Consider the following 57,671-nt stretch of genomic DNA (forward strand, 5'->3'; position numbering starts at 1 on the left):
CGTGGGTCTGGTGGGCCTGTGAAGTGACGATGACCGAAGGCGATGGAACCGAGGGACAAGTTGGACACCAAGGCGGTGAAGGAGGCCGGGATGGCAGATGCCGCTCCGGCTGTGATCGCGGTGGTGAACGGACCCGAGGACGATGTCACCGACTGGCTGTCGATCGACTGGCAGCGGGTGGATGACGACGTACGGCGGCTGCGGCAGAGGATCTTCACGGCGTCACAGGCAGGGGACCTGAAGAGGGTCCGCAATTTGCAGAAGCTGATGCTCCGTTCCCGCGCCAACGCACTGCATGCGGTGCGGCGGGTGACGGAGGTCAACGCTGGCCGCGAGACGGCGGGCGTCGACGGCAAGGTGGTGCTGACCGCGCCCGGCAAGGCCGAGGTGGCCGACTGGGTGCAGCACCGCTCCGAGTCGTGGACGGCCCGGCCCGTCAGACGGGTGTATGTGCCGAAGCCCGACGGGCGTCGGCGTCCGCTCGGCATTCCCGTGATCTTGGACCGCTGTCTTCAGGCTGTGGTCCTTGGTGCTCTGGAGCCCGAGTGGGAGGCACGGTTCGAGCCGAGGTCCTACGGATTCAGGCCCGGCCGTGGCTGTCATGACGCGATCGAGTCCATCTTTCTGACCTGCCGGGGCCCCAACCCTGGTCGGCCATGGGTACTTGACGCGGACCTGGCGGCGGCATTCGACCGGATCGACCATGATCACTTGCTCCGGCGGCTCGGCACGTTTCCCGCGCGGGAACTGGTCGCGCAGTGGCTGCGGGCCGGTGTGGTCGAGGACGGTCGGCTCACCGAGACCGGGGAGGGAACTCCCCAGGGCGGTGTGATCAGCCCCGCGCTGATGAACGTGGCTCTGCACGGAATGGAGGAGGCCGCCGGGGTGCGGTATCACGCGAGCGGCATCCACGCCGGGAGCGTGATGCGCAAGAGCCCCGTGCTGGTGAGGTACGCAGACGATCTGGTGGCGATGTGCCACAGCCGTGAGCAGGCCGAGGAGGTCAAGCAGCGGCTCGCCGCCTGGCTGGAACCCAGAGGGCTCGCCTTCAACGAGGACAAGACGCGCATCGTGCGCCTCACCGAGGGCTTCTGCTTCCTGGGCTTCCACGTCCGGCTGTATCGCAACCGGAAACTGCTGATCAAACCCAGCAAGGCGTCCGTGAAACGGATCCGGAAACGGCTCGCCGCCGAGATGTGGGACCTGCGCGGGTCCAATGCCGAGGCGGTGATCAGGACCCTCAACCCGATCATCCGGGGCTGGTCCGCCTACTTCCGGATCGGGGTGTCCAGCAGGGTCTTCAGCTCGCTGGACTTCTACGTGTGGCAGCTCGCCTACAAGTGGGCCAAGCACGAACACGCGAACAAGCCAAAGGACTGGATCGTGCACCGCTACTTCGGAGAGTTCAACCCCCGCCGGGGTGACCGGTGGGTCTTCGGAGACCGCGGCAGCGGACGGTTCCTCACCAAGTTCGCGTGGACGAAGATCGTCCGGCACCAGCTCGTCAAGTTCGGGGCGTCTCCGGATGACCCGGCACTGACCGAGTACTGGGCCCGGCGGCGGCGCAAGGACGTGATCCCGCTGATCGACAAGGCCGACTGGCACCTGCTCAACCGCCAGAACGGCCGCTGTCCGCTCTGCGGGGCTCTTCTGCTGCACGCTGACCATCCGCCGTCCAGCCCCATCGCGTGGGAGCAGTGGCTGCGGGCGACCCGCAAAGCGATCAGCCGCAAGGCGATCGTCATCACCGGGCCGGGCACACCGGACGCCCCACCCGCCCAACTCCTGCACGCCCACTGCCGACAACGGCTTGTCACCGCCACCGGCAAGGGGCCCAGCCTTCTGCCCGCCCGTGAGCCATAGGGCCTGCTTGAGCCGTGTGCGGGGCCAACCCGCCCGCACGGTTCTCAGGGGGCGGCGGCGCGGCAACGCGCCGCCGCTACCCGACAGGCACTCGACATCACCGGCATCCGCCGGGCCCGCTACCGCGGGCTGCCGAAAGTCCGCCTCCAGCACGCCTTCTCCGCCACCGCGATCAACCTCATCCGCCTAGACGCCCACTGGACCGAGCATCCACTGGACCGCAGCCGCACCAGCAACCTCACCCGCCTCAGCTACCGACTCACAGCCTGACCACCCACCCGGAATTGCGCACCAGAGTCGATCAGGTTGACCGCCTCGGGGATCACCGGGTTGACCTTGCCCAGCATGATGCTGGAGCCGGCCTGTACCGGGGGAGGTTGATCTCGGGGAATCCAGCCCGGGGGGCGGAATAGATCAGGCGCAGGTCGTTGCAGGTCTTGGAGAGTACGACCGTGATGCGCTTGAGGACCCTGGAGAGTTGGACGAACGCTCCGACGTCCTGGGTGGCTTCGACCAGGTCGGACGCGGTGCTGAGCGGGATGCCGGTGATCTCGGACAGGTACGCGCAGGCCAGTTCGGCGTAGCGTGGAGGGAGTTGAAGCCGGTGCCGATCGCCGTACCGCCCAGGTTGATCTCGCGGATCAGTCCGCATGCCTCGGCGAGGCGCTGCTCGTCCTCCTCTCCCAGCATCACCGCATAGGTGCCGAACTCCTGACCAAGCGGCGGCGGCACAGTCCTCGGAGGCACGCCTAACGCCAGGGCTCAGCGGGGGCTCCCCACGCAGCGGGAGCCGCCTCCATCAAGTCCGTATCGCTGACGGCTCGTTGCTCGTTGTACCAGATGGCGGCCAGTCGGACATCGAAGGGGAACTCGACGTTCGTGCCGTCCTCGAAGGAGATCATCACGTGCGTCTCGGGGCCGTCCGGATGGTTGTCCAGCCATTGCACGTGGCTGATGATCGGAGTGAGTGCTCCGCCCGGGCCTACGAGTCGGTAGCCCTCCTCGACGCCTTGGGACGACCTGGAGATCAATGCGGGCGGGCGGCGGGCAGCTCGCTCGTCCCGGTAGTACTTCGCGGCCATGCCTTCAGATTATCCGAGTGTGCCGGCGCCGGTAGCTGGCGAAGGATGACGGTCCGCACTTGAGTTGTAGTCAATTGGCTTGCCGCGAGACGATCGAGCCCCGGATGGACGGGGTAGAACAGTATCGACTGATTCAATTACGTCAGGGAGCCGATGAGTACGAAGCCAGCACGTCCACGCAATTTGCTCAGGTACCTAACGATCACATCCATCACCATGATCGTTATGGGGCTGTGCGGTTTCGTCGCGATCGCGATATTCATCATACCGAACCACAGCAAGGTGATATCTACCTTGAAGAGCCACGGGGTTCAGACCCACGCGAATGTCACGAGATGCCAGCAAGCCCTCCACGACGAAAATGGTGGCGAGCTGTCTGTCACCTGCTGGGTGCGCTTTACCCCGTCCGGCGGGCGTTCCGTTGAATCGCCACTGCAATTTAAGACACATCAGGTGAGAGACGGCTACGCCATGATAGTCGTGTACGACCCGAATGATACCGGCACAGTCGCCCTTCCCTCGGACCTCGGCTACTGGAATACCCTCACCAGGAACACTATCGATTTGCTTTTGCTGTTCATCTCGGCGGCAATGGTTCCGCTGGGAATCGCAGGTATCGCCCTGCGGAGGCTTTGCGGGCGCTTCACGAAGCGGTACACGGAAAATTTCGATGAAATTGACCAGATCGCCACTCAGCGCCTCGGTCCGGATGTCGCTCAGGCCATGGCTCAGGTCTGGACTCGGGGCAAACCTTCCGGAAAGTGAGCACTCGTCCGGCACGTGGATGCCGAGCGTGCACTGTTCGTCCGGCGGTAGCCCGCGACTCGCACACACCATCGATCCCTGGGTGGGCGCGGGTTTCTGTCCCAACAGCGCTTTCACCGGAACGGGCCTCACGATCGGACCCGCACAGCCCCGCCCGGATTTACGCGTCGAAGCTCAGTAGTTGGATTCCTCGGGCTCAGGCTTCAGACACGTACTCCTCCGGATTCGCCGAAATCTCGGCGATGGATCCTTCGAGGAAGTCTTGAAAACTCGCTGCGATGTAACTCATCTCATCCGGATCGTGCGTGTGCGATGATCTGGCCGGGTGCGCCTTTCTTCGCAGGGGAATAATCCTGTATCAGGGTTCCTGCCCCTCGCCGAACTCGGCGAAGGGTAGCCAGCCGTCATTGAACCAGCCTGCTTGGATTCGAGGATCCCGCGGCCTCGGATCGAGATAATCCATGTATCGAGGGGCATGTTGCTTCATGGACTGTCGCCGTCCGGCCGCTTCCTCAACGGAGAGAAAATCGTAGCCGCTCTCATAGTCGGGCCTGGCGAACACCGGCATCCAGGCCGGTCCGCCGTTCGCGTCCAGCCCTGCGGCCCGCAGCCCCGGCTCCACCGAGAAATCGAGATCCCGCTGGATTACATGAATCTGGAACGCAGTTGCTGGTGGAGCAAGCTCGAGTCGGCCTTCGCACGGCCAGCAGATCTCTGCCAGAAAACCCCCGACAGGTACTGAAGTCCATCGAGGACCTCCCCTCACTCACAGTCGGTCGGTCCATGTGCTTCCGCGAAGCTTTGTACACCGCTTCGGGAATCTGTTGACGGACGGTATCCGGCAGGACGGCGCGGATAGGGCCATGCCCCCGGCTTGTTGCCGCGCGTCCCGCGAGCGCCTCCGCCACCACTGAACCATCCGCACCAGGTCGACTGGAGCCGCTCGGTCAGTATCCGGCAGGCGCGGGCCAATGGCGTTCGACGCCGATGGAGTCCAGTTCGGCGGTGAACTGGTCGAGGAGCATCTCATTCTCCCTGACGTGGTGCGGTTCGGTGCCCCGGCGCAGGCGGTGGGCGGCCAGGTGGCCGGCGACCTCGCCGATGTTCCATTCGACGGGGTGAAGCCGGAAGCAGCCATTGGAGATGTGGGTGGTGCCGAGGTTCTTGGCTGCCGGGGGGAGGTTGCGTATCCGGATGGGCAGCAGGGCGCCGAGCGGGATTTCGAAGGGCACGCTGGCGATGTCGATGTAGTTGTCGCCGCCGGTCGAGGGGTGCAGGTCGATGCGGTACGCGCCGATGCCGACGGAGTCCGGGTGGCGGGGCCTGCCGCGCTCGTCGACGACGGCGCGGGAGACGTGGTTCTCGGTGACGGTGGTGACCGCGCGGATGCGCCGCGATTCGCGGACGTACGCCGATTTGGCCAGGCCGTCGGTGGTGCCGACGACATCATGGCGGAGCCGGAGGCCGGGGAATCCGGTGCCGCCGTCGGGGCGGGGGGGGCTTCGGTCTGGAGCCAGTAGAGCAGGGAGAGGGATAGCTGCTTGGCCTCCCGGTGCGCCGTCGCTGCGGTGTCGGGGTCGACTTCGATGATCGGGCGGAGCGAGCGTGCTGGAATCAACGGATCACGAGACATCAGCCGTAATCGTGTTCGGGGCCGCGTGCACTGTCCCCGCGTACCGCCGGGCGAAGCCCGTGCCTCCGTCCGCCGTGACGGTCAAGTCGTACCGCCCGCTGTCCGTGGGCCAGTTCAGGACCGCCTTCTCGCGCGGGCCGAGCAGTTGCGTGTGTTCCATGCCGCCGAAGTCGTTCGGGGCGACGGTGAAGCACACCTCCGAACCACCGTCGTTGGCCAGCAGCAACTCGACCGAGGCGTTCTCCGGCTTGCCGCCCCGCAGGACCCCTGTCACCCGAGGAGCGGCAGCGTCGTTCTGATCAACTCCGGTCACCGTTCCGGCGAATCGGCAGACGAAGCCGTCGGCGCCGTGCACGGTGAAGTCGTAGCGCCCGTCCGTGCGTACGGCATCCCACACGTAGGTGGCAGTGCTGCGCGGTGCGACAGTGAACGGCGTACCGGCGAACGGCCGCGCGATGTTCGGGAACACCGTGAAGTGGAAGGAGACCGTTCCTTCGTTGGCGAGTGTGCAGGTGACCTTGCCGGTGGCGCGGTCCACAGCGACGTCGGCCCATGGGCGGTACGGCAGCGCCCGGTGCGGACGCGCACCGCCCGGTTCCTGTGTCGGCATGACCTGTGTGCCCGGTGCCGGGAGCTCCACCGGTGGCAGTTCCATCGCCGCGTCGGCCTGCTCCACCAGCGCGCGGGTGTCTGGCAGTGCGGGGATCGAGAAGTCGGGAAGGGCGAAGTCGAAGCAACTGGTGAGGTCGCCGCATACGGCGCGACGCCACTCCGAGATGTTGGGTTCCCGCACGCCGGTGACGAGTTCCAGAAAACGCAGGACGGAGGTGTGGTCGAAGACCTGGGAATTGACCCAGCCGCCGCGCGACCACGGTGATATCACCCACAGGGGGACGCGGTTGCCCAGCCCGATCGGCTGCCCGTCCACGAACTCCTCGGGGGGGTCTGTACGGTAACCGGTGTAACTCCCGAGCTGGAAGCGACAGTTGATGACTGACGTGATGAGTGACATCAAGGCCGGGGAGGCCGCCGTGGGTGCGCTGGATGCTGTGGATGACAGTCTGGTTGCCGAACTGGTGGCCCGGGCCCAGGCCGGCGGAGTGAAGCTGACCGGCGAGGGCGGCCTTCTGGCGGAGCTGACGCGCAAGGTGCTGGAGTCCGCGCTGGAGGGTGAGCTGACCGACCACCTCGGACACGAGCCCGGTGAACGGGTCGAGGGCGGCCGGGAGAATTACCGCAACGGCCACCGGTCCAAGACCGTGACCACCGAGGTCGGCCCGGTGGAGATCGCGGTGCCGCGGGACCGGGCGGGCACGTTCGAACCGCAGCTGGTCAAGAAGCGCCAGCGGCGCCTGGGCGGCGTGGACGAGATGGTCCTGTCCCTGTCCGCGAAGGGCCTTACCCACGGCGAGATCTCCGCCCACCTGGCCGAGGTCTACGGCACGGAGGTCTCCAAGACCACTGTCTCCACGATCACCGACAGCGTGATGGCCGGCATGGCCGAATGGCAGAACCGTCCCCTGGACAGCGGGCGGTTTCTAGCGGTGATTGCGAATCACGGAAACTGTGATGCTATGCCCCAGTCTTGCATGACCTCGGACGGAGTACGGTCTCCCAGGACCATTCGGGGGCGCTCGTTGAGCTGACGGGCCACGGCCGTCAGGTTGCGCAGGGAGTGGACCGTAAGGTCGGTGCCCTTGGGGAAGTACTGCCGCAGCAGCCCGTTGATGTTCTCGTTGGTGCCGCGCTGCCAGGGAGAATGAGGATCGCAGAAATAGATCCGGAAGCCGGAGAGGGCCTCTATCTCTTCATGGAGGACGAGCTCGCGCCCCTGGTCCCAGGTCAGGGTCCGCCGCAACGCTCGTGGCAGATCGGCGGTCTGCGAGACCAGGGCGTCGCGCATCGGCTGGGCCTTCCAGCCGTGCGGCAGGTGGATCAGGCGAACGAAGCGGGTCGTGCGGTCGACGAGGGTGCCTATAGCGGACCGCTGAGCGCGTCCGATGATGAGGTCTCCCTCCCAATCGCCGGGCGTTTCACGATCGTTGACCGTGGCGGGTCGGTCATGGACGAGCGTCATGTTCTTGATCTTGTTGGGTGAGACGACGCCACGGCGTTGCCGCTTGCGGCGGGTGCGTCCGGTGCGCAGTCGGCCCTCACGCTTGCCCAGAAGGCCAGCGAACAGGCCACGGTAGATCGTCTCCGGACAGGCCCGCATGCGAGGGTTGTTCGGGTGCTCGCGTGCGAGGTGTCGAGCAATCTGCTGCGGGGACCACTTCTCGTCGAGCTTCTCGCGCACTGCCGCGCGCAGGGGTCCGTGGTCGCGGAGTTTCTCTTCTTTGGGGCGTTGGCGACGCAGGAGCGCCTGGTTGTGTGCCCACCAGGGTTCGTACTCCCCGTTCTCCTTCCGGCCGCGTCCAATCTCCCGGTAGACCGTCGAAACGCTCTTGCCGATCTCGGCGGCGATGACGACCGGGCTCCGCCCGGCGCGCAGACCGTCGGCGATGGCGATCCGGTCGTCCTGGGTCAGGAAGCGTGGCGAGATGGGAGGGTCAGGAATGATCATGCTTCCAGCATCGATGAACCAGTTGGACCCGCAGCTCACCGATACGCCCACTTGGCGGGCGGCCGCTGCCCCCTTCAGGCCCTTGCGCCGCAGCTCGAAGTACCGCCGTCTGGCCGACGACGGCATGCGATTGGCTCCTCCACGAGGCATGCGAACCATCTCCCCTTGGATGTTCGCAACCACCGATCGAATTCAAGGCGTGTATCCGGTCGTCTTCATCGACTGCGTGAACGTGAAGGTCAGGGATGGGCAGGTCGCCAACCGGCCCGTCTACATGGCCTTGGCCGTGACGGCGGAGGGGCATCGGGACATCCTGGGCCTGTGGGTCGGCGACGGCGGCGAGGGCGCCAAGTACTGGCTGCAGGTCCTTACCGAGATCAAGAACCGGGGCGCCCGTGATGTGCTGATGCTGGTCTGCGACGGCCTGACCGGTCTTCCGGACGCGGTCAACACGGTCTGGCCTGCGACGATCGTGCAAACGTGCGTGGTTCACCTCCTGCGGAACAGCTTCCGTTACGCGGCCAGGCAGGACTGGGAGAAGATCGCGAAGGCGCTCAAGCCCATCTACACCGCGCCGACCGAGGACGCCGCCCTGGAACGCTTCATGGAGTTCAATGAGGCCTGGGGAAGGAAATACCCGGCGATCGTGCGGCTGTGGGAAAGCGCCTGGGCGGAGTTCGTCCCCTTCCTCCAGTTCGATATTGAGATCCGGAAAATCGTGTGCACCACCAACGCAATCGAGTCCGTCAACGCCCGTATCCGCAAGGCCGTGAGGGCCCGCGGGCACTTCCCCACTGAACAGGCCGCGCTCAAGTGCGTCTACCTCGCGGTGATGAGCCTGGACCCCAAGGGCACCGGAAGCAAGCGCTGGACCATGCGCTGGAAAGCCGCACTCCAAGCCTTCGACATCACCTTCGACGGCCGGCTCACTGCCGGACGCCGGTAGAAACAATCAACCGAGTCCCACCGTTCGCTGTACAGACCCCCGGTTCCGCAGTTGCATCCGGCCCGTCTCCACCAGTACCTCGTCCACCAGCGACCGAGGAAACGCCTGCGTCAGCACTCCGACCGCAACTCGGTCCGACAACCGCTCACCAGATGACTTCAGTTGGCCCGCTCTTGGCATACCAACAACAACGAGCAGAATCTCCGTAAGTTACCGGTATTGGAGTTAGCCTCAATACCGGTAACTTAGGGCGCTTTGGTCCGCTTGACCCGTTTGGGTTTGGTGGCGTTGACGATGGTGAGAGTCGGGATAGCTGGACGGTCCGTAACACGGTGGGCGGCGCGTTTGAGGGGCCAGGCGAGGACTTTGCGTTTGATGACGCGGGGGTTGGATCTGCGGCGTCGCGGTGGCAGGAGACGCTCGATGAGTTCAGCGTGGGTCGCTTTGACCGCGCGGGTGAGTCTGCCGGGGGGAAAATGCCGCCTGGTCGGTGACCTGGCGGCGCACGACGCGCACTGAACGGATGAAGGAGATGCGGTCGGGATCCTGACCGGCTTGGTTCGCGGCCTGGTGCATCAGGTGCCGGATAGCGTGGTGGACGAGCAGGAAGCCGTAAAGTTCCTGCTCGGCTCCGTCAGGGTGTTGTGAACGCAGCACCAGGTGCGACCCGCCGAGGTGGGTCTTGATCTCGTCGAGGGTGGACTCGAACTCCCATCGCTGGGCGTAAAGGGCTGCCAGTTCCGCGGCTGGGGCCATGGACGGGTCGAGGATGGTGGTGAGGAGCCGGTAGACACCCTCGTGGCCGGCGATGGTGTACTCCACCGCGCGCACCCGCACCCCACGACGAGTGTGGTGGATGTCGCTCCGATCGAAAATTTCGGTGAGGTAGGAGCCGTCCGGCAGTTGCTCCACCACCGGCAGCACCAGGTCCTTGCGCACGCGCCACAACAGGTCCGCCCCGGTGGCTGCCGCTTTGCACCACAGGTCCACGCCGTAGAAACCGCGGTCGGCCAGGAGCAGCATCCCCGGCCGCAGGGACCCCAGCACCGCCCGGGCCAGTGTCTGCTCTCCGGCGCGCAGACCTCCGACCGCAGCGTCGAAAACGACGTGGGTGCCGCATTCCACCAGGCCGACCATGCGCAACTGCGGGCGGCCGACCTCAAGTTCGCCCCGCCCGGAGCGGGGCGGGCGGCCGAACGCTTCCATGTTCGCTTTCGTGTCCGGCAGGTCAAACGTGGTGCCGTCGATCGCGGTCAGCCGCCAGACGCCGTAGAAGGCGCCCTGCGTGTCGGGTGTGGCGACCGGACAGCACACGCGCGCGAACAGCCGCCGCAGAGGCGCCACACCCAGCCGGGACCTGGCTTTCCAGATCGCAGCCGTACTCGGCACCACCCACGTCCCACGCCAACGCCGCTCGTCCTGCAGACCAGCTGTCAGCAGCCGGGCGACTTCCTCATAGCTCTGCCCGGAGAACAAACACATCGCCAGCACGAAATAGACCACCAACCGGGCCGGCAGCAACCGGTTCCGCAGTTGCATCCGGCCCGTCTCCACCAGTACCTCGTCCACCAGCGACCGAGGAAACGCCTGCGTCAGCACTCCGACCGCAACTCGGTCCGACAACCGCTCACCAGATGACTTCAGTTGGCCCGCTCTTGGCATACCAACAACAACGAGCAGAATCTCTGTAAGTTACCGGTATTTGAAGTTCCCCCACGATCATGGACAGCGAATGTTTACGCTGCGTGGGTGAGATCTTGGGCCGCCAGGGCCCTGGTCTCGATCGGGGTGACGTAGCCGTAGACCGGATGCTTGCGCAGACGGGTTCGGTTGTATTCGACCTCGATAAAGCGGAAGACGTCCGCGCGAGCAGCCTCGTGGGACTCCCAGACGGTGGTCCCGATCTCCGCTTTCAGCAAACCGAAAAAGCTTTCAGCCGCGGCGTTATCGTAACATGACCCGGTTCGTCCCATGCTCTGGCTCAGCTTCAACTCCCGTATCAGCTTGCGGTATTCACTCGACGTGTACTCCGATCCGCGATCCGAGTGTGCGATGCAGTCCTCCCTCAGGGCGCCGCGGCCGGCGGCCATCTTCAGGGCGCCGACAACAAGTTCGGCGCGATGGTGGTCGGCCATCGCGTACCCGATCACCTCGCGGGTCGCCAGATCGATGACCGTCGCCAGATACCACCAGCCGGCGAGTGTGGGCAGATATGTGATGTCCGAGACCAGTTTCGTGCCGGGCTCGGCGGCGGTGAAGTCCCTCCCGACCAGGTCCGGCGACGGGGCCGCCTTGGTGTCGGCCTTGGTCAGGCTGCGGCGCTTGCGGCGGGTGATCCCGCGGATGTCGCGCTCGCGCATGATCCGCTCGACCTTCTTCCGATTGATCCGCCTGCCCCCGCGTCGCAGTTTCGCGGTCACCCGCGGGGCCCCGTAAGCCCCACGGGAATCGGCGTGGATCTGCCGGATCTCCCCGGCGAGCTCGTCCTCGGCCGCCTGGCGCACCTCGGCGGCGGGCCGCGCGGCAAGCCAGACGTAATACGCCGATCGCGCCACCTTCAACGCCCGGCACAGCAGACTCACGCCGTAGCCGCCGGGATTGTCCTCGGATGCCTTCTCCGCGTCGATGAACCGGTAGCGCGCGGCTACTTCGTCTTCTGCCGCGCGAAGAAGGCGGTCGCTTTTCCCAGCACCTCGATCGTCTGTTCCTGCTCGCGGACCTTGCGTCGCAGCCGGACCAGTTCCTCACGCTCCGCGGTGGTCAACACCCCGGCCGGCCCCTCGCCCCGGTCGATCGCGGCCTGCTTCACCCAGCCCCGCAGCCCTTCGGAGCTCACCCCGAGCTCACGGGCCACCTCCGTCACCGTCCGCCCGGAGGAGCGGACCAGCCCGACCGCGTCCCGCTTGAACTCGGCCGTGTACCGCTTGCTCGTATTGCTCTTCTTGCTCACTACCTGGATCTGCTTCCTCCGGAACCTGTCGTCCCAGTATCAGGCTGTCCAGCTCCAGGGTGGAACTTCAATTGGAGTTAGCCTCGCCGTTTCACTTGGTGTGGGGCCGGGTTCTGTGCGGTAACGCGAAAGTGCCTTCTGCGCTGGGACGATGAACCTTGTCGAGGGGTTCTGTCGGTCCAGGCGGAAGGCACTTTCTGCGTGCAGGGTATCGGTTCGCGTCCCAAGCTCCATGTCTCTGCTGACGGTGCCGGGGTGGTGGGTCACGCCGGGGCACGGTTGCTGGCTGATCTTGCCGATGCCACCAGGCTGACCAGCGCGTACTCCACCGCGTTGGGACCACTTCGGCGACGCGGCACTGGCCACGACCCGGGCCGGATCGCCACCGACCTCGCGGTGATGCTCGCTGACGGCGGCAAGGCCATCACGGATCTGGCCGTGTTGCGGGACCAAGGCGAGGTGTTCGGCCCGGTCGCCTCGACACCGACGGCCTGGCGGCTGCTCGCCGACATCGACGAGACCGCACTCGCTCGGCTGCGAGTGGCCCGCGCCCAGGCACGAGAGGTCCCCTGGCTGCAGGCCGCCGAGACCCGCTTCGGAATACCGGGGGTGAAAGCCGGCGGACGGGAGCTGCCCGGCCTGGTCCTGGACCTCGACGCCACGCTGGTGACCTGCCACTCCGAGAAGGACCAAGCCGCACCCACCTATAAAGGCGGCTTCGGATTCCACCCTCTGTTGTGTTTCCTGGCCAACACCGGCGAGGGCATGTCCGGGCGGCTGCGGCCCGGCAACGCCGGAGCCAACACCGCCGCCGATCACATCGCGGTGCTGGACGACGCTCTCGCGCAGATCCCCGACACCCACCGGCACGGCACCGACATCCTCGTCCGCACCGACAGCGCCGGATCGGCGAAAGCCTTCCTCGCCCACGTCCGAGACGTGCGGATGCGAGGAATCCGCACCTTCTTCTCGGTCGGATACGCGGTCACCGAACCGGTCCGCCGCGCGATCCGGGCCCTGCCTGAACAGGTCTGGCACCCCGCCCTGGACCAGGACGGAACACTGCGTGCCGGTGCCTCGGTTGCCGAGCTGACCGGCATGGTCGACCTTGCCGGCTATCCGGACGGCACCCGCATCATCGTGCGCCGCGAGCGCCCGCACCCCGGAGCCCAACTGTCCTTGTTCGACCAGGACGAGGGCCTGCGGCACCAGGTCTTCCTCACCGACACACCGTTCGCCAGCGGGGGCTCCGCCCAGTTTCTGGAGGTCCGCCACCGCGGGCATGCCACCGTCGAGGACCACATCCGGTGCGGCAAGACCACCGGCTTCGGCCGCTTCCCCTCCCGCCAATTCCTGATCAACGCCGCTTGGCTCGAACTCAGTCTCGCGGCGATCGACCTTCTCGCCTGGACCCGCGTCCTCCTGCTGGACGGCGATCTGGCCACCGCCGAACCCAAGAAACTGCGCTACCGAATCCTGCACGTCGCCGCCCGGATCACCCGCGGCGGCCGCCGCCTGCGCTTGCGGATATCGGCGACCTGGCCCTGGAGACATGAACTCACAGCCGCATTCCACCGCATGGCCGCCCTGCCTCGCCCCGCCACCTGAGCGACCGCCCTCTGATCACCCGCGACCCGAAGGACCTTGGAGAACCCGGCCCACCGCGCCGGGCCCTCACCATGCCCACCGACCGACACCGCTCCAAACGACCCCGCGCAGCCAGCCATCAGCCTCAACTGAAACGGCGAGGGTAGTGATGAAATTGACCGATGCCAGGGTCGTACTGATCCCCGACAGCACGAGCCCCATGGTCCAGAGGTCTCCGCCGGCGCCGGGTGAGAAGACGGCACTGTTCAGTGGTGCGTAGGCGAACCAGCCGAAGTGCGCCGCGCCGCCGGGCACCACGAATCCGGACACCACGATGATTCCGCCGAAGAGGAAGAGCCAGTAGGTGAGCGCGTTGAGGCGGGGGAAGGCGACGTCGGGCGCGCCGATCTGAAGCGGCATGATGGCGTTCGCGAAGCCGCCGAACATCGGCGTGGCGAACAGCAGCATCATGATGGTGCCGTGGATGGTGAACAGCTGGTTGTACTGTTCCACGCTGACGATCTGCAGTCCTGGCCGGGCCAGCTCCGCTCGCATGAGCATGGCCAGCACTCCGGCCAGCAGGAAGAATCCGAACGCGGTGACCATGTAGAGATTGCCGATGACCTTGTGGTCGGTGGTCGTCAGCCAGCCCATGAGTCTCACACCGGCATTGATGCGCTTGTTGGCCACTGGCTCGGCCGGCGCGGCTTCCTGCAGGTCCTGCGCCATCGGTTCTCCGTCCATCCCGGTTGACTCGATGGTGGATCCTGCCACCGTGGACGGCCCGTACGACTGGCGGTGACACCTCGAATTTCACCAGTTCACCGGTGCTCCGATCGGGTGTCCCGGGGGCCCGCCGCGTTCAGGATGCCCGGCTGAGCCGGACCGTCGGCACGTCCGGTGCGAGCGCCGGGGGCCTGTTGAGTCGACACGGAGCGCGGTGCCGATGTTGCCACCGGCCCGTTTCTCCGTGCCGCTCGCCGAACCCGGCGGACCCGTCTCCGAGTACCGGGCTCTCCACGGACGCTGCCGTTCAGGCGTAGTTGTGACGGATCCAGGGGTTGGGGATCGTGTTGCCCCTGTAGCGGTAACGGGTGACCGCCACCGCCTGGAGGTCGAACAGTTCGATCCCGTCTGCCGAGGGCCTTTGCCACCGACCGTTATGGTCGGTGAGGCGTCGGCGGACGTCCTTCCGGCGCCACTGGATGTGGAACCCAAGGAAGTCGAACCCGTCCGACATGTGCACCACCTGAGTCTTGGCCTCGGAGAGGCGAAGGCCGAGCGGTTGCAGCACTTCGGCGATGTCCACGCGTAGCGCTTCGACGTCATCGCGTTCGCCGTCAGTCAGGACAACGAAAGCGTCCGCGTAGCGGACGGCTCTCCAGTTCGGACGCCCGGTTGCGCGGCGGCGCCTGCGCAGGTGGCTGGTGGCCATCTCCCCGTCGGGCTCCCATGGCCTGGTCAGGTGCTCGTCGAGCACCGACAGGGCGATGTTCGCCAAGAGCGGGCGTCGGCCTTGAGGAACGCCTTGACCGAACAGAAGACACAGGGCTCGGGTCGTGCCGAGACCCACGGGTCGGGAGGAGCCCGGACCCGCGCCCGCCCACCACGCGACGAGACGCTCAGCCACCCGCGCTGCGTCCAGCGGTTGGCCGCAGGTGGCAGCGCCGCCAGCCCGAGTGCTGGGTGATGGTTGCGGCCGCAGGCGCAACCGTGTGGGCGACGACCTCCGGCGAAGCCGCGTCGCGCCGGGGCTGCCGGTGCCGCCGGGAGCGATCTCGCCCAGCATCATGGCCACCAGCAGCACCCCGCCGCCCAGGCTGGAGAAGCTGTCGTAGGAGGCGCCGACCGCGCCGTCCGCCATGGCAGCGACGGAGACCCCGAAGAGGGTGCTGCCGGGGACGCCGAGGCCGGCGGGCGACGCGGCGGCAGGAAGCGTCGTGCACAACCGTACGCCCGCGGTGCTCCGGAGCCGACCGCACCACCCAGCCGGGGGCCGGTGGGGGCGGAGGCCCGGGCAGACGGGCGGGTTGCCACAGTAGAAGGTCCACGCCCTGGATCGGAGCGAGCTGCCGGTCGGTCACCCAGACCGTGCACTCGGCGGCCTCGGTGCCCTCTGGCCTGGCGGTCCACGCCGGCAACCCTACGAGGTACTGCCAACGGCATGGGCCAGAGACCTCCCGGCGCTCGTGGAGCCGGACCCGCACGATCTGCCCGTCTGGCAAGGTCAGCGCTATTGCGGCCAGAGGGGCACTGGCCGATCGCTGGTCACCACTCGGGCCGTCCACCTATCGCGCCCCGGACTCCAGCTCGTGCGCCCACATGCGCAGAGCCACTCGGTGACCGGATCCAGCCTCGCACCAGTACGGGTGCCACCACACCTGCACCGACAGCTCCAGCAGGTGTCGGCGCAGCGCCGACGTCCGCCCGCGTTGAGCTGGATCGGCGAGGGTCCGATAGGTACGGACCCAGGCACACTGCGCGGCGATTAGGTCCTCGGGGAAAGCAGGGCGTCACATGACAGCTATTGCATCACGTGTTCGATTTACGCCGCATCTGTGCAGGTCAGACGGCGCGATAGATCGACTGATGTTGTCCTGCGCCACCGAACCTCGAGGATCATCAGGTTTGTGCCATCGAGGATTGAGTGGCATGGGTACCGGGCTCGCGGGTGCGTACTCGATCGGCGGTCCAGCGCACCTTCCGGGCGCGGGTGCCCGGTGATCCTTTGGCATGGTCACTTCGGCAGCGCCCGGGCTGGCACTGCAACGCTATCTGTCGACTGGCCCGCCTCAATCCGGTGAACCTATGCGGTCAGAGCACTTTGGGGGCGTGCGTCACCGTGAGACTCCATCCGGGCGGGCGGGGAGCGGCCCCTGTACGCTCCCCGCCGTAGACTTATCAGGGAACTTGAGCCTTGCCAGATGTCCAGTTCAGGCGGGCCCCGCGAGATTGATCCCGCCAAGGGCGGCGGGATTGGAGTTTCCCACGGCTCCGGCCATCGCGGGCTCTCTCCAATGAGCGGAAGCTTCTGCCTCGCTTTATGAGCGGTGGAATCCCCTCCGGAAGGACGTGGGCCAGATGAGTCACCCTGTGAGCCAGGTGCCCATCAGTGACATCACAGTGGCCGTCTCGGCTGTGCGCTGGATCTTCCCCGTCGGCATAGCAGTGGTCGTAGTCGCTGTTCTGATTGGCCTCCTCTGGTGGGACACGCGCCGTCGGTCTCGAGCACGACAGCAGGGACCACGGGCCGAGCGTTCCCCCCGAAGCCAGCGGACTTTGAGGGAAGCAGATGATTTCGGGGACGGTCTCAGCCCCTATGAGCTCAACCGGCCCTCTTCGCCAAGGGACGCACGCAAGGATGACAGCGGTGGGGCTTTTGGCAGTGGAGGACCCGGCGGCTGACGGCTCGGTGACATCGGCGGCACTCGACGAGATCACCGCGCGGTCAAGATCTACTTTCGACTCACGCGCTAGGGCGTGTTCCAGGTTCAGATCACTGTTGGGTCAAATCGCTCCGCCGGAGTGGCTCGGGACGGTAGACATCCGGGGTGACGCCTCGGCGTGAGCGGACCGATCCCTGACCTGCGTAAACAGTTGAACGCGGTGATGTGGAGGTTCCGGACCGGGAGCCCGTGGCGCGACATCCCCGAACGCTACGGGTCCTGGTCCACCGTCTACGGCCGCTTCCAGAAGTGGGCCCTTGCGGGCACCTTCGAGACGCTGATGGAGCGGATGATCGCCGAGGCGGCCCGGCGAGGACAGGCCGATCTGGACCTGGTCGGCGTCGATTTCACCGTCGCACGCGCGCATCACCACGCGGCCGGCATGGCCGTCGACCCCGAGCTCCTGGAGGAACTGGTGAAAGCCGCCCAGGAGGAAAAGGGGCTCCAGCAAAGGGACAATCCGCCCAGGTGACGGTCGAAGGCGACCCGGTCGAGGAAGCGTTACGTGCCGAACGGCGACGGATACGCCGCCGCCACAAGGCCCGCCTGAAAGTTGCCGCGTTGGGGCGCTCGCGGGGCGGGCTGACGGTCAAGACGCACCTGGCCACCGACCGGCGGTGCCGCCCGCTGTCGTTCGTGGTGACGCCGGGGCAGGCGGCCGACAGTCCGCGTTTCGCCGCGGTCCTCGACCGAGTCAGGATCCGTGGGCCGGTCGGTCGGCCCCGCACCCGCCCCGGGGCCGTCGCCGCCGACAAGGCGTATTCCTCCCGCGCGAACCGCTCCTACCTGCGTAAACGCCGGATCCAGGCGGTGATCCCGGAGAAGAAGGACCAGGCCGCCCACCGCAAGAAGCGAGGCTCGAAGGGCGGCCGCCCCCTCTCCCACGACGCCGAGCTTTACAAGGAGAGGAACACCGTCGAGCGCGGCATCAACAAGATCAAGGAATGGCGAGGGCTGGCCACCCGCTACGACAAGACTCCTACCAGCTACCTCGCCGGACTCCACCTACGCGGATCGATCATCTGGCTCCGGAGTCTCCGCCCCACATGATCCGAACCTGGAACACGCCCTAGTCGAGCTGCTCCGCCAATCCGACGATGAGGCGATCGGTGCCGCGGACGTTGCAGAGTCGATAGCTTTCCTCGTACCTCGTACCTCGTACCTCGTACCTCGTACCTCGTACCTCGTACCTCGTACCTCGTACCTCGTACCTCGTACCTCGTACCTCGTACCTCGTACCTCGTACCTCGTACCTCGTACCTCGTACCTCGTACCTCGTACCTCGCCAGCTCGCCGACGAATTCGGCGCCATGGGTGCGCAGGCGGGCAACGACGTCCTCGAAAAGCCGATTCGGTCGAGCCGGGTCGGTGCCGTACAGTTCACCGTACCGACGCGGGGTGGAGCAGCTCGGTAGCTCGCTGGGCTCATAACCCAGAGGTCGCAGGTTCAAATCCTGTCCCCGCTACTCAAACGTGAAGGCCCGGTGGATACCGGGCCGTCACTGCGTCTGGCCCCGCTCGAACCTGGTCCTTTAGAGTCCCTAACAGAAGTCGCTGATGATGTGACTGTCGGCTTGGACCCTCGTTGTGCTGGACGTGGCCCTGGCGGTCGCGCTGGGCGGGGACTGCCTGGCCGATGTCGGGACGCTGCGGGCCGAGCCGGCTGTGTTCGAGCCGGTGGCCTCCGACTCGACCGTCTCCCGCCTCATCGACACCCTCGCCACCGCCGGCCCGAAGGCCCTGACCGCGATCTGGTCAGCACGGGCCGAAGCCCGCGAGCGCGTCTGGCAGTCGGCCGGAGCCACGTCGCCGGACACCACCGGACAGACGCCGCCAGCGACGGCACGGAGGGCCGCGACCTTGAGGCCGCGGCCCTGCCGCTGCAGATAGGGTCCGAGGGGGTGTTCGACCATTGACGATACGGCCGTGGTCGCGGGGGGCCGGCTCCCACCAGCAGGCCCCCCGGAGTCACGCTTCGGGTTGACCGCTCGCGTCGATGCCGGGCCCGGGGCTGTTGCTCCGAGCCCGGCGCCGGTCGCTGGGCGACTACAGGTTCCGCACCCGGATGTTGCGGAACTCGATCAGGTCGGTGTTGCTGTGGTTCTGCAGTCCCAGGTACCCGCTGAGGAACTGACGCAGGTCCGTGGGCGGGTCACCGGCACGGGACGAGTTCTTGCCGGGTGTGTTGTCGAACTCGTTGATCACCACGCCGTTGCGGATGATCGTGTAATGCTGTCCGACCGCGCGCACCTCGTAGTCGTTCCACTGGCCCTTCGGGGTCACCCCCGCCTTGTCCAGGCCCACCGGCTTGAAGTTGTACACCGAGCCGGTCTTCTGGACCTCGCCCGTGGCCCCGTCGTAGATCTGGATCTCCTGGCCGCAGTAGATCGCGACCCACTCGGGGGCGGTGCGAGCCGAGCCGACTGTCCCGCAACTGCCGGCCGGGCGGTCGGCCAGCGGCGTCCTCGGGTCCGGGAACCGGGTGAAGACCCCGCTGTTGGCGTTGCTGGTGCCCGGAGCCACGTCCCGGAACTGGAGCCTGACCGAGAAGTCCTTCAGCTCCTGCTTGGCGTACCACAGCATGCCCATGCCGCCGGAGCTGCGCATGGTGCCGTCCGGCAGGAGTGAGAACTTCCCGGCGCCGGCCTGCCGCCAGTCGGCCAGGCTGGCCGCGGTCCCGTCGAAGATGGGCTTGTACCCGGCGGCCTTGCCGATCTCGCTCTGAGCCGCCGCCTTGCTGATCGCCGACGACTCGCGGTTGTCGAGGACATCCTCCTTGCGAAGGTTATTGACGACGGCGTTGACGTGACTGACGAACTCTCCGTGGTTCGACCAGGATGCCTCGTCGTCGATCAGGTCGTTGACCGTGCAGCCGCCGCCTGCGCGGTGGTTGGCCACGCCGGTGTCGGTGTCGAGCAGCTTGACGGTCGGACGGGCGTCGGGCGCGGGGCAGCCGGCCTTGGCGTCGAACGTCGCGGTGGCCTTCTCGCCGTCGGCGTAGGTGACCGTCAGCTTCGCGTGGTGCGTGCCGTAGTCGGCGTAGGTGTGCGTGGGGCTGGCCTCGTGCGACGACTCACTGCCGTCACCGAAGTCCCACTCCCAGGCCACACCGCCGGTCTTGGCGCTGGAGAACGCCACCGTCTTCGGCTTGCTCTGGGCGACCACCCGTGCTCCGGCGTCCTGCGGCTTCGGGGTGGCCGGGCCACCCTGGTAGCTGATGCGGATGAGCTTCTGGTTGGAGTGCAGGCTGAAGAAGCCGCCCGCGTAGTCGAGCATGTACAGCGCACCGTCGGGACCGAACTTGGCGTCCATCCAGCTCTGCAGCTGGGTGCTGCCGCTGCCGGGCGCGATGATGCTGCGCAGGTCCTCGCCGAAGGCCGGCGCACCCTGGTCCTTGACGTGGTCCGGGTCGACGGTCACCGCGACCCGGTTGTTGGCGTTGGACTCGTCACCGATGAACCACTTGTCCTCCCAGTACGCCGGCCAGGCGACACCGCTCTTGGTGTCCACCTGGGAGCGGTGGTAGGTCGGACCGGACATGATGGCCTGGCCGCCGCCCTTGAGGTACGGCTGGGTGTAGGTGGCCTCGCTGTCGATGTAGCTCGGGACACCACTGCCGTCGGCCCGCTTGGGGAAGACCGGGCCGCCGCCCTGGGGCGAGTACCAGATCATGTTGTCGCGGGCCGGCGGGATGTCCACCAGGCCGGTGTTGCGCGGCGACTCGTTCTTGAGGTGGTCGCAGTCGTACCAGCCGGTGAGGACACTGGCGTCGGTGTTGCTGCGGTCGCGGTACGGCTGCCGGTTGCCCATGCAGTACGGCCAGCCCTGGTTGCCCGCGGAGGTGATGACCGTGGCCGTCTCGTACTTGGCCGGGCCCAGCTCCGGGTTGGAGGCTCCCGCGTCCGGCCCGACCCAGCCGGCATTCAGCCAGTTGTGCACCGGGTCGACGGAGAGCCGTGCGATGTTGCGGACACCCATCACGTAGATCTCGGGGCGGGTCTTGGCCGTGCCCGGCGGGAAGAGGTTGCCCTTGGGGATGGTGTAGGTGCCGTCGGCGTCGGGGTGGATACGGATGATCTTGCCGTTGAGGTCGTTGGTGTTGCCGGCGGTGCGGCGGGCGTCCTGGAAGGAGACACCCTTGTAGTCCTGGGTCCAGTTGTTCCCGGAGTAGCCGCTGGAGCCGCCGGAGGAGTTGCTGTCGCCGGAGCCGATGTAGAGGTTGCCGTCCTTGTCGAAGGACATGCCGCCACCGGCGTGGCAGCAGCTGTGGATCTGGGTGTCCCAGTGCAGCAGGTCCTTACGGGTGCCCTGGTCGATGGACTCGGACGCGAAGTCGTAGGTCAGCCGGGAGACCGTCCGCTGGCCGATCCGCTTGTCGCGGTCGATCGACTCGTGCGGCATCCAGTAGATGTAGATCCACCCGTTCTTCTCGAACTTCGGGTCGAGGGTGATGCCGACCAGGCCTTCCTCGTTCTTGACCAGCTCGTCACCGCTGCCCCGGTTGCCCATCACATCGAGTGTGGTGAGCAGCTTGACCTTCTTGGTCTTGGGGTCCCACTGATGGATGGTGCCGCAGCCCAGGCCGACCTTGGGGTTGTTCCAGTCGGCGATCGGGCCGGACGGGCAGGCGGCCTTGCCGATGTAGAAGGCCTTGCCGTCGGGGCCCATGGTGAGACCGTGCGGCTCACCGATCTGGTCGAGCTTCCCCGCCTGGTTCTGGTCGGTCAGCCGCTCGGTCTTGTAGTTGGACGCGATGGTCGCCTGGCAGTCGCCGCGGACCATGCCGGTGGTCCACTGGATGGCGCCGAGGAGGTGGCTCTGGAACTTCGTGTCGGTGGTGTAGCTCTCCTCGGTGCGGCCCATGCCGGTGTAGAAGGACCGACCGCCGTCGTAGTCGCGGCACCACGAGATCGGGTGGAACGGGCCGTTGGCGCTGATTCCCGGCTTGTACTTCCACTCCTCGACCTGGGCAACGGTGTGGACCTTGCCGATCGGGTTGGGGTCCCAGTTGATCCATTGGTCCGAGCGGGTCCAGTTGAGCGGCAGGCCCTTGTTGGCCGGGTGCTGGCGGTCCGTCACGTCGACGACGGCCTGCTGAATCTTGGAATCCTGCGGAGGCGTCGGGTTGGCGTTGAAGAGCCGCAGCTCGGCCAGCTGAATCAGGGGCTCACCGCTGTTCGCGGTGATCTCCAACCGGTAGTGCTGGTAGGCCTGCTTGTTGGTGAACTGGAACTGCCTGGTCTGGAATCGCGACGGGAAGGTCTCGCCGGTCCGGGTATCCAGGGTCGTCCAGCTCTCACCGTCCTGCGAGCCCTGCAGCTTCCAGTCCTTCGGGTCCCGTCCCGGATAGTCGTTGGCTGAGGTCAACGCGTAGTTGACCACCGCGGCGGGCTTGTCCAGCTTCATGGTGACCCAGCCGGTCGGCGCATGGGCCAGCCACTTGGTGTCGTTCTTGCCGTCGAACAGCTTGTCCTTGGTTTCGTTCGGCGGGTTCTCCGAGTTGACCGCGCTCTCGACGACCTTCTCGGGGTCGGGGAGGCCCAGGGCCGGGCGGGTACCGATCAGCCCGGTGAACCAGGAGGAGTCGGACTGGGCCCTGGCGGCGTCGTGGACGCCGACGAAGCCGCCTCCGTTGTTGATGTACGACTGGAACGCGGCTTCCTGCTCGGCGTTGAGCGTCACGCCGTCGGCCGACAGGAACACCACACCTCGGTACTTGGCGAGGTCGGCGGTGTTGAACACGCTCGCGTCCTTGGACTCGACGACCTTGAACCCGTTCTTCTCGCCGAGGTTCTCGATCGCCGCCGTGGCCTTGTTGACCGGGTCGTCCTGCTTGGCGGCCGGTCCGTGGAAGACCAGGACGTTCACCTGGGTTTCGGTGGCGGCGCCCTGGTCCTGGCTGAGGCGTTCGACGGGCGGCTGCGCCTGTGCCTGCACGGCCGGCAGCGCGGACAGCCCGGCGGTCAGTGCGGCGCTGGACAGCAGAACGACCGCGCGGCGCCAGGGCCACGCGTGACGAGAGGTCCGCGCAGGACGCGACGGCGGTGATCCGCTTCGTCTCGACAGGGCGAACCGATCTCTCTTGCCCATATTTGCTCCTTGACTCGATCCGGAAACGGAAGAGTGATCAGGGGATGGAGCGAGGGCTGCCGCAGGGGCCCCGCCCGGCATGCGCCGGGCGCGACGGCTTTCGGCGGGCGGTAACGCTGCCCGGGAAGGACGGGGTGCCGGAGCAGGGAGGTCAGGTTCGCCTCCGGTCCTGGCGGGCGAGGACCGACCGGCGGCAGGTTGATACACGCCCGTCAGGCCGTCAGGCAGACCTGACGGGCGTGGCTTCGGGGGCGGAGCCCGCATCAGGACCCCGCCGCTGCCTTCTAGTGGTGGGGCATGCCGCCGGGGACCGTGCCGTCGGCCTCGGTCACGAGGAAGACTCCGACCATGCCCATGTCTGCATGGCTTTGGACATGACAGTGGTACATCCAGGCACCTGCGCCGACCCGGGCACCCGCGATCACCTGGAACCCGAAGGAGTCCCCGGGGCCGACGGTCTTGGTGTCGATGACCGCGCTCACGTCCTGCGGACCCTGCAGGATCCCGGTGCGGTTGTCCACCCAGCGGTGCCCGTGCACATGGAAGGTGTGAAAGAACTCCCCGTGGGTGATGACGATGAACTCCACGCGCTCGCCGCGGACGGCTGTGAAGGTGGGTGCGTCGTGGTGGGCCTTGTTGTTGATCGTCATGTCGTTGAACACGACCGTGAACTGCTTGTCGGGCAGCACGTCGCCCTTGCGGCGTACGATCACGGGTCCGTACAGGCCCTTCTTGAGGCCGCCCGTGCCGTGTTCGGTCCCCACATTGTGATCGTGATACTGCCAGTAGCCGGCGCTGCCGGCCTCCCACGTCCCGTCGTGATTCGGTCCCGGGGCGTGGGTGCGCCAGACGTAGGTCCGCTGGCCGCCCGGCTCGACAACGCTGTCATTCATCTTGGTGCCGTCGCTGGCGACGTCGTAGTCCACGCCGTGCACGTGCAGACTCGCGGCGACGTTCAGGTTGTTGACGACCTTGATGTGCATCGTGTCGCCCTCGGTCAGCTCGATGAGCGGGCCGGGAATCGACGCCTTACCGGGCTCCAGGCCGTAGCCCATCTCCCCGTTCGGCAGGTTCTCCATGTACAGCGTCAGCTCACGGACGGTGCCCTTGCCGTTTCCTTGACCGTTTCCTTCACCGGGCTTGTCCTTCGGGGCAGCGGCGGTGGCGCCGAGCACCGTGGGCACGACCGCCGCGGCGGCCGCGCCGGTGGCGAACGCTCGCCGGGAGAAGAGGCGTCTCGTGCCTGCGCCTGAGTCGGTCATCGCTCTCCAATCCTCGAAACGCGAAGGTGCCCGAAGGCGTTTCGTGGTCGTGGTGTGAGCCGCCGTCGACGGCAGCTGTCCCGTCACGGCGGTACGCGGTGGTGCGCCGGGCGTCGGCCCCGCAAGGCAGGCGGGGCGGTCGCCGAACCGAACTCCGGTGGAGACGGTCCGACTTGGCCGGACCCCGGTGAAGCGGTCCGGCTTGGCTCGATGTGTCGGCTATGGCCGGGATCTGATCGGCTGGGCGAAGGGGATTCGCCTCGGGACCTGGACACCGTAGCGGGCACGCATCCAGTTTTTCCAGACTCAGGTCAAAGTTGGTTGGATCCTGGTCATAGGTCTTGGCAGATAGTCAAAAGACCCGCTAACTTCTCACCGTTGCCGCATGGAAAGAGGTTGCGTGGACCCCGCCCTCGGGTTAGCGGTACCAGCGGCCTTGCAGCGACAGGGGCGGATGCCGCCTGTGCGTGAGTGACGGCGGCCCTCGCCTCCGTAGCGTGCGGGCGATCTACCTAAGCGAGGCACTCGCCCCGTTCCGTCCAGGGCGCCGGTCCGGTGAGCGGAGTACACGCGTCTCGAACGCGCTCATCCCGGCGGCTGATCGTCCACTCGGCGGGACCGCGAGTCCTGCGCGGTGCCGCACAAGCGAATTCCCGAAAGGTGCAGCGGTGTTCAGAAGACTGCTCCATGCCCAGACGGATCCGCCCCCATCAAGATCCGTGCTACGTGACCGATTCAGCGCGCATCCGGTGTTGATGGCGCTGATGGCCGTTGTCTTCACGGCTTTCGCGTTGGCCGTTCCGGCCGCGTACGCGGCGGCGAGTCGCGCGGACGAGACCGCAGCGACCCAGGTGCTCACCTGGACGGCCGGCGACGATTACATGAAGTACACGTCAGCCCCCACCACTGCGGTGGCCGGCAAGGCGACCATCGTGTTCGAGAGCAGCGCGGCGACCGGCAATACGACGGGGTTGACGCACACCCTGACGTTCGACGTCTCGAACCCCGACTACAACAACGACGTCAGCCTCAACATCCTGGCGAGCCCCTTCGACTCCGAGGGAGGCAAGCACACGGCCGAAGTCACCCTCACACCTGGCGTCTACCACTATTTCTGCGCGATGCCGGGCCACCAGATGATGTCGGGTGAGCTCATCGTCACCGCTGCGCCCGGCGACGACACCACTGCGCCCGACACGTCGGCGACGGTGTCGGGGACGAAGGACGCCGCCGGGAACTACGTGTCGAGCGCGACGGTCACGGTGACCGCTTCCGATGCGGAGTCGGGTGTGGCTGGAATTGAGTACTCGCTCGACGGTGCGTCGTACAGGAGTTACACAACTCCTGTTGCTGTCAACAGCGTTGGTCAGCACGCGTTGGCCTATCGGGCCACGGACAAGGCGGGTAACACCTCGCCGGTGAAATCGGTGGAGTTCACCGTCGTGGCACCCGAACCGCCGAAGGACACCACGCCACCCGACACGTCGGCGACGGTGTCGGGGACGAAGGACGCCGCCGGGAACTACGTGTCGAGCGCGACGGTCACGGTGACCGCTTCCGATGCGGAGTCGGGTGTGGCTGGAATTGAGTACTCGCTCGACGGTGCGTCGTACAGGAGTTACACAACTCCTGTTGCTGTCAACAGCGTTGGTCAGCACGCGTTGGCCTATCGGGCCACGGACAAGGCGGGTAACACCTCGCCGGTGAAATCGGTGGAGTTCACCGTCGTGGCACCCGAACCGCCGAAGGACACCACGCCACCCGACACGTCGGCGACGGTGTCGGGGACGAAGGACGCCGCCGGGAACTACGTGTCGAGCGCGACGGTCACGGTGACCGCTTCCGATGCGGAGTCGGGTGTGGCTGGAATTGAGTACTCGCTCGACGGTGCGTCGTACAGGAGTTACACGACTCCTGTTGCTGTCAACAGCGTTGGTCAGCACGCGTTGGCCTATCGGGCCACGGACAAGGCGGGTAACACCTCGCCGGTGAAATCGGTGGAGTTCACCGTCGTGGCACCCGAACCGCCGAAGGACACCACGCCACCCGACACGTCGGCGACGGTGTCGGGGACGAAGGACGCCGCCGGGAACTACGTGTCGAGCGCGACGGTCACGGTGACCGCTTCCGACGCGGAGTCGGGTGTGGCCGGAATTGAATACTCGCTCGACGGTGCGTCATACCGCAACTACACGGCGCCCGTTGATGTCAACGCCGTGGGTCGACACGCACTGACCTACCGAGCGACGGACAAGGCGGGCAACACCTCGTCGGCGCAGTCGGTGGAGTTCACCGTCGTGGCGGCTCCGCCCGAGGACAGGACGCCGCCGCAGGTGTCGGCCTCCGTCTCCGGTACGAAGAACGACTCCGGTGACTACGTCGGCAGCGCGAAGGTGACGGTGACGGCCTCGGACGCAGAGTCGGGTGTGGCCAGGATCGAGTACTCCCTAGACGGTGGCCCCTACCTGCAGTACTCCGCCCCGGTGGCGATTGACAGAGCCGGGAGCCACACCTTGCTCTACCGGGCCACCGACAAGGCTGGCAACACGTCCACGCCGCAGTCGCTGTCCCTCACCGTCGTCGACAGCAAGCCGCCGACCGGCTGTCCTGAAACGGACGACCGCTCCACCGTGTTCACCGGCTCGATCAACACCGGTGTCCCGAACCGCGTCACGAGCAACGGCTGCACGGTCAACGAGCTGATCGAGGATCACCGGGCCTGGAAGAATCACGGCGCGTTTGTCTCGCACGTCGGGGAGATCGTCACGACGCTGCGGAAGGAGGGAGTCCTTGACCAGCGGGAGGCCGCCGAGATCAAGAAGGCGGCCGGCCAGTCCGACGTCGGCATGCCGACCCGCGGTCCCGCCAGCCGCTGAGTCACGGCCCGGCGGTGACACCACCTGAGCCGTGTGCCTCGGTCGACTGCATCAGCAGTCCGCCGAGGCGACCCGGACAGCACACCAGGACCGATGGGGTGGAGAGTTGGACGGCTCCACACCATCGGGCCCGGCTGCCTCCGCAGCAGCCGAGGCGGCAACGAGGCAGTGCTGCGTCGCACCGGCTTTGTCCATCAGCTGATGAAAGTCCCGTGAATCGGTGCACGAGTTTCTTTTGCCTTCGACAGCACGGTGCTACGGTCCGGGTGGAAGTCGCACCCCCAAGCATCGGGCATGCGAACGGTTCTGGCCACGACGGGGGCGGTGTGAGGAGTACGACGGCTCGACCGGCCAATATCCATCAGGCCCGGCTGCTCCGCCTCCTGCGCGACCTCGGCCCGCAGTCCCGGGTCGCCCTCGGCGACCAGGTAGAGCTGTCGCGCTCCAAGCTCGCGTTCGAGATCGACCGCCTGCTGGAAACCGGTCTGGTCGTCCCGGACGGCCTCGCTGCCTCCCGCGGCGGTCGCCGCTCGCACAACGTCCGGATCGCCCCGTCACTGCGGTTCCTCGGCGTGGACATCGGCGCCACCTCCGTGGATTTGGCGGTCACCAACGCCGAGTTGGACGTCCTCGGCCACGTGGCCGAGCCGCTGGACGTGCGCGACGGTCCGGTCGCGGTCTTCGAGCGGGTGCTCGCGTTGGTCGGCAAGCTGCGCGAGACGACGTCGGTGGAGCACTTCGACGGCGCCGGGATCGGCGTGCCGGGACCCGTCCGGTTCCCCGAGGGTGTCCCTGTCGCGCCGCCGATCATGCCCGGATGGAACGGCTTCCCCGTCCGCGAGGCGATGAGCCAGGAGCTCGGCTGTCCCGTCCTCGTCGACAACGACGTGAACCTGATGGCCCTGGGCGAGCAGCAGGCCGGCGTCGCCCGGTCCGTGCGCGACTTCTTGTGCGTGAAGCTCGGGACCGGCATCGGCTGCGGCATCGTCGTCGGCGGCGAGGTCCACCGCGGTATCACCGGCAGTGCAGGCGACATCGGCCACATTCAGGTGGACCCGGACGGGCCGCGGTGCGCCTGCGGCAACACCGGTTGCCTGGAGGCCTACTTCGGCGGGATCGCCCTCGCACGCGACGCGACCGCGTTCGCCCAGTCCGGCCGCTCGACGGAGCTGGCCGGACGGCTCGAATCGGCCGGAAGGCTGACTCCCGAGGACGTGTCGGCCGCCGCGGGTGCCGGAGACGCCGCGGCCCTGGACCTGATCCGCTGGGGAGGCAACCGCACCGGTCAGGTCATCGCCGGCCTGGTCAGCTTCTTCAACCCCGGCCTGGTGGTCATCGGAGGAGGGCTCACCGGACTGGGCCACAACCTCCTGGCGAGCATCCGCACCCAGGTCTATCGTCAGTCGCTGCCGTTGGCGACAGGCAACCTGCCGATCGTGCTCGGCGAACTCGGCCAGGTCGCCGGCGTCGTCGGCGCCGCCCGGCTGATCAGCAACCACATCTTCTCACCGGCCTGACGCTTCGATACGCGGCCGGAACCCGTGGTGAGCCCGGCCCCGCGACGGACTGCGCGGGGCCGACCGGAGCGCTACTGAATCCTGCGTTCCGCCCCGGCCCACGCCCGGTCGCGCAAAACGAACTTCTGGATCTTGCCGGTGAAGGTCTTGGGTAGTTCCCCGAACACCACGTGCTTGGGCGCCTTGAAGCGGGCCAGCCGGACTCGGACGAACTCGATGATGGTGAGATCCGCGACGGCGCTTGGGTCGCCGAACTCGACGGTGACGTTCTCAGGGCTGGCCGCAGGGGATGCGGCTGATCGTCCGCGAGGAACGCCTGCAAGCCGGCGCGCAGTTGCGCTTCACTGTCAATACCCCTCGAACCGTGGAGATCTTTTAAGCGGCCAGCTCCAAGGCGGGGTTGGCCCGGTGGTCGTGCTCGTAGTCGATCGGACTCCGATACCACACACGCTGTGCAGTCGGTGTGTGTGGTAGAAGCCGGTGATCCAGGACGGTCAACGGGACGTGTTCGTGCTGGCAGGGGGTGCCGTAGGGGCGTCTGCATACGCCGAGTTCAACTTTGCGCTTGTCGAAGTGCTCTTCGAACTCGTCCCACGCGTCGCGAGTGACGTCGCGGTATTCGTGGTCGGGGCGGAGCTTGCGGCGCTCGCGGCCCGGGGCCGTTCCCATGCGCGTATCGCCCGGGAGCCCGGTCTGCACCTGGACACGGTGCGCACGCGGCGACGCCGGTTCGCCGAGGAGGGCATCTCGGGGCTGACCGACCGAAAGCGCTCCGGCCGGTCGCCCTCGTTCACCGCGCTGCAGGCCGCCCAGGTCAAGGCCCTGGCCTGCCAACTGCCCGCCGAGACCGGGGCCGCTGTCCCGATGGTCATGCCCGGAGCTGGCCGCGAGGCGTGGCGAGCGGCGCCGACTACGTGCTGCGCCGGTGGTGGGCACGGCGCCGGTAACCGGCCGCCCGCCTGGCACGGCACCGTCCGCACGTCCGCCAGCGCTGCCACGTCACGGATCGCCCGGCCTCTGGTGCTTACTTCCAACGTAGATACAAACGTGTCCGCCGACGCCTTGTTCCGCTCCGGAAGCAGGAATAGCATCCGGCGCAATCGATCTTGGAGGGGTTCGGAGTGTCGAACATAAAACGCGTGAAGCCGGCGCTGATCGCAGTGCTGATACCGATGGTGGTGCTCGGCGTCGCCGCGCAGCCGGCGATGGGGCAGGTGCGCCTGCCACCGTCGGTCAAGACCTACGAGGGAGATCCCGGCCGGCTCGGTGACGCGGCGAGCTGGCGTACCCCTGAGTTCAACCGGGACGCCGGCCTGGTGTCGATGGGAACCGAATTCGCCTACGCCGCCGGCTACTCCGGCACCGGGATGAACATCGGCGTCGTCGACTCGGGCGTCTTCGCCGGGCACGTCCGGGAGCACGGAAGCCTGGACACGAACTACGCGGTCGGGGACCGCTACTTCTCCGTGGAGGCCCAGGGCGGCCAGACGGGCCCCACGCCGGGGTTCTACAACCCGGCGTTCAACGACAGCCACGGCACCCACGTCAGCGGGACCATCGGTGCGAGCCGCGACGGCGTCGGCGAGACGCAACCGGCCGGGCCGGATGCCAACATGCACGGCGTCGCGTTCAACAGCAACGTGTACATGGGCAACACCGGCAAGACGGACGGCGTGCTCTACGGTCTCCTGCCGGCGAACGCGACCGCCGCGCAGAAGCCGGACGACGCCTACATCGGCGATGTCTACCGGGCCGTGAACTCCGCCAAGACGGCGAACGGCGAGCCCATCAGGATCATCACCAGCAGTTGGGGTAGCCAGCCCAACACGGAAAACTACAACACGTATGACACGCCGCCCGGCAGCCCGGCGGGCTTCGGTCTGAACACGGCATGGCGCCTCTGGTCCACTCCGGACGGCGTCGTCGACGCGAACGGGAGCTCCGCCCACTGGCTGAACGGTGCCATCGAGGCCGCGCGTACCGGCACGGTCATCCAGTTCACCGCCGGTAACAGCGGCTACGTGAACCCGTCGCCGCGAGGCGCCGCGCCGTACTTCATGCCCGAGCTGGAGGGCAGCTGGTACACGACATCGGGTATCAACCCCGCCCAGGGGCGCACGTTCAACGCTGACGGCTCCGTCCTGGTCCCCGGCCAGCAGACGTTCAACCAGTGCGGCGTCGCGAAGTGGTTCTGCGTGACGGCGCCGGCCAACAGCATCAACAGCACGACCGTGTCGGTCGTCAACGGCGTTCCCGAGCCCCGTTACGGCAGTTCGTCGGGGACGTCGATGGCCGGCCCGCACTCGGCGGCCGCACTGTCGTTGGTCATGCAGCGCTTCCCGTACATGACCAACGAGCAGACGCTCTACACGATGTTCACCACCGGCCGGCAGAACAACACGATCAGTGACGCGGCGGGCAACGCCGTGCTGAACCCCACCGGCGGCCAGATCGTGCAGGTGCCGGACAGCCGCAACGGCTGGGGCACGGTCAGCCTGCGGGAGGCCGTGAACGGCCCGGGCCAGTTCGTGGGGCCGTTCGTCGTCGACACGCAGGGGCGCGACGACGTGTGGTCGAACGACATCTCGGACGTCGCTATCCGGGCCCGCCAGCAGGAGGACACCGCCGAGGCGGCCGCCTGGGCGGCGACCAAGGCCGCCAAGGGCTGGACCAAGGGCCTGCCGGCCGGCGCGAGCGACGCCGACAAGTCGGACTACGCCATCGGGGTCCACCGTGAGCAGGCCCGCGAGGCCCGCGCCTACGAGGGCAGCCTCACGAAGCGTGGCGACGGCACCCTGTTCCTCACCGGCAGCGAGACCTGGCACGGGACGAGCGCCGTCCTCGACGGCAAACTCTCGGTCGTCGGCTCGCACGCGAGCGCTGTCGACGTGCGCGGCGGAACGCTCGGCGGCAGCGGCACCGTGGGTGACAGCATCAACGTCAACCGCGGCGTGCTGCGGCCCGGTCTCACGGCCGACGAGGCCGCGCAGATCACCGGCGCTTCCGGCGCCGCAGGCAATGTCCTGAACGTCGGCGGGAACGCAACCATCGGCAAGGAGGGTCGCGTTGCCGTCACGATCTCCGGCGACCGGGACTACACGAGCGTCCGGGCGGCGGGGAACCTGGTTCTGGACGGTGAGCTGGACCTGGACGTGCGGGGCAAGCTGACCCCGGGCACCGAATTCACGATCATGAGCGGTAGCTCGATCAAGGGCGCCTTCCACGCGCTGCCGGAGAACCGGGCCCTGAACGTGGGCGGTTACCTGTTCCGGGTGTCCTACAAGAACAACAGCGTGACGCTCACCGTCATGCACGAGGTGCCGAACACGGGAAGTAGGCCGTGACCCGTTAACTCAACTCGGCTTGACTACGGTCGAGCCGTGGTGAAGGGGCAGAAGGGAAGGGCGGGCCGCGACGCCGATCTCAGCGTCGCGGCCCACCCATGCACGTGGTCATCTGTTGCGACCGGGCGTCGACTCAGTCGCGCCGAATCCGTGTCGCTCGGCCTCTGACGGCGCACGGAGCACCGTCTACTGGGCAGGCGCCGCCGGCCCGGAGTCGGCCACCCAGCCCGGGTGGGCGGCGACGAACGCGTCGACGGTGTCGTCCCGGACCGCCGGCAGCAGTTGCATGCTGGTCGGACTGAGGATCTCGGCGCTGCCGACGCCCGACACGGCGCGGCTGTTGAACGTGCCGTTGTTGCGGTGCCCGCGTACTCGCCCAGACTGAGGGCCCGGCGGATATGCGTACGCGTGCCGTTGGCGGACCCGCCGAGGTTGATGCCGTCGGGGGAGCTGGAACGCATGGACGGCGCGTAGTAGCCGATCATCTCCAGGTCACGGCGGCCGGCCAGGTACCAAAGGGCCTCGGCGAACTGGAAGACCGGATGCGCTCGGACCGTTTCCTGCGCCGCGCAGTTCCGGCGCGGCAGTCCGGTGTCCGGGGGCGCCCGCCTCGTCACGGTCGCGAGTTCGTGTTCGGTGACCCCGCCACCTGGTGCACCCCCGACGAGCAGACGGTGACCGAGACCCGTCTCTACGGCACCGCCGTCGCGCGGGCCTGGGACCGGCTCCACCCGAGACTGGCCCATCGCTCGGCCTGGACGGCTCAGCTGGGCGCCTTGCCGGTCATCGAGGGCACCGTGATCCGCTTGCAGGTCGAGCACCTGCCCAGCGGGGCAACACCGAAGCCGGTCTGGCTGTGGTGGTCAGGTCTCGACGCGACTGAGACGGAAGTCGACCTGCTCTGGCAGGCATTCCTGCGGCGCTTCGACATCGAGCGAGGGACCACGCGGCCGCGATGTGGGTGCTGTGGATTGCGGCGCGTTCGGCCGCAGCGAGTGCGCCGGCCATGCGGGAGACGTGGTCACCGACCCGGAGGAAGAAGCCGCCATGCTCTTCGGGTAGAGCCCTGTCCCATCTGTCCTCCGCCTCACGGACCACGTTCCGCATTTCTCCTGCGCGAGGGGTGTAGGTCAGGCTCGGCCGGGTGTGGAAGGCCCACCGGTATGCCTCTGCCAGGTCGTGCTGCCAACCGTCCGACGACGCTCTCTCCCGCGGGGCGGGTGCGTGGCGCTGAGCAAGGTGCAGGACACGCGACCAGGTGGCGGCATCCGTGGACAGAAAGCCGCGCCAGGCTTGGAGGGAAGGAGTCCACAGGGCGCCGACGTGTGGTGGAGCGGACGTTTCGGCGGATCGGTGGCGTCTGAAGCCCCGCGTGGGGATGATGTGCCGACCGTCCCATGCCATGCGCGTATGCCTTTCCAGGAGAGGACTTCTCCAGGAACTGCCGGGGCCAGCCGTGAACGGAGAACCGGTCAGGAGAAGCGCGGAGGTGCCCGTACCGGCGTTCTCCGCACGACGGGTGGAATGCACTGCTGCGCTATACATCCGTCCGTTCGTCACATCGTGGTGGGTCGCGAGCGGAGCAGAGCCTTCGAGGTGACGGCGAAGGGCATCGACGAGGCGGGATCCGTCGGACGCGTCGGTGCGATGAGACGCGGACGCTGGCAGACAGCGGTTGGGGCCCGTTGAGTGAGTTTGCGGGGAGTCGGACGCCGTGATGGTCGATCTGTTTCCCGAACGACGCGGTCGCGCCGCACGGATTGGACTGCGACTCGCTCGGGGCGCCGGACAGGAAGATGAAGCCGGACTGCGCGAAGGCGTAAGACGTCGTCTCAAGTGGTGCTGGGCGAGCGCCGGGCTGAATGGAGGCCGGGCCGGATGTCAGACGAGGGCCGTAGAGTCCGTGCGTCTTGCAGGGACAACGCATTGGAGATGCTGGTGAGCCGTCACACCCCGCCCCGCCCAGTGGCCGTGGAGCGGCTGTTTCCCGAGCTGGCACCGGTGTGCCGGGAGACGGTACGGCTTCATCCTCGGGCGGGCCGTCCGTCGTGTCACGACAGTTCGGTCGGGGGTCCATTGCTGTGGCCCGCCGATGAGCCCTGGCCTGTGTGCACCGAGGAGCACTACGACATTGGCAGCAACACGCCTCATGAGGCCGAGGTGCCTCTCGTGCCAATCGTGCAGGCCTATGAGGCGGATGCATCCAGCGTGGGACCGGTTCCAGGCCGTGATCCTCGCCTACGACCTCGGACTGGCCCGCCCCAACAGCCTGGGCTGATCACCAGGCGAGGCAGTCCAGGCAGTCGCCCGGCAACGCGAAGCCCCTACTCCTCTGTGGTATTCGTGCCGTTCGGGCTCACAGAGATGGTTATAGATCAGCAAAGAGAGCCGGACGATGACCAGGCGGTGGTCGACGGGCTATCACGAGTGCTGACCACAGGCGCAGTTCGGCCACATCGTGGCCGCCTGCCCGCCCGCCAGCCCCGTCGGTGCAAGGCCCAGCCCGGCAGATCCGCCTCCAGACTGATGGTGACGCGTCGTCACCGGGGATTAACTCGGGATTCCGCCCGATTGCTCAACGTCCACCAACGCCATCATCGCTCACCGCACCCGAATTTTCGGCCTTTCCACAGGACCTCGAGTTTCGCTGTTCTGACCAGTCGTCAGTGCCTGTTCCGGGGTCAGGCTGCCTGGTCACCGTCGGCGGCGGCCCAGGCGTGCTGGACCTCCCGGATTTCTGCATCCGTGGGCCGACCTGGGGTGGTGGGCGTAAATCGGGCCGCGATGATGGTGCGGCGGAGCTTGGCGGTCATGTCGGCGAATGCCGGGGTGGTCTTGGTGGTGTACCACGGGGCTCGCTCGCGGCGTTCGGCGGTATCGGCGGGGTGGTGACCGTGCAGCGCGTACCAGATGACGGTGATCGTGTAGCAGTACAGGCCGAACGGCACCCCTCGCTGGACTGCGTGCCGGGTCCGGTGGTGGGCCTGCCCGACGCCGAGGACGCTGCGGGCTTCGCCGAAGGTCACCTCGATCGACCACCGCGCGGCATAGCGGGCCACCAACTGCCCGGCCGACGCGGTCAGATCGGTGGATATCAGCGCCAGGTCGTAGCCGGTATCGGTGGTGTCCTCACGCAGCAGTACCACCTTCACCGGCTGGGTGTGGAAGGAGCCGTACCACAGGCAGGTGGTCTCGGTGGCGAACACGGTTTCGGTGCGGCCGTAGCGGGTCACCGCCTGCGGGGTGAACACCAGCGTGGCGGCCAGCTCGGCCGGCGTGCCGAGCCGGTCGCCCTTCAGGCGGGGCCGCCCACGCCGCCCGGTCGGCGGCGGGGCGAGAGCGTAGAGCACGGCGTTGGACGGCACCCGGGTGGTGAAGGTGACGGATACCGGCAGGTCACGCAGCGCACGGCCGTGGTAGGCAGCGTCGGCGACCACATCGATACGCCGACCCCAGTGACAGGCGGCCAGGAACCGGATCATCGCCGCGGCCAACTCGACCTTGGTCTTCTCGCCCTTCGGGCGGTGCAGCCGGGCGGCCACCGGCAGGCACACCGGCCGGGACAGGAACGGCAGGTCCACGATCAGGCCGATCACGACGAAGCAGGTGCCGTAGCCGATTCCGTCGCGGCCGGCGGCGGAGCCGTCGTGCTGCCAGGCGGCGCCGAAGACCTTCTTCCCGCGCCGTTTGAACAGCGTGTCGTCCACCGCCACCGTCAAGACGGCGCCGTCGGGCACCAGCGAGCGCACCACGAGGTGGGACAGCGACGCGCCAAGCGTCTGCGGGTCCCAGCGGGCGCGAGCGAAGAAGGAGTGCGCCCGGTCGTGGGACCAGTGATGCGTCAAGTTCGCGCCCAACAGCATCCCGGTGACCGTGCCCCGGCCGGTGTTCGCGATCAGCCCGGTGACCAGCGTGGCGAACGTGGAGAAGGTCGGCGAGGTGAAACTGCCGCGCAAAGCACCCAACACGGCGAGCAGAGATGCGGGTACGGTCGGATCCGGAAGCATCGGCGGGTCCCTCACAGCAGGCGACACAAGCACCGCCGATGCTTCCTTGCTGTCCACTCCCAAGGCGGAACAACGGCCACAGGTCACCCGCGCGAGCTACCTACCTGACAGTTGGTCAGAACAGCGAAAGTCGAGCAGGACACAGCGCTCGCGAAATCCGGATCCTACAAACCGAGTCCCGCTGCCTGCAGCGTCCGATCGCTCTCCGACTACTGGAAGTCTTCTCGAAACCGGGATATTTCGCGCCTGCCGGGTCCGTTCGGCGCCCGACGCGACACAGCCGGAGAACGTGCCCGTGGTCCACGGATGGGCCGAAGGGCGAGCGCCAGATCAATGAATTGCATAATTTTGCAATTCAATACATGCTGTAGAGGCTCTGTCCGTAGGTAGCCGCGGGCACAGTGCCAGCGATGTCCCAGATACCTGGGTGATGGGAGTGTTCGAGACCGTGCCGGTTCCGCTGTATCAGGCCAAGGCCGAGTTCTTCCGGATGCTCGGGCACCCGGTGCGTATACGGGTGCTGGAGCTGCTGCAGGGCGGACCGATGCCGGTACGCGACCTGCTGAATGCAATCGATGTGGAGCCGTCTGCGCTGTCGCAGCAGCTGGCGGTGTTGCGCCGCTCGGGGATCGTGACCGCTACCCGGGAGGGCTCGACGGTGGTGTACGAGCTGGCCGGCGGCGACGTCGCGGACCTGATGCGGGCGGCGCGCAGGATCCTCACGGAGATGCTGAGCGGACAGAACGAACTCCTGGCCGAGTTGCGGGAAGCAGAGGTAGCGGCCGAGTGAGTGCGTTGCTGGCCCGGTCCTGGGAGCGCGTGCGCTCCCTGTTGCCTGCCCGCGCCGACTACGCGGTCATGGCACGTACTCCGCGCCGCGACCTGCTCGCCGGCCTCACCGTCGCCATTGTGGCACTGCCGCTCGCTCTCGGGTTCGGTGTCTCCTCGGGGCTCGGTGCAGAAGCCGGGTTGGCGACCGCCGTGGTGGCGGGCGCTTTGGCGGCGCTGTTCGGCGGCTCGAATCTCCAGGTCTCCGGCCCCACGGGGGCGATGACGGTGGTGCTGGTACCGATCGTCGCCCGGTATGGGCCCGGCGGTGTGCTGACGGTCGGCCTGATGGCCGGTGTCCTGCTGGTCGTGCTCGCCCTGTTCAAAGCCGGCCAGTACATGCGGTATATCCCGGCCCCGGTGGTGGAGGGATTCACTCTGGGCATTGCCTGCGTCATCGGATTGCAGCAGGTCCCGGGCGTGCTGGGCGTGGCCAAGCCGGAGGGCGACAAGGTCCTGGTGGTGACCTGGCGCGCGTTCGAGGAGTTCGCGAAGGCGCCGAACTGGACCGCTGTCGCTCTTGCGGTCGGTGTCACAGCCGTGATGCTCCTGGGCGCACGCTGGCGCCCGACCATCCCGTTCTCCATCGTCGCGGTGATCGCCGCCACGGTGGCCGCCCAGCTCTTCCGCCTCGACGGGGCCACCCCGATCGGGGATCTGCCCTCCGGGCTGCCTGCTCCTTCGCTCGGCTTCCTGGATCTGTCGTCGCTCGGTTCGCTGATCGCCCCTGCGGTCGCGGTCGCCGCACTCGCGGCGCTGGAGTCGCTGCTGTCGGCCACCGTCGCGGACGGCATGACGGTCGGGCAGAAGCACGACCCGGACAAGGAACTGTTCGGGCAGGGCATCGCGAATCTGGCCGCTCCTCTGTTCGGCGGTGTCCCGGCGACGGCCGCCATAGCCCGTACCGCGGTCAACGTCCGTACCGGCGCGGGCTCCCGGCTGGCCGCGCTCACCCACGCCGCCGTCCTCGCCGTCATCGTCTTCGCCGCAGCCCCGCTGGTCTCCAGGATCCCGCTGGCCGCGCTGGCGGGTGTGCTGATCGCGACCGCAATCCGCATGGTCGAGGTCGGCTCGCTGCGGGCAATGGCCCGCGCGACCCGCTCCGACGCGCTCGTCCTCGTCCTGACCGCGGCTGCCACCCTGGCACTCGACCTCATCTACGCAGTCGCCATCGGCCTGGTGGTGGCCGGGGCGCTGGCGCTTCGGGCGGTGGCCCGCCAGGCCCGGATCGACCCGGTGGACTTCCGGCCCGATCTGCCCGGGGAGCACAGTGAAGAGGAGCATGCGCTGCTGGCCGAGCACATCGTCGCGTACCGGATCGACGGGCCGCTGTTCTTCGCCGGCGCCCACCGCTTCCTCCTCGAACTCTCCGAGGTCGCCGACGTGCGCGTGGTGATCCTGCGGATGTCGCGGATCACGACCATGGACGCCACCGGCGCCCTCGTGCTGAAGGACGCCGTGGAAAAGCTGAACCGGCGCGGCATCGCCGTGATGACCTCCGGCATCCGCCCCGGCCAGCGCCAGGCCCTCGATTCCGTCGGCGCTTTGGGCCTGTTGCAGCGGGAAGGGCGCGAGTACGCCTCCGCTCCGCAGGCCATCGCCGGGGCCCGTGTCCACCTGCAGAAGACCGGTCTGCTGCCCGCCCCCAGCCGGATCGCCCCTGCCACCGAACAGGCTTCCCGGTGACTGCCCCCGAGGCCGTCACCGGCACGGACGAGGCAGCCCATTACCGCCGTACGGTGCCGGGCTGGACCCACGGCCCACACGACACCCTCGTACGGATCCGTCCGCAGGCAGTCAACGGCTTCCGCCTCCTCTCCCCGGAGACCATGTGAGTACGCAGCTCGAAACCTTGCCGTACCGGCATGTGCTGACCCTGCCCACAATGGGATCGGCCGTGCGGATCGCACGTGAGACGGCGGAGCAGGTACTGACGGAGTGGGGGATCAGCCGCCGCCATCCGAACGTGGGTCCCGCGCTGCTGATCCTGGCAGAGCTGGTGACCAACAGCGTGCGTCACGCTGCCGCGCTCTCCCCGAACGTGACGGTCATCTTCGCAGGCGGGCCGGACACGTTCGTGTTCGCCGTCCATGACCGCCACCCCTTCCAGCCCGCCCTTCACACCACAGGCACCAGCACGGGCACCGGAAATACCGGTCTGGCCACCGTTACCGAGCTCACCCTCCAGCTCGGGGGCACCGCGGTCGTACGCGGGGACGCGGACGGCCAGGGCAAGAGCATCTGGGTCACCCTCCCCCTGTAGAAGATTGAGGCAGCGACCATGACCATCCAGTGGCGCTACGCCACCCACCCCAACCTCGGCGTCCTCTCCCTCGCCGGATACCTCGGTCCGGATGCCGTCCACCGGTTCACCGGCGCCATCGGCTGGGTCCGGGCACGCGGCACCGGACCGGTCATCCTCGACCTGAGCGAGCTGCGTGGCTCGTCCACCGGCGGCCAGCTCGCTGTGGCCCAGGCCGCCCGCCAACTCCATGGCGACGGGCGGCGCCTGGAACTCGCCGCGATCCCCGCCGACGGCTCCCTCGTCCTCGACGGCACCCACCCGCCGGTCCCCGTCCACTGCGACCTGCCCACCGCCCTCGCCGCCCACCAGGCCCCGGCCGGGGACAAGGGGGAGTGGTGCACCGACGAGTGGCCCGGCCCGCGCACCGGCGCCGACCAAGCCTGATACGAGCAATGCACAGCAACGACCCGAGCAAGGAAGAACCATGAGCGACGTGATCGTGAAGGACAGCAACGGAACCGTTCTGGAGGACGGCGACTCCGTCACCCTGATCAAAGACTTGAAGGTGAAGGGCACCTCCGAAACCCTCAAACGCGGCACCCTGGTCAAGAACATCCGCCTCACCGGCCAGGCCGGCGAGATCGAGTGCAACACCAAGAAGGTCAAGGGCCTCGTCCTGAAGACCGAGTTCCTGAAGAAGGCCTGACCCAGGACTCACACGTCGCACGCGCTGCGCCCCGCGCTTCAGAACGGGGACGGCGCGTGCGGCGTTTCCCGCCGCCTGAGGCGTGCGGCAGCGCGAAAGCCGCGTCCAGCGGCCAGGCTCGTCCGCCCAGCGCGCACTGTCCACCGCCCGCACGGCCCGGCCCCCACCACCCCGGCCGACCGCTGCGACGTCAACCACATGGGCGTTCAGCAGACAGTTCGGGCCCCAGCGCACTCATGGGGGCCATCCGCAGTGGCGTTTTGCCATTTCAGGCCAGTCCGGCCGTGGTCACTTGTGGGCGTGCTCGCCCACGTAGAACAGCAGCCAGACGAACCCCGCGAACAGGTGAGTGCCGAAGATGTAGAAGAAGGCACGCAAGGCCACGCCTTTCTCCTTCCAGGACTCGGTGCCGGCTCCGCCGCCATCAGGGGCAGGCTGGTTCTGGCCTCGGGCACCGTCACTCATGGCCCGTCTCCCGTTCTGTGTCTGATACGCGGTAGCGTGCTCGTGTCGTCCGGGCAGCGGTGTGCAGGTGCGGACGCACGCGCGCAGTGGCGCCGTTCTGGGCGGCGAGCGTGCTGACCTCAGCCGCATCCGCAGCGCGCGTGACAGTTCCGTCACTCAGATACGGGCAGGTCATCCCGACCCACACTCCGGCCGCCGCGTCGATGCCGGTCACCGGGGTCCGTGGAGCTGGAATCGGACCAGGACCGTCTTCCCCTGTCCCTGTGGAGCGGGCTCGACGCTGACGTTGCCGTCGTAGGCGGCTGCGAGTTCCGCAACCGTCCGCAAACCCTGGCCTGTCGGCCTGTCGGCCCGGCGGCCAGGTCGATCACGCGGGAATCCAGGTCACGGACGCCGATCACCAGCTGCCCGGCAGCCACGGTAACCACCACCTCCGCATCGGGCGATCTCTCGGCGTGCCGTACGGCATTGGTGACGAGTTCGCTCACAACCAGCAGCGCGGCGCCGGTCAGCGAGGAATCGGGGGCAAGCCCGAAGGAGGTGAGGGCCTCGGCGGTGCTGACGCGAACCGCCCTGACCGACGCCGGGACCAACGGCACCGTCATGGCATGCCGCTTCACATTCGGCTGGCCACGCACCCCTGCGGGCGCGTGCCTGCGAATACCCCAGTTCACGGCGCCGCCGGCGATTCGGCGCTGTGCAGCTGTTCGAGCAGATCCTGCTGCCCTGCCAGCATCACGGTCAGGATCCGGCGCGCGGCCCGCATCAGCTCCGCCACATCCCCGCCGGCCAGCTCATAGACGACGGTGGTCCCCTCACGGGTCGCGGTCACGATCCCGGAACGGCGCAATACGGCCAGCTGCTGCGACAGGCTCGACGGTTCGATCCCGATCTCTGCCAGCAGGTCCCGCACAGGCAGCGGCCCGTCCTGCAGCAACTCCAGTACCCGGATACGGACCGGGTGGCCGAGCATCCGGAAGAACTCCGCCTTCGCCTGGTACAGCGGTACCTGAACCGCGCTCACGCCCCGGCCGTCCCGTCATCTGTGCGAATGCCGTGCTCGCGTGCCATCCGCAGCGCGTCCTCTACCTCGTCCTCGGCCAGGGCCGCCCCATAGGCATCCTCAGCATCCAACGCCGCCCCAAGCTGGGCCCGTGCCCGACGGACCCTCTCCCGTACCTCGTCAGCGAACACACCCACCACCACACTCTCCACCCGTACCCCTTGACTGATACGACAACTAACAAATTGCAGAACTCTTCAATCCTAGAGCGGGATGGCACGGCACACCACACACCAGTGACTCGTATCGCGCACCCCGCGCCGAGGGCGGCGCACTCGCTGTGGGCTGGCCTACCGGATCGCCCGCCCCGACCTCACCGGGAACGGCAACCGCGGCGCGCCGAGCTTCCGTACAGGGCGGATAGTGACGTGACTGAACCCCAAAGCGTGGGTCACGGGGCTGAGCGCGCTGGCCAGCGCCCGCACACAGCGGAGAAAGCACGCGGTCCTGCGCTGTACCAAGAATGCGGCGCAGGACGCCCCACACCTCTCCAGGGCAAGCAGAGACGGCCAGCACCTGCACGAGGCCCAGCCGTCATGCAACAGGCAACCGTCAAAGACTCACCCGTGCGGGAACTGGTGGCGAAGGCCCCGGAGTCCGCGCCCGCCATCGGGGATCGGTATCGGCAGAAAGGTCGGCCTGGGCACCGAATCGCCGCTTATCCTCGGAGACGTCTCACCAGCGGCCCGACGGGGCGAGGCAGCGACCCGCTGCATCACCTGCCAGATCCTCATGGCCCTACACCTTGCTCTGCCACCGTGCTGCCAGTTGCTCTGGGCGGCCACCTGCTACCTACTCCGGCCGTTCGGATCCCAGACAGCGCACGGCCGGGAAGTTCCTGGCGAGGCGCAGCACTGCCGTCGCATGCCCGAGCGCAGCGATGTCACGCCGGGCCTCCTTCATGTTCAGGATCTTGTCCATGGTGTAGGTCTCGGTGCAGGGCCCGAGATCCATCTGGTGTTGGCCGAGCGTGAAGAGCATCCCCTCGTACCCGGCGGTGAGACGAAACATCCCGCTGCGGGTATCGGCCAGCTGATCGAGGGCCTCGGCGCTCACCACGCCCACGCCCTGCGCTATCTGACAGGACAACTCCGTGCCCGGCAGCGCGAGATCGGAACGCGGTGGCGACGGTTGCCGGTGGGCCGGCAGGCCCTGCTCGCCCTGGCCCACTTGAGGTGCGGTGACACTTACGCCCAGCTCGCGGCCGGGTTCCGCATTGGTGTCGCAACGGCCTATCGCTACATACGTGAAGCCGTCGCCGTCCTGGCCGCCCTCGCCCCGACCCTGGCCGAAGCGATGAAGACCATGCGGACGAAGGCGTTCGTGATCCTGGACGGCACTCTGCTACCTATCGACCGGATTGCCGCAGACACCGCCACGGCATGAACGTCCAGGTCCTCACCGACCCGTTCGGACGCCTGTTGTGGGCCTCGCCCGCACTACCGGGCTCGACCCACGACCTGACCGCCGCACGTACTCACGGCATCATCGATGCCCTCGTCGACGCGGACGTGAAGTGCTGGGCGGACAAGGCATACCAAGGCGCCGGCCGCCCGGTCCGGGTCCCGTTCCGCGGCCGACGGCTCAAGCGGTGGAAGCGACGGCACAACAGCACCCATGCCAGGATCCGCTGCCTCGGCGAGCAAGCCATGGCCACCCTGAAGAGCTGGCGCCTCCTGCGCAAACTCCGCTGCAGTACCAACCGGATCAACGACATCGTGAAGGCCATCGTCGCCCTTCATCACGCCTCAACCTGAGGTTGGAAAAGGCTCACTGTCCCATAACTTGACGCTGCCACCTGAGTTCTGACACTCCGTTGTGACACCAGCTTTCGACACAGGCCGACCTGCGGGGACGTGATCACCGTGTGGCGGTCGAGACCCTGTGTCATATCCATGCTTGTGAGACAGCTGAACACAGCACCCCGGCCTGCTCCGACGGTCTCGTCCTCAACCAGGTGTCAACTTATGTGACACCAAAATGCACTCTCTGCTCCGTTCATACTCGACCCCAGCTTCACTGGCGGGCCGCTCTGAGCTCGCGAATCAGGGCGCGGACGGAGACGCTGGAGGCCAGCTCCGGGGAGGTGATGTAGCCCACGGAACGGGTCGGGCGCTCGGGTCCGAGATCGGTGATCTCGATGCCGTCCGGTGCTTCGCTCAGCGAGAGCGCGGGCATGATCGCCATGCCGAGACCTCTGCTCACCATTGAGAGCACCGCTCCGTCGTCCTCGGTCAGGACGGTCGCCTTCGGAATCCAGTCCTGCCCGGCCCACCACTGGCGGGTGTAGGAGCCGCAGTTCTCGTGCCAGTCCACCAGCGGCAGGGAGCGCGGGACGGGGTGGCTGACCGGGTGCACCAGCGAGTAGGGCTCCTCGATGAGTACGTCGCCGATGAGCCCAGCGGGCACGGGCGAGGCGCCGATCGTTGCGATGCCCAGGTCCGCGCGCCCCTCGGCGACCTCGCCGGCGGTGCCCGCGCCCAGCTCGCGGACGACATGCACTTCCGGTTCGATGCCGGGGTGGCGGGCGGTGAGGCGCTCTAGGACGGGCGGCAGCAGGTAGAGGGCGGCGCTACGAAAGGCGGCGATGCGCAGCGGGCCGGCGACCGTGCCCCGCTCGGCGCCGCGGGCCTCTGCGGCCAGGGTGTCCAGGAGCCGCAGGACCCGGCGGGCGTGGGCGGCAGCGGCGGTACCGGCCGCAGTGGGCGTCGCGCCCTTCCGGCCCCGCTCGAAGAGGACCGCTCCGACCTTGCGTTCCGTCCCGCGTATGGAGTGCGAGACTGCGGACTGGGTCAGTCCGAGGACCTTGGCAGCCGCCGAGAACCCGCGCTCGCGGTCGACGGCCACGAGGATGCGGAGCTCGTGCGGGGCGAGGTCGGTGGCGGCAGCCGCAGTGTGTGCGGGGGCTATGGGGGTTGAGGCTGTCATAGGGGGTCCCACCTGCTTCTATGAGGGCCCTTCATGGATCGGGCCGTTCCATGAGCGCAACCCTCTCCCCAGCCTTCGCATTCCTCCGTACGGTCACCGTCATGACCGAGACCGCGCTCACCGTGCACCAGACCGCCCGCCCCCATGGCTTCCCCACCCCCGGCCACTTCGCCTTCGTCGAGTCCGCGATACCGGAACCCGGCCCGGGAACGGCAGTGGTGGAGAACCTGTACTGGTCGGTGGACCCCTACCACCGCGAAATGATGGACGGGGACTTCGCGCTGAACGCTCCCCTGGAGGGCCGCACTATCGGCCGGGTCGTGGACTCCCGCGATCCGGCGCTCCGCGAGGGCGAGATCGTCTTCCACCGGCAGGGCTGGCGCACCCACACTGTCGTCACCCCCGAGGAGGCGCGTGCTGTCCCCCGCTTCGACGGCGTACCGCTCTCCGCGCACCTGAGCATCCTCGGCGGCACCGGCCTGACCGCCTACGTCGGTCTCACCCGCATCGCCGAACTCCGCGAGGGGCAGGACGTGTTCGTCTCGGCGGCGGCCGGCGGTGTGGGCACGGCCACCGGGCGGTTCGCCCGGCTGATGGGTGCGGGACGGCTGGTCGGCAGCGCGGGCAGGACGGCGAAGGCTGCCCACCTGACCGAACATGTCGGCTACGACGAGGTCTTCGACTACCACTCGGGCCCGGCGGCCGAGCTGCTCGCCAAGGCGGCGCCCGACGGGATCGACCTCTACATGGACAATGTCGGCGGCGAGCACCTCGAAGCGGCGATCTCCTCGCTGCGTGAGTACGGACGGATCGTGCGGATCGGCACGATCGCCCAGTACAACAGCACCGGCACGCCTTACGCCCTGCGCAACCTTCCCTACATTGTGGAGAAGAGCCTGCGCATGGAGGGCTTCTTGGTCCGCAACTACCGTGACGTGCAGGAGGAGTTGTACGAGTACGTCGTGCCGCACCTGCAGAGTGGACGCGTCACGCTCGATGAGACCGTGGTCGACGGCTTCGGCGGCATCGTAGACGGGTTCCTGGGGATGCTGCGGGGCGAGAACCAGGGCAAGATCATCGTGCGGGCGGCCGGGGCGGATGTCTGACGGCCTGGGGCGTGCCCGGCGCCGCAGAGGAGCGGGGGTCCTCCTCCGGGCATGGGGAGCACACCCGTCGGGCCGAGCGTGCCCTTCCACTCACGTCAGCCGCGCGAGGGAGAGCCGCTTGAATCGCGGATACGCCGTTCGCTTGATCGAGGTCACGCCCAACCCGTTCTCGTTGAGGCAGCGTCAGATGTTCTTCTGAGTACTTCTACTGGCGAATCGTCCGTACGCCGAGAGGGTCCGGCAGCAGGCATCCGCAATGTTTCCCGCTCCACCACATGAGCGCCAGTTCACGGGCCTGACCCGGCCACCCACCGCCACGCAAACCACGGCCGCCGGGCTGCACGTCATCGTGACGCTACGGCCGTTCCCGACGCCGGGCCCGCAGCGGCCGGTAGCCGGCCGGGTCGAGCTTGGCGAGTTCGGTGTCGACCTCGACGTTGATCGTGCCGTGGTAGTTGACGTTCTCGCTGTGCGCCGGGGAGATGTGCGCGAGCAGCTCGTTGTCCACCGCCCGGCCCTCGGCGCGCATTTGCGCGACGGCAAGGCCGTAGTACTCGCTCGTCCAGGTCACGACCGAGTTGGTCAGCAACGTCAGGCACCACGCCTGCTCGGTCTGGCCGGCGAGGAACCGCTCGCGGATCTTGCCCTGGTGGGCGTAGTGCAGGTCCCGGCGCAGGGAGTGCAGGGACTCGCCCTTGTTGAGTTGCCGGGCGATCTTGCGGCGGTAGGTCTCGGCCGCCAGGTAGCGGGCGGCGTAGACGGTGCGCCGCAGTGCCCCGTATTCCTTGAGGGCGGCGGCCAGGCTGTTCTGCCGGGAGGAAGCGGAGAGCTTGCCGACGATCAGGGAGGCGGTGGCGTGCCCGAACTTGATCGAGGCCGCCAGACGCAGCAGATCATCCCAGTGCTCTTCGATCAGCCCCATGTTGATCTTCTTGGTCAGCAGCGGTCCGGCGGCCGGCCAGAGCGCGGCGACGTCGCGCTGCGGGCCCATCCGGTACAGGGTGATCTTCCCCAGGTCCCGGATGCGCGGCGAGAGCTGCATCCCCACCAGGTCGAACAGCGCGAAGTTGACCAGGGTCACGCCGTGCGTGTCGGTGGCGTGCTCGGTGATCGGCAGGTCGGTCTTGTTGCCCATGATCTCGTCCAGTACGTACTGGACCTCGCGCCGGGTGACCACGATGACCTTCGTGCCGAACGTCGAGTGCTGGTCCGAGACGTGGGTGTAGGTGGACAGGCCCTGCCCGGCGAAGTACTTCTTCATCACCCGCGCGGTCGTCGATTTACCCTGAACCGGGAACCGCTGCCCGTCAGAGGAGGACAGCGTGCCGCCGCCGAACGCCTGGCTCATCGGCAGGCGGTGGTGGTAGTTGACGAGCGCGGCGTTCGCCGCCGCGAGGGTCTCCTCGCGGATGTACCACTCCTGGGTCCAGGCCAGGATGTCGTAGGAGATCCCGCACGCCTCCGCCATCCGCACCAGCCCCAGATTCGTGGCGTTGGCGATGAGCACCGCCAGCAGGTTCCGCTTGAGCTCCGGGCTGCGCGACTGCTTCCCGCCGGCATGGGTGATGCAGTCCAGGAACCCGGTACGGCGGTCCAGCTCCACCAGCAGCGAGGCGATCGGCGCCAGCGGCAGCAGCTCGGACAATCCGTCACGGAGCGCGGCAGCCTCGGCGGGCACATCCTCGGCAGACAAGGGCGGGATGATCAGCTCTCCCTTCTCCGACAGCCGAACCTCGCCCGTCCCGGCCTTGCGGTTGCCCAGGACCTTCTCCAGATCCCCCATCGCCGTCTCCAGCTCCTTCCTGCACCCCTCCAGCGCGGCCCTGGCCGACGCCGGCTTGCCGACCAGCCGGCAGAACGGGTAGGTCGCCCTCGCTGTGCGGGCAGGGTCCCGTCGAGGTCTGCCGTGGTGGGCTGTGTGGTGGCGCGCATGTCGGGGGACCCGTACCTCAGTGCGCTTCCGTGTCGGACGCCGCGACCGACGGCGTGGCAGTTCGGCGCGGTGGGGGAAGGCCGGCATTGCTGCTTCCTGGCCGGGGCGGCGAGGTGGGGGCGGACGGCGGCAGGCAGTTGCGGGTGCTGCGACGGAAGCCCAGCAGGGCGACCAGGGCGGCGCCGGCGAACCAGGTGAGCTGGATGGCCAGATGCCCGGGGACCGGGCTGGTGGAGAAGCCGGCCGCCGTGCTGGCCTGCATGGCCCCATAGGAGGGCAGGTAGCGCATGACCGGGTTGTCGGCCCCGGAACTCATGATGGGGTTCTGCAGCGCGAGGTCGATGATGCTGGTCATCACGATGGCGAACATCCCCTCGACTTCCCGGCGCAGCAGGGAGCCGAAGCCGACACCGAGGGCGCCGTAGGTGAGTCCGGCGCTGAACAGGGCAGCGGCGAGCAGGAGGGGCTGGCGGGGTGTCCAGGTCAGGCAGATGATGGCGGTGGCGTAGGCGGCGACCGCAGCCGAGACCAGAGCCTGAGCGGTGACCTTGGATAGGACCAGGTGGGCGCGGGGTATCCGGCCATGGCCAGCCGGCGGTCGAAGCCGCTGCCGGAGAACGTGGCGGCGAACATCATGAATCCGGTGATCAGGGTGACGGCGTTGAGCGCGCCGCTGATTGCGGTCAGTTCGTTGCCGTACGCGGCCAGTGCCTCCCCAGTGGCGCGAAGGCGCATCCGGGCTTGGGTGTCGGGCATCGCCAGGTACGCAAGGGTCGTCCACACCGGGACGAACAGGATCACAAGGATCATGGCGAACCGGTTGCGCCCGTGCTTCGATGAGCGTGAACCGGGTGGCGACAGCGAAGCGGGTCAGGTGAAACCTCATGTGGCGACCGCCTCGTCCTGGCGTAGCATCCCGGCGTCCAGGCGTCACAGCTCGTCTAGGCGCTCGGTGTCGTACGCGAGGGGGGAGACGACCAGGACCGAGCGTCCCGCGTCCCGCAGCCGCGCGGCCAGGTCCCAGAACCGCTGGTAGGTGTCCCAGTCGAAGCCCTGATACGGCTCGTCGAGCAGCAGGACCTGCGGATCGTGCATGAGTGCCAGCGTCACGTTCAGCTTCTGCCGCGTGCCGCCGCTGAGCACCCCGGCCCGCTCATCGGCGTATCCGGTGAAGCCCAGCACGTCCATGATCTCCTCGGCATAGCGCACATCGGCCAGGCGGTACGCCGTCTGGAAGAACGTCAGGTGCTGCCGGACGGTCAGCGCGTCGTTGAGGATCACGTGTTGCGGGCAGTAGCCGAACCGGCCGCTGTGACGGACCGTGCCGCGCGTGGGCCGCAGTTCACCAGACAGAATCTTCAGCAGCGTGGACTTGCCGCCGCCGTTCTCCCCAACGATCCCGCACAGCGTCCCAGAGCGAAGTCGCAGGTCAACACCCCGCAGGACTACACGCCGACGGTAGGCGTGATGAACGCCTTTGACCTCCACGCCCGCCTCTTCCTGTTGACTTGACACGACCGTGCCCGAACGGCCTAACGATCACGAGGTGGAACAGACACGAGCCCCGGGTCACCAGCGTGGACGTCTGGTCGCAGACCGCGCCCAGCTCACCTCGAGGTCACGCGTGGAATGACGGCTGAACCGCACCGTGCTCCGCAACCAGCACCTCCGTGTCCTCCTGTGACGGACTACTTCTCGCGGAAAAGTCACTAATCGTGAAGACGGCTCGCCAACTAACCTGCGTTGCGCTTGCCAACTACATGGCGTCACAACTCGCTGACCTGGACAGCACGACGTCGACGCTTGCCAACAAGACTGCGTGGTCACAAGTACGAGGTCCCCGACGAACACCACCAGCCGTCAGCCTCTGTCCACAGGCCGGTACCGCTGCGCTGATCACATGACTGACGAGGAGAAGGCACAGCAGGCGGCCCGGACGCGCGGTGTGCACCAGATTCACGTGCGCCCTCATCCGGGCGATCGCCACATCTTCGCCGGTGTTTCCGGCGGGTTGAACCGGAGCCATTGAGGCGGCAAGGTCTGAAGCTTCTCCGGCAGCGGGAAGAAGAGCCACCCGGGCGCGTGGCTGTGGCATGCCGCTTTTGGAGTAATGAGCGGGCTGGGGTTTTGGCCGTGTCACGCTGTGTGGTCTTGTCTGATCACGGTCGTGTCAGGAGGCCGGGGTGTACCGCTCGCAGGAGTGTGTGAGCGGAACCGTCGTGACCGCGGGGCGGATCCCATGGTCTGGGTACGGGCCGTGGCCCGGCGATGCCGGGTGGGCCGGAACGCGGTGGCGAACGAGTACCGGTCCACCGGAGGAGCGTGATGGCGGGAGGCAGCAGGGAGGAAGGACCGGAGCAGCCGCACGGTTCTGACCTGCTGCGGCGGCTGGACGCCGAGCTGGGCCGGATCGACGAGCAGTTGCGCGCCCTGAGCGCCGCCAAGCACCGGATTCAGGGCCTGCTGGACGCGGTGGTGGCCATCACCCGGGAGGTGGAGCTGCCCGCGGTGCTGCACCGCATCGTGACCACCGCCATGGACCTGGTCGGCGCCCGTTACGGGGCCCTGGGGGTACTTGACGAGTCCGGCGATCACCTGGCGCAGTTCATCGTCGCCGGCATGACCGAGGAGGAACACGCGGCCCTGTCCGGGGTGGAATTCCCTCGCGGCCTGGGCGTGCTCGGGCACCTGATCCATCACCCCGAACCGCTGCGGGTCGACGACATCTGCTGCCACCCGGCCTCGGCCGGGTTCCCGCCCGGCCACCCGCCCATGCACACTCTGCTCGGCGTCGCCATCAGCGTCCGCGGAGAGATCTACGGCGACCTCTACCTGTCCGAGCGACGCGACGGCCAACCCTTCGACGTCCACGACGAAGGCATCCTCGTCGCACTGGCCAGCGCCGCAGGCATCGCGATCGACAACGTACGCCTGTTCGAACAAGTCCGCGCAGGATCCGAGCAGTTCCAGCGGCTTTTGCTACCGACCCTGCCCGACCTGCGCCCCTTCGACGCCGCCGCCATCTACCGGCCCGCCGCCGAGCCCAGCCCACTGGGCGGGGACTGGTACGACGCCATCCTGCTACCCGACGGCGCGGCGGCCATCGTCATCGGCGACGTGCTCGGCCACGACCTACGTGCCGCGGCCGCCATGGCCTCCACCCGCAACATGCTGCGCTCCTTGCTGTTCGACCTGCGCACTCCGCCCAGCGCGGTCCTCGCCCACCTCGATCACACCCTGCAGGCCATCACCGACAACCCCATCACCACCGTCAGCCTGGCCCGCATCGAACCCGCTGGAGGGGCCTGGAGACTGCACTGGAGCAGCGCGGGCCACGTCCCCCCTCTGCTGATCACCCCCGACCGGCAAGCGCAATACCTGTTCGCCGAACCCGGACTGCCCCTGAACGTCGACAGCGAGCAGCACCGCCCCGACCACACCCACCCCCTTCCCTCCGATGCCACCGTGGTCTTCTTCACCGACGGGCTCGTCGAACACCCCGCGTACTCCCTCGACGAGGGCCTGAACGCACTGGCGGAACTCGCAACCGCCTACGCGGCCCTGCCCCTGCCGGACCTCGTTCAGGCCCTGGCCGATCACCACCCCGGCGACGGACACGACGACATGGCCATCCTCGCCCTGCGCATCCCGCACTGAACCACCGGGAGTGTCATGAACCAGGTGTGATCCTCCCCGAAGAAGTCACCTGATGAGTACGACGACGGATTTGGCATGGGATGCCGGCCGGAACAGGCACAGGGCGAAATCACACAGAGCACATTGTGAAGGGTCATACAGATGAGCGGCATGGTGAATCCGGCGTGATCGGCGGACGACGGAGTACGCGACGAGGCCGAAAGAAAGACCTCCCCATGACGGTCATCCGCCGTGACCGACTCCGGCGCGGTGGCCTGGCGGCGATGGAGATCTGCGCCGTCGCCGTGCTGTATTACGCCTTGGGCAAGCTGGGGCTGCACCAGCAGCTCGTGGCCGGCCAGGTCACACCGCTGTGGCCCGCGAGCGGCATCGCCCTAGCCGGTCTGCTCCTCCTCGGCCCACGGGTCTGGCCCGGCATCGCACTCGGCGCGTTCCTGACCGACATCTCACTCGAGCCATCGATCCCCGCCCTGCTCGCGATCACCGCGGGCGACACACTCGCTCCCCTGTGCTCCTACGCGCTCCTTCGCCGCGCCGGGTTCCGCACCCAGATGAACCGCCTGCGAGACGCGCTCGCACTGATCTTCCTCGGCGCATTCACCGGAATGCTCATCAGCGCAACCGTGGGAGTGGGCACCCTGCACCTCGCTCATGCGCTGCCCGCTATCGGGTTCTGGCCGACCTGGTGGGTCTGGTGGACCGGCGACGCCATGGGCGTCCTGGTCGTCGCACCAGTACTGCTTGCCCTCCGCTCGGCACGCTGGCCGAAAGACGCGCCCCCACGCCGATGGGCGGAGGGATCGCTGCTCGTAGCGGCCACCATCGGCATTGGCCTCCTCGAGACCTCCCCGGCACCGTTCCTCTTCCATGCCTTCCCAGTGCTGACCTGGGCGGCCTTCCGCTTCCAACGGGCTGGCGCCGCACCCTGCGCGCTGGTCGTATCCACCTTCGCCATCCTCGCCGCCACCCGCAGAACAGGGCCCTTCGCTGGTCACACCCTGATCACCAACATGATCGCTCTCCAGACGTTCAACGGCACCGCCGCACTGACCGCGCTGCTGCTCGCCGCAGCCATCACCGAGCGCAACCAGACCCAGGAGAAGATCGAGGAGGCCTGCAGGCGGCTCGCCGAGATGGCGGCCAGGATCACACCGGACACCGGCGTCCCACCGGCGCTCCCCGACGACGGTCAGGGCGACCAGGAGGAGAACGGCGGACCGGCCCGACCGTCGTGACCAATCGACAGCACCGGCACAGGAGGTCGCCTGGTTCACCCTGGAATCGCTGACCGCCCACCTCGGGCGGGCGACGGTGGACAACACGGTCTCCAAGGCCGTCGCGAAGATCACCCGGTGCGACCTCATCGTCGTCGACGACATCGGCATGCTGCCGTCCGGACAGGCCGCCGCGGAGGCGTTCTACCGCGATGGTGCGGGGATCGGGCCGCGGAGCCAGGCACGTACCACGTCGAGTGGACGATCGACGAGGACATCGTCTGGGGGCAGAACGCCAAGCCAGCCGTTGGCATCGGTCCTGGGCTCCGGACCGGCGGGCACTGTGTAGTCCTGCGGGGACGGCTGAGCCTCACGGAGGGCGGTGCCGCCATTCTGGACCTGGACGGCACGAACATCCTGCTGGACCTTGCTGATCCACTGCCCGAAGTTGTCGCCAATACGTGGGTCGAGCTCTTCATCGAGCGCGAACAGGTCAGTCTCTACCCCTACGAACTCTGACCAGGGTTCAGTTTCTGTCCGTCTCCCAGCGCGACAAGCGGGTCTCGTCGACGCGATCGGACAGATAGATCAAGGTGGTCTGCGGGTCCATGCCGAAGGCGGCGGCTACAAGTTTGGGGTCCATGGTGTTCACCAAGTCGAGTAGACGGGTACTGCGGATCATCCTGGGCGGGAATCCGCAGTCGTCAAGAACGTGGGAGAGATAGGCAGTTGAGGCAGAGCTTCGCCCGGCCTTTGTTCCTTTGGTGACCATGACGTGCGGGTTCTCGGTCGGCCAGGCATGCCGATGGTCCAGGCACCGCTGCAGCACCGTCCAGGAGGCGGGGTCCAGGGGGACGGGATGGGGTCGCTTTCCGAGTCGGATGCTCTGGCCGAGGTGGTCCACTTCGGTGATCTGGAGCAACCGGGCCTCCGAGCTGGAGGCGCCGTGCAGCAGGGCGAGCATGCCTACCAGCGCCTCGTGGGGGTGGACGTGCTCTTCTGTCGTCCAGCGCCGGAACAGCTGACGCTGCTGGTCGAGAGTGAGGGTCTGGCCTCGGAAGCCGTTCGCCTCCTTCGCGACCAGGCCGCGGGTCGGGTCGACCAGCACCAGCTTCTGGGCCCGCGCGAAGCGGGAGAACTGCCGCAGCACGGTCAGCCGCCGCTTGCGCCCCTTGGGCAGGATGGCAAGGAAGGCTTCGATGTCGTGCACATCGACGAGGGACCAGTCGGGCTTGTGTCGCTCGTCGATCAGGAAGATGGCCAGGTCCCGCATGGTGGCCAGGGCGGTTTCCAGCGTGTGGTTGCTGCGGGGGCGGGTGCCGGCTCGGCGGGCCCGGTCCTGGGCTCGCATCCGGAAGACGTCGAATGCCGCAACGGCCGGTCGCAGGGGTTCGGGCTCGGCCTCGACCCGGCGGTTACGTCGGCCCGCTGCGAGTCGTTCGGCCTGGCCGGTGGGCAGGGCCAGGCCGCGGAGGGTGAAGAAGTCCTCGAGGGCGCGGGCGAAAGAGCCCATCGACTGTCCGGGCCTGCGGGACCGCTCCAGCAGGGCCCGTGGCGAGTTGGAGTGCTCGTCCTCCAGGAGCCGCCCCAGGTCGGTGACGAAGCCGCAGGCCCTGGCGACGCAGTGGCCAGCAGCGACCTGGGCGACGAAATCGGCGAGCCAGCTCGGCGGGTCGGCGAGCCGTTCCCGAAGGCGTTCGCCGCGGATGAAGGGACGGCCGGGGTGCTTTTGCCAGCAGGCCGAGCACAGCCCCAGCCCGGAATGGCGCCGCAACTGCCCGCATTCGCGGCAGATCCTCGGCGGGTGCTTCTCCGGCCGGGGCCGTGAACAGTGACCGCACCAGCCGGTCTTCTCGCGCAGATAGCCCAGCTTTCCGCAGCGCGGGCAGGTCCGCTGGCCGGCCTTGCGCCGGCAGTCCCGGCACAGTTGGTTGTTCGGTGACCGGACCGGGTGACCGCATTCCTTGCAGACGCGCGAACAGGTGATGCACCGGCCGGTGTTGTCCTGCAGCACGCGGTCGAGACCGCAGGAGGGGCAAGGGGCCTTGGCGGCTTCCTCCTTCATACGGCGCCAGCAAAGGCAGCAGTGCTGGCGGTCGAGATATCCGACCGGTCCGCCGCAGGTGACGCAGTCCTGTTGCTTCTTGCCCATCGCGGCCCGCCGTCACAGAGGCGGCATTGACCGGCCCCGGGCCGAGGCGGCCTGCGGGAGGTCAGCGACGGAGCGAGGGGGTGTGACCGGTCGCTCGACGGAGGTGGTGTCGACCTCGATCAGGTCGTTGGGGGTGCACTCCAACGCGGTGCACAACGCGGCGAGCGTGGTCATCTTCACCTGCGAGGGTTCCTTGGTGAACAGGGCGGAGACCGAGGCTGAGGACAGCTCCAGGCCGGCCTTCTCGGCCAGCAGCCGCCGCAGTTCGGTGCCGGTCCACACCTCGCGCTGGGCAGCGGCCATCCGCAGCCGCCATGGGATCTTCACCAAGGCGAAGTGGCAGCTCACGAAGCGAGGGTTCGGCCCGTGGGCCCGGATCTACCGCAAGGCCACCGGAAGCCAGCGGCAGTGTGTGCAGCTCGCGATCCTGCCCTGGGACGCCCTTGATGAGCGGTCCTGGCCCGGCGTCAGCGACATGGAGCCGGCCGACATCGCCCGCGTCCTCGGCATCTATGCCCAGCGGGTCACCACTCCGCGCGGCAGCACGGCAGTCTCGGGCCTGGAACTGATGACCGCGCTGCGCCCGCCCACCCGCCCGGTGCGTGATGAGGAGACCGGCAACTGGGTCTCCGGCCACAATCCGGGGTCGCTGGGTACGGGGCAGATGGACCCGGCGCCGCCGGAGGCCCGGCCTGAGCACCCTGTCGCGCAGGGCTGGAAGGGGGTTTCCTGCACGAGGAGGGCGTTCCAGTGGGTGCGTGACGTGTCGCTGCTGTCCGATGAGGAGTGCCTGCTGCCGTACGCGGTCGGCCTGGACCTGAACACGGCGTTCCTCGCCGCTGCGGCGAGGCTGACAGTGGGGCTCTCCGCGCCCGACCACTTCGACGCCCCGACGTTCAACCCGAAGATCCCCGGCTCCTGGCTGGTCGACCTCTCCCATGTGGAGCTGGACCCGCGCCTGCCCAGCCCGTTCACCCCGGACGGCACCCGCCCTACCGGCCCGGCCTGGTACCAGGCGCACACCGTCGCCTACGCCCAGGAGCTCGGCTACAACGTCCATCCGATCGAGGCGTACCTGCGCCGGGAGACCGGCGCGTACCTGGACCCGTGGCACGACCGGCTCAAGAACGCCTACGTCGACACCCTCGCCGACCTCGGTGTCACCAAGGACCTCACCGGCACCGAGTTCCTCGCGGCGATGGAACAGCACAAGCAGGTCGACCCGGCCCTTGCCGCCGTGCTGGCCGCGATCAAGGGCACGGTGAAGGGCGGGATCGGCAAGCTCTTCGAGAGCCCGCAGGGCAAGGACTACAAGGACGGTGACCCGTGGCCGGCCATGCGGCGGCCGACCTGGCGCCCGGACATCCGGGCCGCCGTGATCAGCAAGGCGCGGGTCAACATGCACCGCAAGCTGCTCAACATGGCGAAGATGACCGGCCTGTACCCGCTCTCCGTGCTGTCCGACTGCGTCGTCTATCCCTCGCCGGGCGCGAGTCCGCTGGACTTCCTGCCGTACGCAGCCTCCGGCAAGCCGCAGCCGGGCGGATTCCGCCTCGGGCCGACCCCGGGCCTGGCGAAGCTGGAGGGCGTCCAGGAGATGGCGTGGGCGGTCGACCTGATGGAGAAGGGGTACAACCCTGCCCGCCACATCAAGGGCGACGGCCACGACGCCGTCTTCGACGAGGGCGAGTAAGCCGTGGGCCCTGCAGTTCTCCATGCGTACCTACCGCACCTCGCCGCGGTTCGAGCTGTGGCGGCATGACCTGTGCGAGACGCGCGAGACATGGTTCCGGCTCGTCGACCCCGACGGCCAGAACCCCACCCCCGAAAGGAGCTGAACACCGTGGGAGAGATCGAGGACGCCATCGAGCGGGCCGACCGGGAGGCGTTCACCCGGGAGCCGCCCAAGACCCTCCAGGGCCGCATCAACTTCCTGATGAAGCAGCTCAAGACGACCAAGGCCGTCGCCCAGGAGCTCGGGGTCAGCCAGCGGTCGGTGGAGCGATACCGCAAGTGCGAGCGCAAGCACCCGTCGAAGGACATCGCTGCGAAGATCGACGGCGCCGTCCGGTCCCGCTGGCAGCCGCAGGTCCGCAAGCGCCGACGGAAGCAGGCCGCCGCCACCGGCGGGATCACGGTGGAGACGAGGGCCCGGTTCGGCTACACCGCGCCGGTCGGCACGACCGACGACGGCCGCTTCCGCCGCCTCACCGTCTGCCTCCCCGCGGCGTACGCGCATCGCCTGTTCGACGCCCGCGACACGGGTGCCAGCGACCAGCAGATGCGCGACATCATCGCCGAAGGATTCAAAAGACGTGTATTTCCAGGACGGCGGAGGCCGCGCCATGGGAATCTCAGACGTCGCCATTAACGACATCGACTATTTGGACCTGGATTGGGGAAATGCATGACCACGGAATTCCCTGCAATCGACCGCGATGAGCCGAAGCTCGATAGTTGTCACCAAGGCAGGCGTGTTGACACCAGGGGCTCTGAATAGGGCGCGCCGGGTATGGCCGAGCGCTTTGAGGTTCCCCCGAGATGCGGGTCTCGTGTATGCGTGGGCAAGGAGCGTGAGCGAGTGCTTCACCGCAGGGAGAGACGTCGGCGCACTGCCTGGCGTGACGCACCGAGCGCTGACCGGCAATGTCCACCGCGTCACCACATGATCGCCCGCGACACCCTTCGACGCGCACATCTGATCCGGGTCCAGAATGTAGAACCCCGACATCACACCCCACGAGTACGCGCCGTACGCCGCCGCGCCGGCTAGGACCGCTATCAGAGCGCAGGTGGTGACGCTGGGCAGGTGCCTGACCAGGACCGGTTGCCGCCTGCGAACCCGTACGGCGAGCGCGACGGCAGTGCCCAGGACCATGCAGGGCGCCAGGATTGGCGCGAAGGTCAGGGCGAGAAACAGAAGGGCATACATGTTTGCCCCGACACCCCCCGGACAAGACCGGTTCCACTGTGCGTTTTGCTTGGCAACCGCCGCCGACTGGACCGCTCGAGCCGCGGCGGGCCGGCTACTGTCCGGGCCAGCGACTGCCAGAGCGTCGGAGCCGGTGACACCGGCCATGCTTCGCGCGCAGGACCTCCCACCTCGATCTCGCTGCCGCGGTGGCCATGGTGCCTGGCCCTCGCACGGCGCCTGATCCTGTTCCTGCCTCGGTCGCGTCTCGCGGCGGAGAGGGCTGAATGGGCAGATGGGCGCGGTGCATCCCCCGTGAGAGCTACAGGAGCTGTCCATCCGCAGGTGATTCGCGGACGTCGGCGGATTCCTAGCGTGGTCGTCAGGTCGCCGCCGGTGCGACCACCACAGGGGAGGCCACCATGGGCACGACGACCACCGCACAGGACGACACGGACTCCGGTCTGGACAAGGACGGCGGCAGGCGGGGCGGCCGTTTCGGCCGGATCGTGCGCTCTCCGCTCGGCTGGAT

At 67.7% G+C, this 57,671-nt stretch carries 45 protein-coding genes, 1 tRNA gene and 15 pseudogenes (1 of these 61 cut by a window edge); 29 read left to right on the forward strand and 32 right to left on the reverse strand.

The annotated features are described in order from the left end of the window. The first annotated feature begins 42 nt into the window (after positions 1-42). The gene (ltrA, locus tag OG306_RS38460) at positions 43-1,863 is read left to right on the forward strand and encodes a group II intron reverse transcriptase/maturase (RefSeq protein ID WP_371665122.1); all 1,821 of its coding nucleotides are present in this window, start codon (positions 43-45) and stop codon (positions 1,861-1,863) included. Between the two features lie 299 nt (positions 1,864-2,162). On the opposite strand, the pseudogene OG306_RS38465 reads toward ltrA, so the two are convergent. Then, positions 2,163-2,595: pseudogene (locus tag OG306_RS38465) on the reverse strand (lyase family protein); the annotation flags it as partial. Between the two features lie 17 nt (positions 2,596-2,612). Further along, on the reverse strand, positions 2,613-2,945 hold the full coding sequence (locus tag OG306_RS38470; RefSeq protein ID WP_266904387.1) for a hypothetical protein: 333 nt from the start codon (positions 2,943-2,945) through the stop codon (positions 2,613-2,615). Between the two features lie 153 nt (positions 2,946-3,098). Between OG306_RS38470 and OG306_RS38475 the strand changes: the two genes are divergently transcribed. After that, complete coding sequence (locus OG306_RS38475) at positions 3,099-3,710, forward strand: DUF3592 domain-containing protein (protein ID WP_266904385.1); 612 nt, start codon at positions 3,099-3,101, stop codon at positions 3,708-3,710. Positions 3,711-4,068: 358 nt separating this feature from the next. Here the strand turns inward: OG306_RS38475 and OG306_RS38480 are convergent, their stop codons facing one another. The 3 genes and pseudogenes from OG306_RS38480 to OG306_RS38490 all read right to left on the reverse strand — a co-directional run bounded on the left by OG306_RS38480 (position 4,069) and on the right by OG306_RS38490 (position 6,271). Next, the gene (locus tag OG306_RS38480; protein ID WP_266904383.1) at positions 4,069-4,332 is read right to left on the reverse strand and encodes a hypothetical protein; all 264 of its coding nucleotides are present in this window, start codon (positions 4,330-4,332) and stop codon (positions 4,069-4,071) included. Between the two features lie 325 nt (positions 4,333-4,657). Next, positions 4,658-5,310 (reverse strand): annotated as a pseudogene (locus OG306_RS38485) (FAD-dependent oxidoreductase); the annotation flags it as partial. A 22-nt stretch (positions 5,311-5,332) separates the two neighbouring features. Further along, positions 5,333-6,271 carry a phospholipase domain-containing protein gene (locus OG306_RS38490; RefSeq protein ID WP_266904381.1) on the reverse strand — a complete coding sequence of 313 codons (939 nt, stop codon included), beginning with the start codon at positions 6,269-6,271 and terminating at the stop codon, positions 5,333-5,335. Positions 6,272-6,332: 61 nt separating this feature from the next. On the opposite strand from OG306_RS38490, the gene OG306_RS38495 reads away from it, so the two are divergent. Next, a complete protein-coding gene (locus tag OG306_RS38495) occupies positions 6,333-6,989 on the forward strand; it encodes a transposase (protein ID WP_353963819.1) in 657 nt (218 codons plus the stop codon). Here OG306_RS38495 and OG306_RS38500 read toward each other — a convergent pair. Next, positions 6,899-8,056 carry an IS30 family transposase gene (locus OG306_RS38500; RefSeq protein WP_432762221.1) on the reverse strand — a complete coding sequence of 386 codons (1,158 nt, stop codon included), beginning with the start codon at positions 8,054-8,056 and terminating at the stop codon, positions 6,899-6,901. The two genes, OG306_RS38495 and OG306_RS38500, sit on opposite strands and share 91 nt — an antisense overlap. Positions 8,057-8,105: 49 nt before the next feature. On the opposite strand from OG306_RS38500, the pseudogene OG306_RS38505 reads away from it, so the two are divergent. Next, a pseudogene (locus OG306_RS38505) lies at positions 8,106-8,852 on the forward strand (IS256 family transposase); the annotation flags it as partial. 6 nt (positions 8,853-8,858) lie between these two features. Here the strand turns inward: OG306_RS38505 and OG306_RS38510 are convergent. From OG306_RS38510 to OG306_RS38525, 4 genes are all read right to left on the reverse strand, one after another. Beyond that, positions 8,859-9,032, reverse strand: coding sequence for a transposase domain-containing protein (locus OG306_RS38510; protein ID WP_371666155.1), 174 nt, complete (start codon positions 9,030-9,032; stop codon positions 8,859-8,861). Positions 9,033-9,281: 249 nt separating this feature from the next. Beyond that, positions 9,282-10,514: an IS4 family transposase gene (locus OG306_RS38515; RefSeq protein WP_266745469.1), complete on the reverse strand. Its 1,233-nt coding sequence runs from the start codon at positions 10,512-10,514 to the stop codon at positions 9,282-9,284. A 74-nt stretch (positions 10,515-10,588) separates the two neighbouring features. Continuing rightward, positions 10,589-11,479, reverse strand: coding sequence for an IS3 family transposase (locus OG306_RS38520; RefSeq protein WP_266752043.1), 891 nt, complete (start codon positions 11,477-11,479; stop codon positions 10,589-10,591). 17 nt (positions 11,480-11,496) lie between these two features. Next, positions 11,497-11,802, reverse strand: a complete 306-nt coding sequence (locus tag OG306_RS38525) for a transposase (RefSeq protein ID WP_266744336.1) — start codon at positions 11,800-11,802, stop codon at positions 11,497-11,499. 171 nt (positions 11,803-11,973) lie between these two features. On the opposite strand from OG306_RS38525, the gene OG306_RS38530 reads away from it, so the two are divergent. Then, complete coding sequence (locus OG306_RS38530; protein WP_266907523.1) at positions 11,974-13,410, forward strand: IS1380 family transposase; 1,437 nt, start codon at positions 11,974-11,976, stop codon at positions 13,408-13,410. Positions 13,411-13,548: 138 nt separating this feature from the next. On the opposite strand, the pseudogene OG306_RS38535 reads toward OG306_RS38530, so the two are convergent. The 3 genes and pseudogenes from OG306_RS38535 to OG306_RS38545 all read right to left on the reverse strand — a co-directional run. After that, positions 13,549-14,118 (reverse strand): annotated as a pseudogene (locus OG306_RS38535) (cbb3-type cytochrome c oxidase subunit I); the annotation flags it as partial. Positions 14,119-14,422: 304 nt separating this feature from the next. Continuing rightward, a complete protein-coding gene (locus OG306_RS38540) occupies positions 14,423-14,962 on the reverse strand; it encodes a reverse transcriptase domain-containing protein (protein WP_266752661.1) in 540 nt (179 codons plus the stop codon). A 192-nt stretch (positions 14,963-15,154) separates the two neighbouring features. Continuing rightward, a pseudogene (locus OG306_RS38545) lies at positions 15,155-15,337 on the reverse strand (potassium-transporting ATPase subunit KdpA); the annotation flags it as partial. Between the two features lie 1,610 nt (positions 15,338-16,947). On the opposite strand from OG306_RS38545, the pseudogene OG306_RS38550 reads away from it, so the two are divergent. The 3 genes and pseudogenes from OG306_RS38550 to OG306_RS38560 all read left to right on the forward strand — a co-directional run. Next, positions 16,948-17,885 (forward strand): annotated as a pseudogene (locus tag OG306_RS38550) (IS5 family transposase); the annotation flags it as partial. A gap of 342 nt (positions 17,886-18,227) precedes the next feature. After that, positions 18,228-18,301: transfer RNA gene (locus OG306_RS38555), tRNA-Met, on the forward strand. 118 nt (positions 18,302-18,419) lie between these two features. Next, positions 18,420-18,662: pseudogene (locus OG306_RS38560) on the forward strand (IS1380 family transposase); the annotation flags it as partial. A gap of 219 nt (positions 18,663-18,881) precedes the next feature. Here the strand turns inward: OG306_RS38560 and OG306_RS38565 are convergent. The 5 genes and pseudogenes from OG306_RS38565 to OG306_RS38585 form a co-directional block, all read right to left on the reverse strand. Further along, a complete protein-coding gene (locus OG306_RS38565) occupies positions 18,882-19,733 on the reverse strand; it encodes a 3-keto-disaccharide hydrolase (RefSeq protein ID WP_371666304.1) in 852 nt (283 codons plus the stop codon). Between the two features lie 78 nt (positions 19,734-19,811). After that, positions 19,812-20,015: pseudogene (locus tag OG306_RS38570) on the reverse strand (PKD domain-containing protein); the annotation flags it as partial. Positions 20,016-20,024: 9 nt separating this feature from the next. Beyond that, a pseudogene (locus tag OG306_RS38575) lies at positions 20,025-21,974 on the reverse strand (ThuA domain-containing protein); the annotation flags it as partial. A 24-nt stretch (positions 21,975-21,998) separates the two neighbouring features. Further along, positions 21,999-23,189, reverse strand: a pseudogene (locus OG306_RS38580) (ThuA domain-containing protein); the annotation flags it as partial. A 20-nt stretch (positions 23,190-23,209) separates the two neighbouring features. Beyond that, positions 23,210-24,187, reverse strand: coding sequence for a multicopper oxidase domain-containing protein (locus tag OG306_RS38585; protein ID WP_266751194.1), 978 nt, complete (start codon positions 24,185-24,187; stop codon positions 23,210-23,212). Positions 24,188-24,942: 755 nt separating this feature from the next. On the opposite strand from OG306_RS38585, the gene OG306_RS38590 reads away from it, so the two are divergent. Together OG306_RS38590 and OG306_RS38595 are read left to right on the forward strand one after the other, a co-directional pair. Continuing rightward, positions 24,943-27,063, forward strand: a complete 2,121-nt coding sequence (locus tag OG306_RS38590) for an OmpL47-type beta-barrel domain-containing protein (RefSeq protein WP_371666305.1) — start codon at positions 24,943-24,945, stop codon at positions 27,061-27,063. Between the two features lie 326 nt (positions 27,064-27,389). After that, positions 27,390-28,580, forward strand: coding sequence for an ROK family protein (locus OG306_RS38595; RefSeq protein ID WP_371666156.1), 1,191 nt, complete (start codon positions 27,390-27,392; stop codon positions 28,578-28,580). Positions 28,581-28,955: 375 nt separating this feature from the next. Here the strand turns inward: OG306_RS38595 and OG306_RS38600 are convergent, their stop codons facing one another. Then, positions 28,956-29,249 (reverse strand): hypothetical protein, encoded by a 294-nt coding sequence (locus tag OG306_RS38600; protein ID WP_266907806.1) that lies wholly within the window; start codon positions 29,247-29,249, stop codon positions 28,956-28,958. Here OG306_RS38600 and OG306_RS38605 point away from each other — a divergent pair. Together OG306_RS38605 and OG306_RS38610 are read left to right on the forward strand one after the other, a co-directional pair. Next, positions 29,202-29,714, forward strand: a complete 513-nt coding sequence (locus tag OG306_RS38605; RefSeq protein WP_371666306.1) for a helix-turn-helix domain-containing protein — start codon at positions 29,202-29,204, stop codon at positions 29,712-29,714. The two genes, OG306_RS38600 and OG306_RS38605, sit on opposite strands and share 48 nt — an antisense overlap. Beyond that, entirely contained in the window at positions 29,702-31,924 is a 2,223-nt protein-coding gene (locus OG306_RS38610; RefSeq protein ID WP_371666157.1) for a S8 family peptidase, read from the forward strand. The genes OG306_RS38605 and OG306_RS38610 overlap by 13 nt, the downstream gene beginning before the upstream one ends. Before the next feature lie 186 nt (positions 31,925-32,110). Here OG306_RS38610 and OG306_RS38615 read toward each other — a convergent pair whose 3' ends face one another. Beyond that, complete coding sequence (locus OG306_RS38615; RefSeq protein WP_266904373.1) at positions 32,111-32,254, reverse strand: hypothetical protein; 144 nt, start codon at positions 32,252-32,254, stop codon at positions 32,111-32,113. Between the two features lie 209 nt (positions 32,255-32,463). On the opposite strand from OG306_RS38615, the pseudogene OG306_RS38620 reads away from it, so the two are divergent. Beyond that, positions 32,464-32,859: pseudogene (locus OG306_RS38620) on the forward strand (NF041680 family putative transposase); the annotation flags it as partial. Positions 32,860-34,605: 1,746 nt separating this feature from the next. Here the strand turns inward: OG306_RS38620 and OG306_RS38625 are convergent. Then, the gene (locus OG306_RS38625) at positions 34,606-35,931 is read right to left on the reverse strand and encodes an IS701 family transposase (RefSeq protein ID WP_266904371.1); all 1,326 of its coding nucleotides are present in this window, start codon (positions 35,929-35,931) and stop codon (positions 34,606-34,608) included. A 448-nt stretch (positions 35,932-36,379) separates the two neighbouring features. On the opposite strand from OG306_RS38625, the gene OG306_RS38630 reads away from it, so the two are divergent. The 6 genes from OG306_RS38630 to OG306_RS38655 all read left to right on the forward strand — a co-directional run bounded on the left by OG306_RS38630 (position 36,380) and on the right by OG306_RS38655 (position 39,710). Beyond that, on the forward strand, positions 36,380-36,721 hold the full coding sequence (locus OG306_RS38630) for an ArsR/SmtB family transcription factor (RefSeq protein WP_266752676.1): 342 nt from the start codon (positions 36,380-36,382) through the stop codon (positions 36,719-36,721). A gap of 68 nt (positions 36,722-36,789) precedes the next feature. Then, complete coding sequence (locus OG306_RS38635) at positions 36,790-38,445, forward strand: SulP family inorganic anion transporter (protein ID WP_371666307.1); 1,656 nt, start codon at positions 36,790-36,792, stop codon at positions 38,443-38,445. Beyond that, on the forward strand, positions 38,442-38,594 hold the full coding sequence (locus OG306_RS38640) for a hypothetical protein (RefSeq protein ID WP_371666158.1): 153 nt from the start codon (positions 38,442-38,444) through the stop codon (positions 38,592-38,594). The genes OG306_RS38635 and OG306_RS38640 overlap by 4 nt, the downstream gene beginning before the upstream one ends. Next, entirely contained in the window at positions 38,591-39,022 is a 432-nt protein-coding gene (locus OG306_RS38645) for an ATP-binding protein (RefSeq protein ID WP_266751208.1), read from the forward strand. The genes OG306_RS38640 and OG306_RS38645 overlap by 4 nt, the downstream gene beginning before the upstream one ends. An 18-nt stretch (positions 39,023-39,040) precedes the next feature. Continuing rightward, a complete protein-coding gene (locus OG306_RS38650) occupies positions 39,041-39,448 on the forward strand; it encodes an STAS domain-containing protein (protein ID WP_266904367.1) in 408 nt (135 codons plus the stop codon). Positions 39,449-39,488: 40 nt separating this feature from the next. Then, on the forward strand, positions 39,489-39,710 hold the full coding sequence (locus OG306_RS38655) for an alkylphosphonate utilization protein (RefSeq protein ID WP_266751211.1): 222 nt from the start codon (positions 39,489-39,491) through the stop codon (positions 39,708-39,710). Positions 39,711-39,998: 288 nt separating this feature from the next. On the opposite strand, the gene OG306_RS38660 is transcribed toward OG306_RS38655, so the two are convergent. The 5 genes from OG306_RS38660 to OG306_RS38680 form a co-directional block, all read right to left on the reverse strand. Then, entirely contained in the window at positions 39,999-40,304 is a 306-nt protein-coding gene (locus OG306_RS38660) for a DUF6126 family protein (RefSeq protein WP_323184068.1), read from the reverse strand. A 23-nt stretch (positions 40,305-40,327) separates the two neighbouring features. After that, positions 40,328-40,780, reverse strand: a complete 453-nt coding sequence (locus OG306_RS38665; protein WP_266904365.1) for an ATP-binding protein — start codon at positions 40,778-40,780, stop codon at positions 40,328-40,330. A gap of 65 nt (positions 40,781-40,845) precedes the next feature. Next, positions 40,846-41,199: an ArsR/SmtB family transcription factor gene (locus tag OG306_RS38670; RefSeq protein ID WP_266751214.1), complete on the reverse strand. Its 354-nt coding sequence runs from the start codon at positions 41,197-41,199 to the stop codon at positions 40,846-40,848. After that, positions 41,196-41,375: a hypothetical protein gene (locus OG306_RS38675; protein ID WP_266751215.1), complete on the reverse strand. Its 180-nt coding sequence runs from the start codon at positions 41,373-41,375 to the stop codon at positions 41,196-41,198. Before OG306_RS38675 ends, OG306_RS38670 begins: the two co-directional genes overlap by 4 nt. Before the next feature lie 655 nt (positions 41,376-42,030). Further along, positions 42,031-42,192 carry a hypothetical protein gene (locus tag OG306_RS38680; RefSeq protein WP_266904363.1) on the reverse strand — a complete coding sequence of 54 codons (162 nt, stop codon included), beginning with the start codon at positions 42,190-42,192 and terminating at the stop codon, positions 42,031-42,033. 78 nt (positions 42,193-42,270) lie between these two features. Between OG306_RS38680 and OG306_RS38685 the strand changes: the two are divergent. Next, positions 42,271-42,995, forward strand: a pseudogene (locus OG306_RS38685) (transposase family protein). 259 nt (positions 42,996-43,254) lie between these two features. Here OG306_RS38685 and OG306_RS38690 read toward each other — a convergent pair. Next, positions 43,255-44,166 (reverse strand): LysR family transcriptional regulator, encoded by a 912-nt coding sequence (locus OG306_RS38690; RefSeq protein WP_371666159.1) that lies wholly within the window; start codon positions 44,164-44,166, stop codon positions 43,255-43,257. A 101-nt stretch (positions 44,167-44,267) separates the two neighbouring features. On the opposite strand from OG306_RS38690, the gene OG306_RS38695 reads away from it, so the two are divergent. Continuing rightward, entirely contained in the window at positions 44,268-45,272 is a 1,005-nt protein-coding gene (locus OG306_RS38695; protein WP_266904359.1) for an NADP-dependent oxidoreductase, read from the forward strand. 355 nt (positions 45,273-45,627) lie between these two features. Here OG306_RS38695 and OG306_RS38700 read toward each other — a convergent pair whose 3' ends face one another. From OG306_RS38700 to OG306_RS38710, 3 genes and pseudogenes are all read right to left on the reverse strand, one after another. Continuing rightward, positions 45,628-47,292 carry a Tn3 family transposase gene (locus OG306_RS38700; protein ID WP_266904357.1) on the reverse strand — a complete coding sequence of 555 codons (1,665 nt, stop codon included), beginning with the start codon at positions 47,290-47,292 and terminating at the stop codon, positions 45,628-45,630. Continuing rightward, positions 47,222-48,091, reverse strand: a pseudogene (locus OG306_RS38705) (ABC transporter permease). The gene OG306_RS38700 and the pseudogene OG306_RS38705 overlap by 71 nt, the downstream one beginning before the upstream one ends. A 44-nt stretch (positions 48,092-48,135) precedes the next feature. Continuing rightward, positions 48,136-48,693, reverse strand: a complete 558-nt coding sequence (locus OG306_RS38710) for an ATP-binding cassette domain-containing protein (protein WP_266752677.1) — start codon at positions 48,691-48,693, stop codon at positions 48,136-48,138. Positions 48,694-49,105: 412 nt separating this feature from the next. Between OG306_RS38710 and OG306_RS38715 the strand changes: the two genes are divergently transcribed. The 4 genes from OG306_RS38715 (at position 49,106) to OG306_RS38730 (ending at position 52,595) form a co-directional block, all read left to right on the forward strand. Next, complete coding sequence (locus OG306_RS38715) at positions 49,106-49,234, forward strand: hypothetical protein (protein WP_266751230.1); 129 nt, start codon at positions 49,106-49,108, stop codon at positions 49,232-49,234. Positions 49,235-49,530: 296 nt separating this feature from the next. Next, entirely contained in the window at positions 49,531-50,862 is a 1,332-nt protein-coding gene (locus tag OG306_RS38720) for a PP2C family protein-serine/threonine phosphatase (RefSeq protein WP_266904355.1), read from the forward strand. A 215-nt stretch (positions 50,863-51,077) separates the two neighbouring features. Next, positions 51,078-52,097, forward strand: coding sequence for an MASE1 domain-containing protein (locus OG306_RS38725; RefSeq protein ID WP_266751233.1), 1,020 nt, complete (start codon positions 51,078-51,080; stop codon positions 52,095-52,097). A 117-nt stretch (positions 52,098-52,214) separates the two neighbouring features. Further along, positions 52,215-52,595: a hypothetical protein gene (locus tag OG306_RS38730; RefSeq protein ID WP_266904353.1), complete on the forward strand. Its 381-nt coding sequence runs from the start codon at positions 52,215-52,217 to the stop codon at positions 52,593-52,595. A 7-nt stretch (positions 52,596-52,602) separates the two neighbouring features. On the opposite strand, the gene OG306_RS38735 is transcribed toward OG306_RS38730, so the two are convergent. Both OG306_RS38735 and OG306_RS38740 read right to left on the reverse strand, forming a co-directional pair. Further along, positions 52,603-54,228, reverse strand: coding sequence for a tyrosine-type recombinase/integrase (locus tag OG306_RS38735; RefSeq protein ID WP_266751236.1), 1,626 nt, complete (start codon positions 54,226-54,228; stop codon positions 52,603-52,605). A 12-nt stretch (positions 54,229-54,240) separates the two neighbouring features. Then, the gene (locus tag OG306_RS38740) at positions 54,241-54,576 is read right to left on the reverse strand and encodes a helix-turn-helix domain-containing protein (protein WP_266904349.1); all 336 of its coding nucleotides are present in this window, start codon (positions 54,574-54,576) and stop codon (positions 54,241-54,243) included. Between OG306_RS38740 and tap the strand changes: the two are divergent. The 4 genes and pseudogenes from tap to OG306_RS38760 form a co-directional block, all read left to right on the forward strand. Further along, positions 54,557-55,921, forward strand: a pseudogene (gene tap / locus OG306_RS38745) (telomere-associated protein Tap); the annotation flags it as partial. The gene OG306_RS38740 and the pseudogene tap overlap by 20 nt on opposite strands. Before the next feature lie 22 nt (positions 55,922-55,943). Then, entirely contained in the window at positions 55,944-56,066 is a 123-nt protein-coding gene (locus OG306_RS38750) for a hypothetical protein (protein ID WP_266751239.1), read from the forward strand. 5 nt (positions 56,067-56,071) lie between these two features. Then, positions 56,072-56,639, forward strand: a pseudogene (gene tpg / locus OG306_RS38755) (telomere-protecting terminal protein Tpg). Positions 56,640-57,561: 922 nt separating this feature from the next. Further along, positions 57,562-57,671, forward strand: partial view of a CPBP family intramembrane glutamic endopeptidase gene (locus tag OG306_RS38760; RefSeq protein ID WP_266751240.1) — the 5' end (the start) only. 769 nt of this gene lie beyond the right edge of the window; the window shows 110 of its 879 coding nt (coding positions 1-110); the start codon lies at positions 57,562-57,564; its stop codon lies beyond the right edge, outside the window.

Source organism: Streptomyces sp. NBC_01241 (genome assembly GCF_041435435.1).
GTDB lineage: Bacteria > Actinomycetota > Actinomycetes > Streptomycetales > Streptomycetaceae > Streptomyces.

Coding starts and splice junctions, on each gene's coding strand:
- OG306_RS38700 (WP_266904357.1), bottom strand. CDS start 47,292: ATGCCGGCCTTCCCCCACCGCGCCGAACTGCCACGCCGTCGGTCGCGG.
- OG306_RS38470 (WP_266904387.1), bottom strand. CDS start 2,945: ATGGCCGCGAAGTACTACCGGGACGAGCGAGCTGCCCGCCGCCCGCCC.
- OG306_RS38495 (WP_353963819.1), top strand. CDS start 6,333: ATGACTGACGTGATGAGTGACATCAAGGCCGGGGAGGCCGCCGTGGGT.
- OG306_RS38750 (WP_266751239.1), top strand. CDS start 55,944: ATGCGTACCTACCGCACCTCGCCGCGGTTCGAGCTGTGGCGGCATGAC.
- OG306_RS38510 (WP_371666155.1), bottom strand. CDS start 9,032: ATGCCAAGAGCGGGCCAACTGAAGTCATCTGGTGAGCGGTTGTCGGAC.
- OG306_RS38585 (WP_266751194.1), bottom strand. CDS start 24,187: ATGACCGACTCAGGCGCAGGCACGAGACGCCTCTTCTCCCGGCGAGCG.
- OG306_RS38515 (WP_266745469.1), bottom strand. CDS start 10,514: ATGCCAAGAGCGGGCCAACTGAAGTCATCTGGTGAGCGGTTGTCGGAC.
- OG306_RS38600 (WP_266907806.1), bottom strand. CDS start 29,249: ATGGGAACGGCCCCGGGCCGCGAGCGCCGCAAGCTCCGCCCCGACCAC.
- OG306_RS38665 (WP_266904365.1), bottom strand. CDS start 40,780: ATGACGGTGCCGTTGGTCCCGGCGTCGGTCAGGGCGGTTCGCGTCAGC.
- OG306_RS38695 (WP_266904359.1), top strand. CDS start 44,268: ATGACCGAGACCGCGCTCACCGTGCACCAGACCGCCCGCCCCCATGGC.
- OG306_RS38720 (WP_266904355.1), top strand. CDS start 49,531: ATGGCGGGAGGCAGCAGGGAGGAAGGACCGGAGCAGCCGCACGGTTCT.
- OG306_RS38500 (WP_432762221.1), bottom strand. CDS start 8,056: ATGCCTCGTGGAGGAGCCAATCGCATGCCGTCGTCGGCCAGACGGCGG.
- OG306_RS38590 (WP_371666305.1), top strand. CDS start 24,943: ATGGCGCTGATGGCCGTTGTCTTCACGGCTTTCGCGTTGGCCGTTCCG.
- OG306_RS38660 (WP_323184068.1), bottom strand. CDS start 40,304: ATGCGGCTGAGGTCAGCACGCTCGCCGCCCAGAACGGCGCCACTGCGC.
- ltrA (WP_371665122.1), top strand. CDS start 43: ATGGAACCGAGGGACAAGTTGGACACCAAGGCGGTGAAGGAGGCCGGG.
- OG306_RS38735 (WP_266751236.1), bottom strand. CDS start 54,228: ATGGGCAAGAAGCAACAGGACTGCGTCACCTGCGGCGGACCGGTCGGA.
- OG306_RS38625 (WP_266904371.1), bottom strand. CDS start 35,931: ATGCTTCCGGATCCGACCGTACCCGCATCTCTGCTCGCCGTGTTGGGT.
- OG306_RS38650 (WP_266904367.1), top strand. CDS start 39,041: ATGACCATCCAGTGGCGCTACGCCACCCACCCCAACCTCGGCGTCCTC.
- OG306_RS38680 (WP_266904363.1), bottom strand. CDS start 42,192: ATGGATCTCGGGCCCTGCACCGAGACCTACACCATGGACAAGATCCTG.
- OG306_RS38635 (WP_371666307.1), top strand. CDS start 36,790: ATGGCACGTACTCCGCGCCGCGACCTGCTCGCCGGCCTCACCGTCGCC.
- OG306_RS38725 (WP_266751233.1), top strand. CDS start 51,078: ATGACGGTCATCCGCCGTGACCGACTCCGGCGCGGTGGCCTGGCGGCG.
- OG306_RS38655 (WP_266751211.1), top strand. CDS start 39,489: ATGAGCGACGTGATCGTGAAGGACAGCAACGGAACCGTTCTGGAGGAC.
- OG306_RS38715 (WP_266751230.1), top strand. CDS start 49,106: ATGACTGACGAGGAGAAGGCACAGCAGGCGGCCCGGACGCGCGGTGTG.
- OG306_RS38690 (WP_371666159.1), bottom strand. CDS start 44,166: ATGACAGCCTCAACCCCCATAGCCCCCGCACACACTGCGGCTGCCGCC.
- OG306_RS38475 (WP_266904385.1), top strand. CDS start 3,099: ATGAGTACGAAGCCAGCACGTCCACGCAATTTGCTCAGGTACCTAACG.